The following is a 55,834-nucleotide window of genomic DNA, read 5'->3' as shown; positions in this document are numbered from 1 at the left end:
CAGGCGATGGATCGCACCCGTGCTGATGTCGATGCACAGACTGCAGCACTGGCGACGTTGATCGATACGGCGCAAGCCGGTGTAAGCAGCACCAGTGCTGGCGTCCGCCAGACCCTGATCGAAGAATTGGACCATGCCCACGCCGCATTGCAGGTCCGGCTGGATGCCGCCAAGCAGGCGATGGATCTGACCCGCGCCGATATCGAAGCGCAATCGGTGGCGTTGGTCGCCATGGTCGATTCGGCGCAGGCTGGCGTGGCCAGCACCAGCGATGTCGTCCGCCAGACTTTGGGCGCGGATCTGGACCATGCTCAGGCTGCGTTGCAGGTCAGGCTGGATGCCGCCCGGCAGGCGATGGATCGCACGCGCGCCGACATCGAAGCACAATCGCTGGCGCTGGTCGCCATGGTCGATTCGGCGCAGGCTGGCGCGGCTACCGCCAGTGAAACCGTCCGTCAGACTTTGGGCGCGGATCTGGACCATGCCCAAGCCAATTTGCAGGAGCGGCTGGACGGGCTGCTGGCGAAGGTCGAGACGGCCATGGCGACAGCCGACGAAGGCTTGTCTCGTCGGGCCGACACGCTAAGCGCGCTGGTCACCGCAGCGGAGGCCGGGATTGGCAGCGCCAGCGAAGGCGTGATGGCCGTCCTGACGCGCGACATGGACAAGATCGAACAGGATCTGCGCGAACGGATGGGCGATGCGCTCGATCGGGCGCAGGCCGCCTTGCGCCAGACCGATACCAGCCTATCGAACCAGGCTGCGGCACTGGATGCCCTGATCGCCCGGTCGCGCGAAAGCCTGGATGCGATCGGCAGCGATACGATCATCGGCCTGAGCGACTCGATCGGTGAAGTCGAAGGGCGCCTCCACCAGATCAACGATTTGGTGGAAGGGCAGAAGGCGTTGATGAACAGCCTGCATGACGGGCTGAACGACACTATCGCTGGAACCGAAGGCAAGTTCGCGACGCTGGAAGAAGCGGCGCTGGCGCGCAGCGAACGGATGACCGACGCACTGACTCGTCTGACGGGCGAGACACAGCGGATCGACGGTGCGCTGACGGCCGGTGGCCTGACGGCGGACAAGCTGATCGGTAGCGCCGAAACCTTGCTCGTGGCGCTGGATTCGAGCGTGCGCGAACTGGATGAAACCTATCCGGCGGCGCTGGATCGGTTCGATGCGCGGATGGAACAGAGCCGTGCCCTGCTGGGCAGCGCGACACCCGAACTGGAACGGCTGGAAGCGATTTCGCAGGCGCTGGCCGGCCGAGCCGAAGAGGCCGAGTCGCTGCTGCGCGGACAAGGCAGTCGCCTGACCGAATGGCTGGAAAGCACGCAAAGCGGGCTGGAGGCCAATCGCCAACTGGTCGATCGCCTGCGCGTGGCGCTGGACGGCGCGCATCAGGATGCAACGCGGATCACCGAAGGGGCCGGGCCACTGCTCGTCACCGCCTTGTTGCGGGTCAAGGACACCGCCGATCAGGCCGCCGAGCGCGCGCGGCAGGCATTGTCCCGCGCCATTCCCGACGCCGCCCAGCAATTGGGCGATGCCAGCGAAGCGGCAATGCAGCGGGCGTTGGGCGACAGGGTCGCCGAACAGATCGAACAGGTGGCCAAGGTGGCCGAGGAAGCGATCAAGGCCGCGCATCAGGCATCGGAGCGGCTGACGCGCCAACTGCTGACCATCGCCGACACCAGCGCGACGATAGAGCAGCGCATCGCGCAGGCCGAACAAGCGTCGGAGGATCGCGACCGCGACCATTTCGCACGTCGCTCCGCCGCCTTGATCGAATCGCTCAACAGCACCGCGATCGACGTCGCCAAGATATTGTCCAACGACGTGACCGATACGGCCTGGTCGGCCTATCTAAAGGGCGACCGGGGCGTATTCACGCGCCGCGCGGTCAAGCTGCTGGATGCGGGCGAGTCGCGGGAAATCGCACTCCATTATGACGATGATGCCGAGTTCCGGGATCATGTGAACCGCTACATCCACGATTTCGAATCGATGCTGCGGATCATCCTGTCGGCGCGCGACGGCAATGCGCTGGGCGTTGCGGTGCTGTCGTCCGACATGGGCAAGCTCTATGTCGCGCTGGCGCAGGCGATCGAGCGGCTGCGGCAATAAGGTGGGATGGCGTTCCCCGGTCTGCGCCGGGGAATGGCCTTGGCTCAGCGCGTGCCGCTATATTTGGGCAGCATGTCCGCCGTCACCCAGCCCTGCACATAATTGGCATAATAAAGGCCGAACAGGATCGATGCCAGGATCGTCGCGCGCAGGGCGACGCGGCCGGGGCGGAAGTTGCTGGGGGCGCTGTCCGCCTGCCCCTTCAGCATCACCTCACCCGTTTCGTCGGGCGTGCGGATGCCGAAGGGAAGCATGACGAAGGCGCAGACGACCCACATCAAAAAATAGATGGCGAAGATGGCGTAGAGATTCATGCGCGCCTGATTAGGCGCGAATGAGCAGTACGTCCACTATCGGCTTCTTGCCGGTCCAGCGTGTTGCCGTCCGGCGCACGGCGAGGCGAACCCGCTCGCGCACGGCATCATCCTCCAGCGACCCCTTGGGGATCACCGCCGCCGCATCATTCGATGCTTCGGCAAGGAACGCCGCCTTGTCTTCCTCCACCGGCACGCCCTGCGTGCGCAGCGTCGGCTTGCCGATCATCTTGCCCTTGCGGTCGATCGCCACGGCGACGCTGATCTGGCCATGCAGGCCGAGCTTGCGCCGTTCGTTGATGGTCGCGCCATCGGCCGGCAGGATGACGTCGCCATCCAGCACCAAGCGTCCGGTGTCCTGCTTGCCGATAATCTCCGGCGCGCCGGGGGCGAGGCGCAGCAGGTCGCCATTGGACTGGACCGGCGCGTGGCGGATGCCACTGGCCAGCGCCAACCGGGCCTGCTCCGCCATATGGCGGCGTTCGCCATGGACGGGGAGCAGGATTTCGGGCCGTATCCAGCGATACATGGCTTCGAGTTCCGGGCGACCGGGGTGGCCCGACACATGGACTTCGGCCTGACGATCGGTGACCATCAGCACGCCCGACATGGCGAGCGCATTTTGGATGCGGCCGATGGCGATTTCATTGCCGGGGATCTGCTTGGAAGAGAAGACGACCAGGTCGCCCTCCGCCAGCTTGATCGGATGGCTGTCGAACGCCACGCGGGCGAGCGCAGCGCGGGCTTCGCCCTGCCCGCCCGTCGCGATGATCATCACCTCGTTGCGGGGCAGTGCCATCGCATCGTCCCAATCGACGGTCGGCGGGAAATCCTTGAGATAACCGCTGGCCTTGGCCATGCCGATGATGCGGTCGAGCGAGCGTCCGGCGACGCAGACCTTGCGGCCTGTTGCCGTGGCGACTTCGCCCAACGTCTGCACGCGGGCGGCGTTGGAGGCGAAGGTGGTGACGAGGACGCGGCCCTTCGCTCCAGCGATCGTTTCCATCAACCCTTCGCGCACATCGCCTTCGGAACCGCTGGCCTTGTCATTGAAGACATTGGTGCTGTCGCAGACCATGGCGAGGATGCCCTCGTCACCGATCGCCGTCAGTTCCTTGGGGGTCGCCGGTTCGCCGAGCAACGGCCGCTCATCGAGCTTCCAGTCGCCGGTATGGAAAATCTTGCCGTGCGGCGTGTCGATCAGCAGGGCATTGCCCTCCGGGATCGAGTGGGCGAGCGGCACATAGCGGAAGCCGAATGGCCCCAGATTGAAGCTGCCCTCATTCTGGATAACATGGAGTTTGACCTCCTTGGTGAGCCCTTCTTCCTCCAGCTTCAGCCGGATGAGGCCTGCGGTGAAGGGCGTCGCATAGAGCGGTACGCCAAGGTCGGCGGCGAGATAGGGGATCGCGCCGATATGATCCTCATGCCCGTGCGTCAGCACGATGCCGAGCAGATCCTTGCGTCGTTCCTCGATGAAGGTGAGATCGGGCAGGATCAGTTCGATGCCGGGATAGGTGGGGTCGCCGAAGGTCATGCCGAGGTCGACCATGACCCATTTGCCCTGGCAGCCGTAAAGATTGACGTTCATGCCGATCTCGCCCGACCCACCGAGGGCCAGGAAGAGCAGCTCATCCTTGGGTGTCATTATGCTTGTAAACTCCGTTCGTGCATCAGCGCGAGGCCCTGAATCGTCAGATCCGGCGCGATCGCATCGAAAATATCGCTGTTGTCGTTGAAGATGACCGCGAGGCCCCCCGTCGAAATAACCCTGGTCGGGCGGCCGATTTCGGCCCTCATGCGGGCGACCAGCCCCTCCATCATGGCTACATAGCCCCAAAATACGCCAATATGCATCTGCGCCTCGGTCGTCCGCCCGATCACCGAACGATTTTCCGGTGGGGCGATCGCGATCCTGGGCAGCTTCGCGGCGGCTGCTACTAGCGCATCGAGCGAGAGATTGATACCCGGCGCGATGATGCCGCCCTTATAGGCCCCGCTATAGTCGATCACGTCGAACGTGGTCGCGGTGCCGAAATCGATGACGATCAAGTCGCCGCTATAAAGATGGTGCGCGGCAATGGCGTTTACAACCCGGTCGGCACCCACCGATCCCGGCTCCGCCACATCCAGTTCAATGCCCCAGTCAAGCGGTGCTTGCCCCGCGATCAGTGCGGTCGTGCGGAAATATTTTTCGGCCAGAACCTGCAGGTTATGGAGCGCGCGGGGCACCACGGTCGCGATGATGACGGTGTTGACGTCGGCGATCTTATAGCCTTCGAGCATCAGCAACTGGTTGAGCCACACGGCATATTCGTCCGCCGTGCGGCGCGCGTCGGTCGCGATGCGCCAGCGCGCGCGGATGTCCCGCCCGTCGAGCAGCGCGAAAACCACATTGGTATTGCCCGCGTCGATCGCGAGAAGCATGGCCGATCCTTGGGTCAGATGAGAAAGATGTCACCGGCGTGAATGGCACGGCTCTGCCCGTTCGCCAAGCGCAGGATGAGCATGCCCTGGCGATCGAGCGTATCGAACGCGCCTTCCACCGTGCTGCCGTCGGGTTGTTGCACACGCATCGGCGTACCGGTGGGGTGGGCGTTGAGCAGCCAATGGGTACGCACCGGGTCGAGGCCCTGTGCGCGCCAGATGGCGAGCCAATGGGCGAAAATCTGGGCCAGTCGGTCGAGCAGCGCCCCGGCATCGAAATCGACCGCGCCCTGAGCGCACAGGCTGGTGACGGGACGGTCGAGATTGACCGGATGGTCGGTGACGTTGATGCCGATGCCGACGATAATGGCGTCGCTAGTGCGTTCCAGCAAAATGCCCGCGATCTTCGCGCCGTCGACTAGTATGTCATTGGGCCATTTGATCCGCGCCTGCCCGGCGCATAGCGGTGCGACCAAGGCATGGACGGCGTTCGCTGCGACCAGCGCGAGCGTATGGGGTAGCGGGTCACCTGGCTGCAACCGGACCAGTGTGGAACAATAGAGATTGCCGACCGGGCTGTCCCATGTGCGGCCCATACGCCCCCTGCCCCCGCTCTGGCGGCGGGCACGAAGCCAGCTTCCTTCGTTTAAACCGGTATCGACCAATGCCAGCATGTCGGCATTGGTCGATACGGTATCTTCAACGAGGCGTATATCGGTCAGAACAAGGACGCCGCCGCGGCAGCGCTCGCCTGATCCAGCATGGGGTTGAGCAGATAGCCCAGCACGATGACGGTGGCGCAAGCGGTCAGGATGATATTCTCGACCGCGCCACCCTTTGCCTCATAGGCGGCAGTGGGTTCGTCGAAATAGATCGTCTTGATGATCTTGAGATAATAGAAAGCGCCGATCACCGAAGCCGCGATACCGACGGCAGCCAGCGCCGTCAGGCCCGCCGCGACGGCGGCATCGAACACCAGGAACTTCGCCCAGAAACCGAAGAGCGGCGGAATACCGGCCATCGAGAACATGAATATGGCGAAGGCCGCGGCCAGCCCCTTGCGCGATTGCGACAGGCCCGCGAGGCTGGCGATCGTCTCGACCGGCTTGCCGTCGGCATCGCGCATCTGGAGGATGCAGGCAAAGGCGCCGATCGTCATGATGACGTAGATCGTCATATAGCTCATCGTCGCGGCCACACCGGCGGGCGTGCCGCAAGCCAGGCCGATCAGCGCGAAGCCGACATTGTTGATCGACGAATAGGCCATCAGACGCTTGATATTGCTCTGACCGATGGCGGCGACCGCACCGAAGATGATCGAGGCCAGCGCCACGAAGATCACGATCTGTTGCCAATCCAACCCGGCCGGGCCGAGCGCCTCGATCGCGACGCGCACGGTCAGGGCGATGGCCGCAACCTTGGGCGCGCTGGCGAAGAAGGTCGTGACCGGGGTCGGCGCGCCTTCATAGACGTCGGGCGTCCACATGTGGAACGGCACGGCGCTGATCTTGAAGGCGAGGCCCGCCAGCACGAAGACGAGGCCGAACAACGCCCCCTTGCTCACGCCGCCACCCAGCGCGACAGCGATGCCGTCGAAGGTGGTGCTGCCGGTGAAGCCATAGAGCAGCGAGATGCCATAGAGCAGGATGCCGCTCGCAAGCGAACCCAGCACGAAATATTTGAGGCCCGCTTCGGACGAGCGCCCATCCTGCCGCATGAAGCTGGCAAGGACATAGGAGGCCAGGCTGTTCATTTCGAGGCCGACATAGAGCGTCAACATGTCGCCCGCCGACACCATCATGCCCATGCCGACGGCGGCAAAGACGATCAAGATCGGATATTCGGGACGCAACATGCCATCGGTCGAGAAGAAACGCGCTGCCAGCAGAATAGCGGAGGCGGCCGCGCCATAGATCAACGCCTTGGCGTAAACCGAGAAGGCGTCCGCGCGGTACAATCCGTCAAACGCATCGGGGCCGTGAGCCAGCGAACAAAGCAGCGCAAAACCAGCGCCGATCAGTGTCACCACCGACAGGCTGTTGACCAAGCGCGCAGTGCCGTCTCCGCCGAAAGCGGCGATCATCAACAGGACCAGGCCACCAACGGTCAGCACGAGTTCCGGCATGACCGCCAGGAGGGAAGTGGAGTCAATCATCAGTGCGCCTCCCCCGACGCTGAATGTGAGGGCGCAGAGGCGTCTCCATGATGGGCTTCGCCAGCAGGCTTGGGCGCGCCCAGCTTGATCTGAGCATCGCCTGCCGGTGCGGCGGGCGCGAGGCGGGCTTCGAGCGCAACGATGTCAGGACGCATCGGAGCGAGGAAGCTTTCGGGATAGATGCCCATCCACAAGACGACGGCAGCAATCGGAGCCAGCAGCCACAATTCGCGCGCCGACAGGTCGGGCATGGCGGCCGCGTCGGCATTGACCTGCTCGCCATAGCAGATGCGGCGGTAGAGGTAGAGCATGTAGGCCGCGCCCAGGATGATGCCCGTGGTGCAAACCAGCGCAACCCAGGTCGATGCCTGATAAATACCCATCAGCGCCAGAAATTCGCCGACGAAGTTGGACGTGCCGGGCAGGCCGACCGACGCCATGGTGAAGAAGAGGAACAGCAGCGCATAGCGCGGCATATTGATCGACAGGCCACCATAGCGCGCGATCTCACGGGTATGCAGTCGGTCATAGATGACGCCGACGCACAGGAACAGCGCGCCCGCGACCAGACCATGGCCCAGCATCACCATCATCGCGCCTTCGATGCCCGCCTGGTTGAAGGCGAACAGACCGACGGTCACGATCGCCATATGCGCGACCGACGAATAAGCGATCAGCTTCTTCATGTCCGACTGCACCAGCGCGACGAGGCTGGTGTAGACCACCGCCACCATCGACAGGCCCCAGACCAAAGGCGCGAGCTGCGCCGAAGCTTCGGGGAACATCGGCAGCGAGAAGCGGATGAAGCCATAGCCACCCATCTTGAGCAGCACGCCCGCCAGGATGACGGAGCCTGCCGTCGGTGCCTGAACGTGCGCGTCGGGCAGCCAGGTGTGGACCGGCCACATCGGCATCTTGACCGCGAAGCTGGCGAAGAAGGCCAGGAACAGCAAGGTCTGGACAGCGGGGTCGAAATTATAGGCCATCAGTGCCGGGATTTCGGTCGTCCCTGCTTCATGCACCATCCACATCATCGCGATCAGCATCAGGACCGAGCCGAGCAGCGTGTAGAGGAAGAATTTATAGCTGGCGTAGATGCGATCCGCACCGCCCCAGATGCCGATGATCAGATACATCGGAATGAGGCCGGCTTCGAACATGATATAGAAGAGGTAGAGATCCTGCGCCGCGAAGACGCCGATCATCAGCACCTCCATGAACAGGAAGGCCGCCATATATTCACCGACGCGCTTTTCGATCGCGCGCCAGCTCGCGCCGATGCAGATCGGCATCAGGAATACGGTCAGCGCGATCAGCATCAGGGCGATGCCATCGATGCCGAGCGCCCAGGCGAATTTGCCGAAGATCGGCGCATATTCCTGAAACTGCCACTGCGCGCCGCTGCCCGACTGGTCGAAATTCGCCCACAGGGCCATGCCCAGCACGAAATCAATGAGGGTCGCGATCAGCGCGATCCAGCGCGCGTTGTTCGCGCCCACGAACAGACAGGCGATGGCCCCCGCCATCGGCACTGCCATCATCAGGGAAAGGATGGGGAAGCCGTCCATTATCGTGTCATCGCCCAGGTTGCGGCAGCGGCGAGGCCAATCAGCATCACCAGCGCGTAGGTGTAAAGATAGCCGGACTGGAGCCGACGGGTCACTTTATTGCCCTGCACGACCAAGGCAGCCAGACCGTTTGGTCCGAAGCGGTCGATGAAACCGACGTCACCGAACTTCCAGAAGAAGCGGCCGATGGCGAAGGCAGGCTTCACGAAGAGCAGGTTATACAGCTCGTCGAAATACCATTTGTTGAGCAGGAAGGTGTAGAGGACGCCGAACTGAGCCACGAAGCGCTGCGGCCAGTCGGTGTTCTTGATGTAGGCGAGCCACGCGATGGCAAGGCCGGTCAGCATCACCGTGAACGGCGAGAATTTGACCCAGGTCGGCACTTCATGCGCGGCGTGCATCAGATGGCTGTCGAACGCCAGCGACCCCTGCCAGAAAGCGATGCCGCCTTCCGATCCGATGAACTGGTCGTGGAAGACGAAGCCCGCGAACACCGCGCCGATGCTCAGCACGATCAACGGCACCAGCATGACCCAGGGGCTTTCGTGCGGATGATAGCCGCCAGTCCCGGTTGCGGGCGCATGGTGGTGATCATTATGCGCGTGATCGTCATGATGAGCGTCATGGGCGTGGGAGTCATGCCCGTGCGCGTCATGCAACGCATGCTGGATATGTTCGGATGCGGCCCAGCGCGGCTTGCCGAAGAAGGTCAGGAACACCAGACGCCAGCTATAGAAGCTGGTGAGCAGCGCGGCGAACACGCCGACCAGGAACGCCCCGGTCCCCGCCCCGCCAGCGGCATAGGCCGCTTCGAGGATGCCGTCCTTCGAATAGAAGCCCGCAAAACCGATGCCGACCAGCGGCAGGCCTACGCCGGTGATGGCGAGCGTGCCCAGCGTCATCGTCCAGAAGGTGATGGGGATGCTTTTACGCAGGCCACCATAATAGCGCATATCCTGTTCATGGTGCATCGCGTGGATGACCGAGCCAGCGCCCAGGAACAGCAACGCCTTGAAGAAGGCGTGGGTGAAGAGGTGGAACATCGCCGCGCCATAGGCACCGACACCCGCAGCGAAGAACATATAGCCCAGCTGCGAACAGGTCGAATAGGCGATGACGCGCTTGATGTCGGTCTGCACGGTGCCGACGGTCGCCGCGAACAGGCAGGTCGCCGCGCCGACATAGGTGACGACGGTCAGCGCCGTTTCCGAGGTTTCGAACATCGGCGACAGGCGGCACACCATGAACACGCCTGCGGTCACCATGGTTGCAGCGTGGATCAGCGCCGACACAGGGGTCGGGCCTTCCATCGCGTCCGGCAACCAGGTGTGCAGGCCAAGCTGCGCTGACTTGCCCATCGCGCCGATGAACAGCAGCAGGCACAGCACGGTCATTGTGTCGAAGCGCGCACCAAGGAAGCCGATAGTCGAGCCCGCCATCGACGGGGCCATTTCCAGAATTTCGGGGATCGAGATGGTGTTGAACACCAGATAGGTGCCGAAGATACCCATCATGAAGCCAAGATCGCCAACGCGGTTGACGACGAATGCCTTGATCGCTGCGGCATTGGCGCTGGGCTTGCGGAACCAGAAACCGATGAGGAGATAGGAAGCGAGGCCCACGCCTTCCCAACCGAAGAACATCTGCAGCAGATTGTTCGCGGTCACGAGCATCAGCATCGCGAAGGTGAAGAGCGAGAGATAGGCGAAGAAGCGCGGCTGATCCGGCTCTTCATCCATATAGCCCCAGCTATAGAGGTGGACGAGGCTGGAGACGCTGGTGATGACCACCAGCATGACCGCCGTCATCGTGTCGACCCGCAGCGCCCATTGGGCGTCGAAGCTGCCCGACTGGATCCAGGTGAAGAGCGGAGCGACATAAGCCTGCCCGTCGCCCGCGACGAAGGAAAGGAAAATGGGCCAGCTCAGCGCGCACGAGATGAACAGCGCGCCGGTGGTGATGATCTTGGCCGGCAGCTTGCCGAGCGCCTTGTTGCCAAGACCGGCGATGATGGCTGCGAGCAGCGGAAGAAGGACGATAAGCTGGATCATGTCTGTAAGGCTCAGCCCTTCATCCGGTTGACATCGTCGACGGCGATGGTGCCGCGACCACGGAAGTAAATGACAAGGATGGCAAGGCCGATGGCCGCCTCACCCGCCGCGACGGTCAGCACGAACATGCTGAACACCTGTCCCACCATATCGCCCAGGAAAACGCTGAAGGCGACGAGGTTGATGTTCACGCTCAGCAGGATCAGTTCGATCGCCATCAGGATGATGATGATGTTCTTGCGGTTGATGAAGATGCCCAGCACCCCCATCACGAACAGGATGGCGCTGACCACCAAATAATGTTGAAGGCCGATCACAGCTCCACCCCCTGCCCTGTGGGCTGATTGATATTGCGGACCGCGTCCTGCGGACGGCGGCGGTTCTGCTTGGCGATATTCTGGCCCTTCACGCCGCCACGGGCACGATGGGTCAGAACGATCGCGCCGATCATGGCGACCAGCAGGACGAGGCCCGCCGCTTCGAACAGGAAGATGTAGCGGGTATAGAGCAACGTCCCCACCGCCTTGATGTTCGACATATCAGGGTCGGTCGGCGCCGCGCGCTGCGCCAGCTCAATCGGACCAGCGCTCCACAGGCCGATGCCCAGCACGATCTCCGCCAGCAGCACCAGCGCGATCAGCAGGCCGAACGGCAGATAGCTGACGAACCCGGCGCGCAATTCGGCAAAGTCGATATCGAGCATCATGACCACGAACAGGAACAACACCGCGACCGCGCCGACATAAACGATGACGAGCAGCATCGCGATGAATTCAGCGCCGATCAAGATCATCAGACCCGCCGCGTTGAAAAACGCCAGGATCAGCCACAGCACCGAATGGACCGGATTGCGCGACAGGATGGTGAGCGCGCCGCTGCACACCACCAAAATGGCGAACAGGTAAAAGGCAAGCACGTGAATCACTGGATCAATATCCCCTTAGGCCGCGCGGCTTAACGATAGGGTGCGTCGGCGGCAAGGTTCGCGGCGATCGCCCGTTCCCACTTGTCACCATTTTCAAGAAGCTTGGCCTTATCGTAGATCAGCTCCTCGCGGGTCTCGGTCGCGAATTCAAAATTCGGGCCTTCGACGACCGCGTCCACCGGGCAGGCTTCCTGGCAGAAGCCGCAATAGATGCACTTGGTCATGTCGATGTCGTAGCGCGTGGTGCGGCGGCTGCCATCCTCGCGCGGCTGCGCTTCGATGGTGATCGCCTGCGCCGGGCACACAGCTTCGCACAGCTTGCACGCGATGCACCGCTCTTCCCCATTGGGGTAGCGACGAAGCGCATGCTCGCCCCGGAACCGCGGCGAAATCGGGTTCTTCTCATAGGGGTAGTTGATCGTCGCCTTGGGCTTGAAAAAATATTTCAAGGTCAGGGCGTGCGCCTTCACAAACTCCCAGAGGGTGAAGCTCTTGACGTAATATCCGAGGCTCATTGGGCGCCTCCATAGCGCGTCAGCATGAGGAAGCCCGACACCAGGAAGACGAAGAAGAGCGAGGTAGGCAGGAAGATTTTCCAGCCCAGCCGCATCAGCTGGTCATAACGGTAGCGGGGCACCGTCGCCTTCACCCAGGAGAAGACGAAGAAGAAGAATAGGATCTTGGCGAACAGCCAGATAATGCCGGGCACATAATAAAGCGGCGCCCAGTCGAACGGGGGCAGATAGCCACCCCAGAAGAGAATGGCGTTGAGCGCGCACATCAGGATGACGTTGGCATATTCGCCAAGCCAGTAGAGCGCGAACGACATGGACGAATATTCGGTCTGATAGCCCGCGACTAGCTCGCTTTCCGCTTCGGTCAGATCGAAGGGCGCCCGCGCGGTTTCGGCCAGCGCCGAGATCAGGAACATAACCGCCATCGGGAAGAGCAGCGGGTTGAAGCCGTTGCCGTTGATGAAGCCATAATAGCCCTTCTGGCTCTCGACGATGGCGCTCAAATTGAAGCTGCCCGCCCACAAGACCACGGTGATGATGATGAAGCCGATCGAGACTTCATAGCTGATCATCTGCGCGCTGGCGCGGATCGCGGAATAGAAGGGATATTTGGAGTTGGACGCCCAACCCGCCAGGATGATGCCGTACACGCCGAGCGAACTGATCGCCAAGATGTAGAGCAGGCCGACATTGATGTCCGCCAGCACAACGCCGACATCGAACGGCACCACGGCCCAGGCCATCAGCGCGACGGTGAAGGTGATGATCGGCGCGATCAGGAACAGCGCCTTGTTCGACGCCGACGGGATGATGGTTTCCTGCAGGAAGACCTTGAGGCCATCCGCGAAGGATTGCAGCAGCCCGAAGGGGCCGACGACGTTGGGACCACGGCGCAGCGCCATCGCCGCCCAGATCTTGCGATCGGCATAAATGATCATCGCGACGGCGAGCATCAGCGGCAGGGCGATGACGAGGATGCCGATGATGGTCGACAGCAGCCAGGCACCTTCGAACGGCATGCCCAGATTTTGGAAGAAAGCGGTCATTATTCCTGAACCTCAAAACCGTTCGGGCTGAGCTTGTCGAAGCCCTCGCCTGAACGAAGTGAAGGCACCTCGCTACGCTCGGTGGAGCCCTTCGACAGGCTCAGGGCGAACGGAGTGATGATTTCCAACATCATTCCGCCGCCTCCGCAAATTCGACGCCGTGGACCAGTTCGGCCGAGCATTGCTGCATCGTCGGGCTGGCGCGGCAGATGGCGTTGGTGAGGTAGAAATCCTTGATCGGCGATCCGAATTCGCCGGTCGCGCCGGTCGGCAGCGATGGCATGGACCAACCATAACGGGCGAGACCCTCGACGCCGAGCGCCGGCACGGCCTTGGCCATTTCCGCCCGCAGCGCATCGAAGCTGTCGAACGGCAGCTTGACGCCCATCACGTCGGAAAGGGCGCGCAGGATCGACCAGTCCTCGCGGGCGTCGCCCGGCGCAAACACGGCCTTTTCGCCGCGCTGGACGCGACCTTCCAGATTGACATAGGTGCCTGCCTTTTCGGCATAGCTCGCCCCCGGCAGGATCACGTCGGCGGCATGTGCGCCCTTGTCGCCATGATGGCCGACATAGACTTTGAAGCTATCGGGGAAGGCGGCATAATCGACTTCGTCGGCGCCCAGCGCGAAGAGCAGCTTGGGCTTGGCCGCCGCGATCGCCTTGATCCCGCCCGCGGTTGCGAAGCCGAGCATCAGCCCGCCCATACGCGCCGCCGCGAAATGCAGGACATTATAGCCGTTCCAGCCGTCCTTGATGAGGCCCAGCGTCTCGACCAACGCCAGCGTGTCGCCATGCGCGCCGTCCTTGGCCAGCACGCCACCGCCGACGATCATAGCGGGCCGCGCAGCCTTGCCGAATGCTTCGACCACCGCTTCGGGCAGCTTGCCGAGCAGCGATGCATCATTGCCCAGCCACTGCACCTTATAGGTCAGATCAAATTCAGGACCGACGGCAAAGATCTTCGCACCCTTCTTGATCGCCTTGCGGATACGCGTGTTCACCAGCGGCGCTTCCCAGCGCAAATTGGTGCCGACCAGCAGGATGACGTCCGCATCTTCCAGATCAGCGAGCGGCGTGTTGAACACCACCGACGACAGGCTCGACACGTCATAGGCGAGGCCCGTCTGACGCCCTTCGAGCATCGTGCCGCCGAGCTTTTCGACCAGCGCCTTGCCTGCGAACATGGTTTCGCAATCAAGCAGGTCACCCGCGATCGCCGCTACGCTGCTGCCATGCTGAACCGCAGCGACGGCGGCAAAAGCTTCCGCCCAAGTCGCCGGAACCAGCTTGCCGTCCTTGCGGACATAGGGCTTATCGAGCCGCTTGCGCACCAGACCATCGACATTGTGCCGCGTCTTATCCGACGCCCATTCCTCGTTCACGTCATCATTGATGCGCGGCACCGCACGCAGAACCTGACGGCCCCGGCTGTCAAGGCGGATGTTCGTGCCGACCGCATCCATCACGTCGATGGCGTGGGTCTTCTTCAATTCCCACGGCCGCGCTTCGAACGCATAGGGTTTGCTCGTCAGCGCGCCGACCGGGCAGAGATCGACCACATTGCCGGACAGCTCGCTCTTGGCAGCATGTTCCAGATAGGTGGTGATCTGCATATTTTCGCCGCGATAGATGGCGCCGATTTCCGGCACGCCCGCGACTTCCTCGGCAAAGCGCACGCAACGGGTGCATTGGATGCAGCGGGTCATGACCGTCTTGACGATAGGCCCCATATTCTTCTCGGTCACCGCGCGCTTGTTTTCGTCGTAGCGCGACGCGCCGCGGCCATAAGCGACCGATTGGTCCTGCAGATCACATTCGCCGCCCTGATCGCAGATCGGGCAATCAAGCGGATGGTTGATGAGGAGAAACTCCATCACCCCTTCGCGCGCCTTCTTGACCATTTCGCTGTCGGTGCGAATGTCCTGCCCTTCGGCTGCGGGCAGCGCGCACGACGCCTGCGGCTTGGGCGGTCCCGGCTTCACTTCAACTAGGCACATGCGGCAATTGCCCGCGATGGACAGCCGCTCATGATAGCAGAAACGCGGAATTTCCTTCCCCGCCAACTCGCACGCCTGGAGGACAGTCGCGCCCGCCGGGACTTCCAGTTCTACGCCGTCTACTTTGACTTTAGGCATATCAGTGTTCCGTATCCTGAAGGCCAAGGCGCTTCTCAATCAGATCGACCCGAATTTTCAGATCCGCAATATCGGATTGCATACCGTAAATTGACGTCATGATACCGCGTTGGTGATCCTCCATCGCATGGAGGCGAATGCCCTGCGACGCCTGTTCACGCTTGATCGCGGAAATGTCACCCTGAATGGATTTCAGGATTTCCAGCATCAGGTCTGTGCGGTCATCGCTCACTCCGCCGCCTCCATGATCGGGGCGCTACCCTTATTGTCGTTAATCCGACGCTCGATTTCCGGCCGGAAATGCTTGATCAGGCCCTGGATCGGCCAGGCCGCTGCGTCGCCGAGCGCGCAGATGGTGTGGCCTTCGACCTGCTTGGTGACCTGATGCAGCATGTCGATTTCGGACAGTTCCGCTTCGCCGGTGCGCAGCCGTTCCATCACGCGCCACATCCAACCCGTGCCTTCGCGGCAGGGGGTGCATTGGCCGCAGCTTTCATGCTTGTAGAAATAGGACAGCCGCGAAATGGCGCGAACGATGTCGGTCGACTTGTCCATGACGATGACGGCGGCAGTCCCGAGGCCGGAGCCGAGCGCCTTCAACCCGTCGAAATCCATCGGCGCGTCCATGATCTCGCGCGCGGGGACCAGGGGGACCGAGGAGCCGCCGGGAATGACCGCCAGCAGATTGTCCCACCCGCCCCGGATGCCGCCGCAATGGCGGTCGATCAGTTCGCGGAACGGGATCGACATCGATTCCTCGACCACGCAGGGCTTGTTCACATGGCCGCTGATCTGGAACAGCTTGGTGCCGCGATTGCCCTCGCGCCCGAAGCGGTTGAACCAGGCCGCGCCGCGCCGCAGGATCGTCGGCGTGACCGCGATGCTTTCGACATTGTTGACCGTGGTGGGGCAGCCATACAGACCCGCGCCTGCAGGGAAAGGCGGTTTCAGGCGCGGCTGGCCCTTCTTGCCTTCCAGGCTTTCGATCTGCGCGGTTTCCTCCCCGCAGATATAGGCGCCCGCGCCGCGATGGACGAAGACGTCGAAATCATAGCCGGAACCGCAGGCATTCTTGCCGATGAAGCCCTTGGCATAGGCCTGCTCGACCGCGGCGAACAACACCTTGGCTTCGTAGATGAACTCGCCACGGATATAGATATAGGCGGCGCGTGCGCGCATCGCGAAGCCAGCGATCAACGCGCCTTCGATCAGCTTGTGCGGATCGTGGCGGACGATTTCGCGGTCCTTGCAGCTACCCGGCTCGGATTCGTCGGCGTTGATGACCAGGAAGCTTGGACGACCATCCTTGCTTTCCTTGGGCATGAAGCTCCACTTCATGCCGGTCGGAAAGCCCGCGCCGCCACGGCCGCGCAGGTTCGACGCCTTGATGATGTCGATGATCGCGTCCTGGCCCAGGCTCAGCAGATCCTTGGTATTGTCCCAATCGCCGCGTTTCATCGCCGCATCGATGGCCCAATCCTGAAAACCATGGACGTTGGTGAAGATGCGGTCCCTGTCCTCCAACGGGCCGACGAACGGCGGCGGAGGAGGCGGCGCAGCAATTGCGGTGTCGTCGGCCATCAGCGGCCCTTTCCGATCAGTTTTTCAGCCACGAAATATGCGACAACGGCGAGGCCCAGCCCGATGACGAGCCCCAGCACCGCGCCGATGATCTTGAGCGCGATCACAAAGACGATGAGGCCCAGGATGATGGCGACGAGAGCGCTCATGCGGCGGCCCCCGATACATCACATCCGTTCGTGTCGAGCGAAGTCGAGACACGCCCGCGCAGCGCTAGCCGCTTCTCGACTACGCTCGAAGCGAACGGATATTGGGGGAAAGCCAAACGGATCACGCCCACTCCCCCCGATAATCATGATTTTCGGATACCATGTCCTTGAGCGCCGTCGGGCCACCCTCCGGGCAACTGGTCTGGCGCTCGATCTGCGGTCCAATCTTTGGTTGCCCGCCAGCGGCGAGCGTTTCCAGCACCGCACTCATGCTGTCATAGGTCAGGTCTTCGAAATTATCGTCGTTGATCTGGACCATCGGCGCATTGGCGCAGGCGCCCAGACACTCGACTTCAGTCAGCGTGAACAGGCCGTCGGGCGTGGTCGCGCCCTTGACCAGACCCTTGTTCTTGCACGCCGCGAATACATCGTCGGAGCCACGCAACATGCAGGGCGTCGTACCGCACACCTGCACATGATAGCGGCCGACCGGCGCCAGATTGTACATGGTGTAAAAGGTCGCGACTTCGTAAACGCGCATATAGGGCATATCGAGTTGATCGCCGATAAACTCCATCACCGGCACGGGCAGCCAGCCTTGCGTCTGCGTTTCCGCGCCAACCTGTCGCTGGGCCAAGTCGAGCAGTGGCATCACGGCGGACTGCTGGCGACCGGCGGGATAGCGGGCGATGATGGTCTTCACCTGCTCGGCATTCTCCGCCGTCCACGCGAAATTGCCCCAGCGCGCGCGGGTTTCGGTTTCGTCGGGGATATGGGGTGCGTCAGCCATTACAATTCACCGCGCCAAGTTGCTTTTGCAACGAAGAAAGTTTGGATCACAGCAGCAGATCCGAAGACGCCAAATACGAGCATTGTCAAAGTCTCGTTATCAAAAACTCGACCTGAAAAGATCAAGAAAGCAAACATTACCCATGCAGGCATCCCTACAAACAACGTGTATGCCTGCACCCATTTCGGGAGCACCGCCCACATACGACGATAGCCAAATATATCGGTGTGCTTAGTAGCCGTCACCGGTCACACTCCCCGAACACGATGTCCATCGCGCCCAAGACGGCGGTGGTGTCGGCGAGCATATGGCCCTTCATCATGAAGTCCATCGCCTGCAAATGGCTGAACGCGGTCGGGCGGATCTTGCAGCGATAGGGTTTGTTGCTGCCGTCCGCGACCAGATAGACACCGAATTCGCCCTTGGGGCTTTCGGTCGCGACATAGACTTCGCCCGCCGGAACGTGGAAGCCCTCGGTATAGAGTTTGAAGTGATGGATCAGCGCTTCCATCGACCGCTTCATCTCGCCCCGCTTGGGCGGCGAGACCTTGCGGTCGAAGCTGGCGATCGGGCCTTCGGGCATGTCGTTGAGACACTGTTTCATGATGCGCGCGGACTGACGGACTTCCTCGACGCGGACCATGAACCGGTCATAGCAGTCGAAATTGGTGCCGACGGGCACATCGAAATCCACCCGGTCATAGACGTCATAGGGCTGCGACTTGCGGATATCCCAGGGGATGCCGGAACCGCGGATCATTGGGCCGGAAAAGCCCCATTTCAGCGCGTCTTCCTTGCTGACCACGGCGATGTCGACATTGCGCTGCTTGAAGATGCGGTTGTCGGCGACCAGGCTGATCGCATCCTCGAACAGGCGCGGCAGGCGGGTGTCGAGCCAGTCGGCAATGTCGGTCAGCAGCTTGAGCGGCACATCCTGATGCACGCCGCCGGGCCGGAAATAGGCGCTGTGCATCCGCGCGCCCGATGCGCGTTCGAAGAAGTTGAGGCAATCCTCGCGGATTTCGAACATCCACAGGTTCGGCGTCATCGCGCCGACGTCCATGACATGCGAACCCAGGTTCAGCATATGATTGCAGATGCGGGTCAGTTCCGCGAAGAACACGCGCAGATATTGCGCACGCAGCGGCACTTCCAGGTTCAGCAGCTTCTCGATCGCCAGCACATAACTATGCTCCATGCCGAGCGGCGAGCAATAATCCAGCCGGTCGAAATAGGGCAGAGCCTGCAGATAGGTCTTATATTCGATCAGCTTTTCGGTGCCGCGATGCAGCAGGCCCACATGGGGGTCGCAGCGCTCGACGATCTCGCCTTCCAGCTCCATGACGAGGCGCAACACGCCGTGCGCCGCGGGATGCTGCGGGCCGAAATTGATCGTGTAGTTCTGGATCTCGGTATCGCCGTAGGTCGGGTCCGACGCATCGGTGCGATGCTCCAGTTCGTCGAGATAATCAGCCATTACGCCTTATCCTCCGGCTTGGCGACGCCTTCGCCTTCATCGGTGGCCGAAGCCGCCTTGGTCGGCGCATCGTCCGACTTGACTTGCGAGGCCTTGTTCGCCGCTTCGCCAGCCCCGGTGTCGGCCTTCTTCTCGGTCGTCTTGGGCGTCGATGCCGCGGGATCTCCCTTGGGCGCAGCAGGCGGCGGCGGGGCAGCAGGTGCGGGCGTCGGTGCGCCGGGGGCCTGCGGCGCCTTCTCGTCGCCGGGCAGGATATATTCGGCGCCTTCCCATGGCGACATGAAGTCGAAGCTGCGGAAATCCTGCGCCAGCTTCACCGGCTCATAGACGACGCGCTTGTCTTCTTCGGAATAGCGCAATTCGACATAACCGGTCAGCGGGAAGTCCTTGCGCTGCGGATGCCCCTTGAACCCATAATCGGTCAGGATGCGGCGCAGGTCGGTATTGCCGTCGAACACGACGCCATACATGTCGAACACTTCGCGCTCCAGCCAGCCGGCAACCGGCCAGAGATGCGTGACGGTCGGCACCGGCATATCCTCGTCGGTGGATACCTTCACGCGAACGCGATGGTTCCGGGTTACGGACAGCAGGTGATAGACGACCTCGAACCGTTCGGGACGGTCTGGATAATCGACCCCCGCAATCTCCATCAGCTGCTGATAGTGCGCCTGATCCCGCAATAGCGTCAGCGCCTGCGGCAGCGCGTCGCGCAGCACGGTGAAGGTCAGTTCATCGGCATGATCGACGGTTTCGATCAGCATCGAACCCAACAAGGCCTCGATTTCCTGCGCGATCCCATCGATGGTCGCGATCCGGGGTGCGGAATGGCCCATATTAACGCTCAATCGTCCCGATCCGGCGGATCTTCCGCTGCAACTGCATCACGCCATAGAGCAGCGCTTCGGCAGTCGGCGGGCAACCCGGTACATAGATGTCGACCGGCACGATCCGGTCGCACCCGCGCACTACAGAATAGCTGTAATGATAATAGCCCCCGCCATTGGCACAGCTGCCCATGGAAATGACATATTTCGGTTCAGACATCTGATCGTAAACTTTGCGCAACGCGGGAGCCATCTTGTTGCACAGCGTTCCCGCGACGATCATCACGTCGCTCTGGCGTGGCGACGCGCGCGGGGCCGCACCGAAACGCTCCATGTCATAGCGCGGCATGTTGACGTGGATCATCTCGACCGCGCAGCAGGCAAGGCCGAAGGTCATCCACCACAGCGAACCGGTGCGTGCCCAGGTGAACAGATCCTCCGTCGAGGTCACAAGGAAGCCCTTGTCATTCACTTCGCTGTTGAGCGAGTTGAAGAAATCCTGATCGGGCTGAGTCCCGACGGGCGGCAATGTGCCGGGCGCCGGGTTATAGAGTTCTACTCCCAATCGAGCGCTCCCTTCTTCCACGCATAGACGAGACCGAGCACCAGTTCCGCTATGAAAATCATCATCGTCGCCCAGCCGGCCCAGCCGATCTGGTCGAGGCTCACCGCCCAGGGAAACAGGAATGCCGCTTCAAGATCGAAGATGATGAAGAGGATCGCCACCAGATAGAAGCGCACGTCATATTGGCTGCGCGGCTCTTCGAAAGCGGGAAAGCCGCATTCATATTCGCTGAGCTTGGCCGGGTCCGGCTTATGCGCGCCGGTCAGGCGACCGACCAGCATCGGCAGGAAAACGAACGTGCCGGACAGCAGCAAAGCGATCCCCAAAAAGAGCAGGATCGGCAGATATTGGGCAAGATCGACCAATGGTATCCCCTGGGCGAAAAGGTTGTCGGGGCGCTTTAGGCCTGCTGCATATGCGAAGCAAGGGGCCAAGGCTGTGAGAATGAATCGCAAAAAGGCCAAGTGCTTGAAGCCCTTGGCCTAGCTGCACCTTAGCGCAGGGCGTTTGCCACAAGCTTGTGCAATTTGCTGTGGATGGCGTCATTGCCCGCAATCACTTCGCGGCGCTCGATCATCTGCTCGCCACCGCGAAAATCGCTGACGAAGCCACCCGCTTCGCGCACCAGCAACATGCCGGCAGCCACGTCCCAGGGTTGCAGCCCGCTTTCCCAGAAACCGTCATAGCGGCCCGACGCCACATGCGCGAGATCGAGCGAGGCGGCCCCGAAACGGCGGATTCCCGCGATCGACGGCGCAACCGCGCCAAAGATGCGTACCCACTGCCCCATGTCGCCATGGCCCATGAAGGGGATGCCGGTCGAGATCACGCAATCGGCGAGGTCACGGCGCGCCGAGACGCGGAGCCGCTGGTCATGACGCCACGCGCCGCGATTCTTCTCCGCCCAATAGCTTTCGTCGGTAAAGGGCTGATAGATGAGACCGGTCGTGATCTCGCGCTTGCCGCCATAAAGCGGCTCTTCGACCGCGATCGAGATGGCGAAATGCGGGATGCCGTGCAGGAAATTGGTGGTGCCATCGAGCGGATCGATGATCCAGCGCGGCTTGGTCGGGTCGCCCTCGATCACGCCGCCTTCTTCGAGCAGGAAGCCCCAGTCGGGCCGGGCGCGCTGCAATTCCTCGACCAGCGTCTTTTCCGCCTGCTCGTCGGCCTTCGACACGAAGTCGGCCGGCCCCTTGCGGGACACCTGAAGATGCTCGACCTCACCGAAGTCGCGACGCAGCTTGCCGCCCGCCTTGCGCGCAGCGCGTTCCATGACGGTGAGAAGGCCTGAATGGGATGCCATTTTAATTCTCCCCCCTCCCTGTTCAGGGAGGGGCCGGGGGTGGGTGCGATTGCACGGCAATCGCCTGCAACATCAGGGGTCAGGTCAGACGCTCCCTTCGGTCGCGACCCACCCCAACCCCTCCCTTGAAAGGGAGGGGCGATCTGGTCGGCTTAGTCCGCGCGCTTTACATATTCGCGGGCATACACGTCCACGACGATGCGGGTGCCGCTGACGATATGCGGGGGGACCATGACGCGGACGCCATTGTCGAGGATCGCGGGCTTGTAGCTGGCCGAGGCGGTCTGCCCCTTGACCACAGCATCGGCTTCCACGACCGTTGCTTCGATGGTGTCGGGCAGCTGCACCGAAATCGGCCGCTCCTCATACATTTCCAGCGTCACTTCCATGCCGTCCTGCAGGAAGTCGGCGGCGTCGCCCAACAATTCCTTGGGCAGGTTGATCTGCTCATAGGTCTCATTGTCCATGAAGACGAGCATGTCGCCTTCGGCATAGAGATATTGGAAATCCTTGGTATCGAGCCGGATACGCTCGACGCTTTCGGCGGAGCGGAAGCGGACGTTGTTCTTGCGGCCGTCGATGAGGTTCTTCAACTCCACCTGCATATAGGCGCCGCCCTTGCCGGGCTGGGTGTGTTGAATCTTGACAGCGCGCCACAGGCCGCCCTCATATTCGATATTGTTGCCGGGACGAATGTCCACGCCGCTGATCTTCATGGGAAGAGCCTGCCTATATGTTCAAGAGTGAAAGAGCCGGCCTCGCGGGAGGCTGGGCGGCCGTTTACAGCGGGACGGCGCGAAGGGCAAGAGGGCGATCAGAGCGGATCAGGGCTTGGCCAGCAGCGGATAGGGATTGATGGGGTTGCCGCCGTGCCAAGGCGTGTTCGGGCTGGCACGGTGGATGGCGAAATGGAGGTGTGGCGCAGCGAGGTCGGCATTGCCGGTGCTGCCCACGGTCGCGATCCGCTGGCCGCGCCGTACCATCTGCCCTTCGCGCAGGCCCGGCGCGTAGCGATCCAAATGCGCGTAATAATAGAGTGTGCGGCCATCGGGCGCGCGCTGATAGAGGGTGCGCCCGCCCTCCTCGCTCCAATGGATTTTATCGATCCGGCCATCGGCGACGGCCAGCACCGCCCTTCCCCGCGCCGCCATGATGTCGATGGCGTCATGCGATCTTTCGCCCAAGGCGCGGGCCTGGGTGAAGGTGTCGGTCAGGGCCGGCGCGGGCACGCCTTCGACCGGGATCAGCAGCGCGCCCGATATCGACTGAGCGGCAGGGGCTTTGGCATTCGGGAGCGGTGCATCGGCTGGGACGATCTGCACGCAAAAATGCGCGAAGGCGACGCACAGCGCGACCGCCCCCGCGCCCCATAGCCAGCGACGCCATTTGAAGGTCGTCGGCATGGCCCTAAGCCTGGAACTTCGCCTTCGTCCCCGGCTTGACCATCTGCGCAAGCCGCGCCGCATCCCAGTTGGTCAAACGGACGCAGCCATGGCTTTCGGTCCTGCCGATCGTCTGGGGTTCGGGCGTGCCGTGGATGCCGTAATGATCCTTCGACAGGTCGATCCACACCACACCGACCGGGCCGTTGGGGCCTGGCTTCAACACCGCCTTCTCGTCCGTCGCCCCGGCATCCCAGAAGAGTGCGGGATTGTAATGATAGTCGGGATTGCGGGCGACGCCCTTGATCGTCCATTCGCCCAGCGGCAGCGGATCATGCTCTGACCCCATGGTGGCCCGAAACTGCGCGATCAGGCGATTGTCGGCGGCATAGACTTTGAGCAGCCCTTCGGACTTGTCGACGACCAGATGATCGGCCTGCGGCTGGTCCTTCGCGACGCCAAGGCTGGCGAGCGTCGCGCCCCAGCCGCGCTCATCACCCTCGATCTGCGCAACCGGCTGATTCTCGATCGCGGGCACGCGGATGGTGGTCCCCGCCCCGACCTTCGTGCCCGGCGCATTGATCGACACGAGAAATTCCGGCGTAGTGTGGAAACGCTCGGCGAGCTTTTCGAGCAAATTGCGATAGGTCAGCGCCGGAAGCCCTGCTTTTTCGTTCATCCCCTTGGGCATGTCGAAAAAGGGACCGCGCGCGAAGTCGGCCGGGATGCGCACCAGCCAGGTGGTCGGCCGCGCTTCGCCTTCCAGCAGGGCGATCGCAGTCTTCTGGTCATAGTCGCCCGTCACGGGCAGTTTGTTGGCTTCCTGGAAGCCGCGAAGGGCGGCCTTGAACGACATGCCATCCTTGCCATCCATGACGCCGGGCGAAAAGCCGAGGCGATCAAGCTGAACCTGCGCCTGAAAAATGCGGTTGGCCTGCCAGGCATTCTGTTCCGGCACGACCTGGAAATCATAGGCTTCGTTTGCAGCAGCCGGTGCAGCGACGGTGCCGTTGACAGGCGCGGCGGCGTTGGCCGCTGGCGCGCTGTCATTGGCGTCGGTGACGGACACATTGCACGCGCTGCACAACAGCGCAGAGAGCAAAAGCATATGGCGAGGCAACAGGCGGTGGTGGTTCAAGGCAATTCTCTCCCGGACTAAGGGCGAGAAACGCATGATGACGCGGAAGGGTGCGTGACCGGGCGCAATCTGCCCGGTAGGGCGCAGCGGCCGAAACCCACCGCCTGAATTGCGTCGGGCACCACAGCACTTGCAATAAACTCACGCACCCGCGATCTTGACCAGCGTTGTCATGAAGCCCATCTGCCGCGCTTCCGCTATTTTGCATTGCAGCATGGAGCTAAGCCATGGGCACTCGCCCCCACCAGGCGCAACCCGCGCTCGTCCTTTTCGCGCTCGCCGTCGGCGCTTTCGCGATCGGGACCACCGAATTTGCGGCGATGAGCCTGCTGCCCTTCTTCGCCCGTGATCTGGGCATCGACGTGCCGACCGCTGGCCATGCGATCAGCGCCTATGCTTTGGGCGTGGTGGCAGGCGCACCGGTGATCGCCGCCTTTGGCGCGCGCCTGCCGCGCCGTCATTTGTTGATCGGCCTGATGGCCTTGTTCGCCATCGGCAATGGCTTGTCGGCGTTGTCGCCCAGCTATGGCTGGATGCTTGTCTTCCGCTTCCTGAGCGGTGTGCCGCATGGGGCCTATTTCGGCGTCGCCGCGCTGGTGGCCGCCAAGCTAGTGCCGATCGAAAAGCGGGCACAGGCGATTGCGCGGGTCATGTCGGGCCTGACCATCGCCACGGTGCTGGGTGTGCCCGTCGCCAACTGGATGGGGCAGGCGCTGGGCTGGCGGTCGGGCTTTTTCGTGGTAACGGCCCTCGCCATCGCGACGATGACGCTGGTGGCGCTCTACGCCCCGCGCGACGCGGGCGACCCCAAGGCGAGCGCCGCGCGCGAACTGACCGCGCTGGCCAAGCCGCAGGTCTGGCTGACGCTGCTGACCGGCGCGATCGGCTTTGGCGGGCTGTTCGCGGTCTATACCTATGTCGCGTCCACCATGATCGAAGTGACCGGCGTATCCGAAGTCTGGGTGCCGGTAATCCTGATGATCTTCGGCGTCGGCATGACGATCGGCAACCTCGTCGCCGCCTGGATGGCCGACCGGGCGCTCAACCGCACCGTCATCCTCGTGCTATTGTGGAGCGCGGGCGCGCTGGCGCTATTCCCGCTGATGGCGGGCAATATCTGGACGCTGAGCCTGATCATCTTCCTGATCGGTGCGGGCGGCGGGCTTGGCACGCCGTTGCAGGCGCGGTTGATGGACGTGTCGGGCGATGCGCAGACGCTCGCGGCGGCGCTGCACCATAGCGCCTTCAACGTCGCCAATGCGCTTGGCCCCTGGCTTGGCGGCATGGCGATCGCGGCGGGCTATGGCCTGACCTCGACCGGCTGGATCGGTGCCGCGCTGGCGCTGGGTGGCCTCGCTGTCTTCCTGCTGTCGATCGCGCTGCAACAGCGGACCACGCGGATGATCGCCGTTCCGGCCGAATAAGCCGCTTTGCCGCAGCGCTTGTCCCAGATCAGGCTCCCCGATAAGGCAGGGGCATGAGCGATCAGGCAAGAGAAGAGGCGCTGGCCCAGGCCGCATTGGTGGCGCTGCGCGGCGGCGATGCGGCCAAGGCACGCGCGACGCTGGCGCAGATGGCCGCGCCGCCGCCGATGCTGCTGGCGCAGGTCTGCAACCGGCTGGGCGATCGGGATGGCGAGGCGGAGGCGCTGCGCGCGATCCTAGCGGGCGATCCCCGCAACCTCCCCGCCCTGCTCGCCATGGGCCATAATGCGCAGGCGCGCGGCGACGATCGTGGCGCGATCAGTTGGCGGCGTACCGCGCTGGCGCAGGCGGCGGCCCATGGCGCGCCGCCGCAACTGCAACCGTTGCTGCAACAGGCGCAAGACGCCATCGCGCAATCGAGCCAGCAGTTCGAGGATCATCTGACCGCGGCGATCCGCGATTTGCCACCGCTGCCCCGCATCGCGCTCGCCACCGACCTGCTGCTCGGCAAGCGCGAGATATATCTGCAGCAGCCCAGCATGTTCTATTTCCCCGGCCTGCCCCAGCGCGCCTTTTACGAGCGCAGCGATTTCGACTGGGTCGCGCCGATGGAGGCGATGACCGACGCGATCGTCGCCGAACTGGCGGCGGTGCGCGCGGACGCGCCGGACTTCGCGCCCTATGTCCAGACGCCGAAGGAGCGTCCCGCGCCCAACAACAAGTTGCGCGACGATCCCAGCTGGGGCGCCTATTATTTCTGGCAGAGCGGCGCGCCGGTGGCCGACCATGCCGCGCGTTGCCCGGCGGTGATGGCCGCACTCGACCATGCGCCGATGCCCGTGATCGATGGGCGATCGCCGATGGCGCTCTGGTCGCTGCTCAAGCCCGGCACCCATATCGCACCCCATCATGGCCTGCTCAACACGCGGCTCATCTGCCACCTGCCGCTGCTGACGCCCCCTGATTGCGCGCTGCGCGTCGGCGCGGAAATGCGGGCGTGGCACCGGGGCGAGATGCTCATCTTCGACGACAGTATCGAACATGAGGCGTGGAACCGCAGCACCGACACCCGCGTCATCCTGCTGTTCGAAGTGTGGCGGCCGGAGATCGACGCGGAGGAACGCGCCGCGCTGACCCTGTTGTTCCAGGCGATCGACCAATATGGCCCGGCGCAGATCGACACCGGCGGATAAGCGCAGCCTCTTGCAGTGGCGCGCGTCCGCTGTATGAGCAGCGGCAGGGCAAGAGGATGACCGGGGCGTAACGCTTGACGGACACGCCATGACTCCCACGCACGCCTTCCCCGCACCCCGCCCGCATAATCTGGCCGAAGATGGCTATGCCATTGCGCTTGGCTGTGCCTTCATCGCCATGGGGCTGATGCTGCTGAAACAGGCCAATCTGGTGACGGGCGGCATGGCGGGCATCGCGCTGCTGCTGTCCTATCTGATCCACTGGTCGCCAGCGACGCTGTTCCTGCTGATCAACATCCCCTTCTTCCTGTTCGCCGGGCGGGCGATGGGCGCGGCGTTCGGGCTCAAAACGCTGTTCGCCAATATCGCGATCATGGGGCTGGGCACGATGATGCCGCTGGCGCTGGAACTGGCGCGGGTCAGCCCGCTCTTCGCCGCCCTGTTCGGCGGGTCGATCATCGGCTTTGGCATCCTCGCCATCGCGCGCCATGGGGCGGGAGTCGGCGGGCTGGGCGTGATGGCGCTGACTTGGCAGAAGACGCGGGGATGGAATGCGGGCCGCACCCAGATGATCGGCGACGCCATCATCCTGGCAGCATCGCTACCGCTGCTGAGCGCCGATCGCTTCGCGCTGTCGGTCCTGTCGGCAGCGGCGATCAATGCCGTGCTGATCGTCAACCACCGGCCGGGCCGCTATATCGGCCATTGATCCAACGCGTTCAGCTCTTGCAGAGCGGGTCGCCACCTGTCCCCTGCGCACGCAAAGCCGTGCCTGCATCACCTGCGATCCGGGGGAAACTGACCCCCTCCAGCGTGGCGCGCCCATCGCATAGCCGCGCACAGGCGAGATCCACGACACCCGGCAGCGCAACCTGATCGCCATCATATTGAGCGACGATGATGCAGCGATCGCCGCCAGCAAAGCGCAGGATCAGCTTGTCGCCCGCACGCCGCGCGGTTCCCTGCCCCCGGCAGGCGAGTTGCTCGCCGAAATTGGCTTCCAGGCCGAAGCGCAGCGTCCCCTTGGCCCCTGGCACCACGCACAACGCATCGCGCCCCGCTTCATGGCGGCGCTGAAATAGCCCGACCGGCGAAATCTTGGCCGCATCGGTGATGACGCCACTTTCGATCGCGGCGCGCTCCAGCCCGGACGCAGGCACGTCGCTGCCCGTCTCGGCCGCCATGTCGTTGGAAACGGCGGCAGGCTGGCACGCCGCCAGCATCAGGCAGGATAGGGCAAGACCGGATCGCCGCATCGACGCCCTAATCGACTGCGCTCAGGCCATCGGGGCCGACCCGGCGGAAGAAGCAGGAGCGCGCACCGGTGTGGCAGGTCGGCCCGGCGGGCACCGCCTTCACCCAAATAGCGTCCTGATCGCAATCGATGCGGATATCGCGCACCGCCAACATATTGCCCGACGTTTCGCCCTTCTTCCACAACGCCTGCCGGCTGCGCGACCAGAAATGGGCTAGGCCCGTCTCGACCGTCAACGCCAGCGCCTGCGCATTCATATGCGCGACCATCAGCACGTCGCCGCTGTCCACATCGGTCACCACCGCCGTGATCAGGCCATGATCGTCATATTTGGGATTGAGGGTCAGCCCCTTGTCGCGCGCATCGGTCATGCCGGGGGCTATAGGGCGCAATCTCGATGCTGCGAAGCCCCTTCCCGCCTGACCGGCAAATATGCGCGGGATCAGGGCGGAAGGGAGAAAATGGGGCGATCGAGGGGTCTTGAACCCCCGACCTCCGGTACCACAAACCGGCGCTCTAACCAACTGAGCTACGATCGCCATGGGGCCATAAGGCCCGCGAGATGTGGGCACATATGCGGCTCATCCCGCCCCGTCAAGCAGGCAAATGCCGCGATCAGCGCTTTCCGCCGCTTACAGCCCCGCGGCGCGCAACTGCGCGCGCAAATTGCGCAGGGTGGCTTCGGGCACGGTGGGGCGCGCCGGTGCCGCCTTGCCCTTGCGCAGCCGGGCGCGATCCTTTTCGGGCGGATCGACCAGCCGTACCCGCACCGGCACATGCCCCTGCGCCCGCACGCCCAATTGCTCGGCCGCGCCGCGCGACAGGTCGATCACCCGCCCGCGCCCGGAAAAAGGCCCGCGATCATTGACCCGCACGACGATGGTGCGTCCGGTGTCCAGCGCCGTCACCTCGACATAGCTGGGCAGCGGCAGGCTGGTATGCGCCGCCGTCACCCAGCCGGGACGGAATCGTTCGCCATTGGCGGTGCGATTGCCTGATTCCGATCCATACCAGCTGGCATAGCCCAGCATGTCATAGCCCGGATCAGCCGCGGGTGTATAGGTAACGCCACGCACGCTATAGGGCGGGCCGATCTTGACCGGCACGTCGCGCACCGGCCGATATTGACCGCCACCACAGGCCGACAACAACAGCGCCACCGCGCCCGCACCGCACAGTGCGGCAAATCGTCTCATCCTCATGCCGCCTCCCTAACCCGGCTGGCCGGGCAGGTCGAGCTTCGGAGAAGGATCAGGCGGTCAGCATCTCCGCCGTCACCGGCAGGCTGCGTATCCGCTTCCCCGTCGCCGCATGGATCGCGTTGACCAGCGCAGGGATGACCGGCGGCAAAGCCGGTTCGCCAAGGCCTGTCGGCGGATAGTCGGTCTTCACGAATTCCACGATGATGGTGGGCGTGTCGGGGATGCGTTGGAGCGGGTGGGTGTCGAAATTCGCCTGCTCGACCGCGCCTGCAACCTGGGTGATCGCCTGCCCGGCGAGCGCCTGCCCCAACCCCTCGATCACCGATCCCTGCACCTGATGCAGCGCATTGATCGGGTTGATGATCTGGCTGCCGACATCGCCCGCGACCCAGACGGTCTTCACCTTGGGCACGCCATCGGCGACCTCCACGTCCAGCACCTCGGCGAAATAGCCCATATGGCTGTAATAGAAGGCAAAGCCCAGGCCCCGCCCCTTGGGCAGCGCCTTGCGCCCGGACCAGTTTGCCATCGCCACCACCTTCTCGATCACGCCCTTGGCGCGCGCGGTGACGAAGGGCGGCTGGTTGGTGCCGCGTGATAGTTCCTTGGGGTCGGCGAGCAATTCGAGCATCAGGCCGGGCAAGTCCTTGCCCGCCGCAACCGCAACCTCGTCCATGAAAGCCTGTGTCACGAAACCCAGCGCATTGGAGCCGGGCGCGCGCAGCCAGCCGGTCGGCATGTTAGTCGGCAGGAAACTCTGTTCCAGCAGCACATGCTCGATCAACCCGACAGGAAGTTCATGCGCGGGCAGATCGCCACCGCGCACCGCCCTGCCATCCTTGCCGAAGGTCACGAAATGATCGTGAAATGCGGTGAGTTTGCCCCCCTTGTCCAGCGCCGCGCGGAACCCGTGCCAGCCCGCCGGACGATAGAAATCGCGGCGCATATCGTCTTCCCGGCTGTAGAGCAGCTTGACCGGCACGCCCGGCAGTTGCGCGGCGATCTTCGCCACCTGCACCATATAATCGTTCATCAACCGCCGTCCGAAACCGCCGCCGATGCGCGAGAAATTGATGCGGATCTTCTCCGGCGACAGGTTCAGCGCCTTGGCCACCAGCCCGCGCCCATTTTCCGGGTTCTGCGTCGGCGCCCAGATTTCGATCGCCCCATCCTTGAACAGGGCTGTGCAATTTTGCGGCTCCAGCGTCGCATGGGCGAGGAAGGGGTAGCTATAGTCTGCGCTGACGACTTTCGCCGCCGACGCAAAAGCCGCGTCCACGTCACCCGTCCGCGTGATGTCGGTATCGGCCTTCGCCTTCCCCCGCGCCACAGCCTGCGTGGCATAGCTTTCGGTCGAGAAGCCAGCGACAGCGCTGGTGTCCCATTCGACCTTCAACGTCTCGCGCGCCTTGTTCGCGCTCCACCAGCTGGTCGAGAGGATCGCCACGCCATCATAGCCCGATTCCGCCGTGCCATCGCCCTTGATCGGCAGCACATGGGCGATGCCCGGCAGCGCCTTGACCGCGTCCAGATCGGCCGACTTGAACGTGCCGCCAAAGGCCGGGCAGGTTTCCAGCACCGCGTACAACATGCCGGGCAGCTTGAAATCGATCCCGAACAGGGGCTTGCCAGCGACGATGGCCGGGGTATCGACCCCGACAACCGACTGGCCGATGATGCGGAAGTTGGCGGGGTCTTTCAGCGTGAGCGTCGCCGGATCAGGCGCAGGCAGCTTCGCCGCCGCGGCCGCCAGCGCCGCATAGGCCACCGACTTGCCCGATTTGGGATCGGTCACCTTGCCGCTGCCGGTTGTCAGCGTCGCCGCGCCAACACCCCATTGCGCCGCGGCCGCTGCGACCAGCATCGCCCGCGCCGCTGCACCCGCCTGGCGCGTAGGAATCCATTCGCGCGGCGTCGTGCGACTGCCGCCTGCGCTCTGGCCACCGAAGATCGCGGCGTCGGCATGGGTCTGTTCGACCGTGACCTGCGCCCAATCGACGTCCAGTTCCTCGGCGATCATCATCGGCAGCATCGTCTTGGCACCCTGGCCGATCTCGGCATTTTTCGCGCCGATGATGACGCGATTGTCGGGCAGGATGCGGATGAAGGCGGTGAGGATGACCGGCGTGCCGTCCGCCGCCTGCGCCATCGGCACAGCCAAGTCGAACATCAAGCCGCCACCTGCCAGCAGCGAAGCGGAGATGAAACCCCGGCGGGAAAGGATCGCGGCGCTCATGCCGCCGCTGCCTTGATCGCGGCGCGGATGCGGACATAGGTGGAGCAGCGGCACAGATTGCCCATCATCGCCGCGTCAATCTCCTCGTCGCTCGGCTTTGGCGTCTGGCTGAGCAGTGCGGTCGCGCTCATGATCTGCCCGGCCTGGCAATAGCCGCATTGCGGCACATCCTGCGCGATCCAGCTGTCGGCGATACGCTGGCCCACCGCACTTTTCGCCACGCCTTCAATCGTAGTGATCTTCGCCCCCTGCACATCGCCCAGCGGCGTCTGGCATGATCGCACGGCATTGCCATCGACATGGACGGTGCAGGCACCGCAAAGCCCTGCGCCGCACCCGAACTTGGTCCCCACCATGTCCAGATCCTCGCGCAGCACCCATAGCAGCGGCTTGGCGGGGTCGCCCGCCACCTGCCGCGCCACGCCATTCACCGTCAGACTGATCGCCATGCCGTCATTCCCTCTCATGCCCCGCCCAAGATGCCTGATCGCCGCGCCCTGTCCAGCGCGATCATGACGCCAGCGCCACAATTTTTGTATCCGTATCCTGCCCAGCAGCCGCGTCAGCCTGCCCATGCGCCAACAAGGCTTCGAGTTGCGCGCGCCCGTCAATCGCCCCACGCGCCAGCAGCCTCCCGCCCGCATCGATCAACGCGGCGCTGGGCCGGGTGCCGATACGGAAATCCGCGCCGACCTGCGCATTGAGGATGATGTCGGTGTCGCGGATGCGATGCTGGCGCAGCATGTCGGCATAGTCCTCCGCCCGCCCTTCGCCCAGGAACAGCAGCCGCAACTGCGTGCGGTTCGTCAGCGCCAGCGCGTCGCGCACGGCGGAACGGCTGGCGACGCAGCCGGGCGCGATGAACAACAGCAATTGCGCGCGGCCATCCGCGCTAGGCCCACCGATGGTCAGCATGTCACCCGCCAGCGTCGGCGCGCTCACCACCGGGGCAGCGCGGCCAGGCACGGCCACCACGGCGCGGGGCGCAACCGCCCCGGCCCCCTCCTGCATCGCGCGCACTTGCCGCGACAGGGCGACGACCGCCACCACCAGCAGGATGACGACCATCCACAACAGGAACAGCGACGCGATCAACATAGAGGCGGCGCTACCGGAACCACCAAAGCGCCTCGATAGGGCGTTTGACGTAGGGCCGCGCGTCAGCCCGCTGCTATCGTCCTGGCCGGGATTGCTCGCAGGAGTCCCGACCACGTAGGCAGACGATAATCGCCGCTCCCATGGCCGCTGCCAAGACCCGGACCTTGCACGCATGGTCCGGGTCTTTTACCCAGCCGCTACGTCAATCACCCCATTTGCCAGACGCGCACCCCTGCCCTAGCCTGCCGGGCAGAATGGACCAGGGTTCGGGGGAATATTATGACGATGAAACGCATGGCGCTGGGCGCATTGCTGATGGCGACGGTAATTTCGTCGGCGGCGGTGATCGCCCAGTCCGACAAGCCCGCCATTCCCCCCGCACTGGAAGCCAAGATCAAGGATTTGCCCAAGGCCAAGCGCGAGTTTCTGACATCCGACCCGGCCGAAATGTTCGCCGGTTCCTACGACAAATTGTTCGAGCGGCTGGCGACCAAAAGCCCGCAGGAAATCGACGCCTATATCGAGGCGATGATGGACGCGGTCGAGGCCTCGAAATTCAATGCCAAGACGGACATGGCGGCGATCCCGCTCGATACGGACAATGAGGATTTCAACGGCTGGAAACTGCGTCGCCCATCCGGCCTTGATCCCAAGCGCGAAGCCGGGCCGTTTGAACTGAGCTACTACGCCAATGGGCGCGGCGGCGGCGTCTATGGCGGCGGCATCGCCACTTTCGCCGGCGCACCCGTCGCGATCTTCCCCGAAGATCTGGTCGCGGGCAAAGTGGACGTCGCCATCGTCGGCGCGCCGCTCGACATGGGATCGGGCTATCGCGGGGCCAAGGGCGGCCCGTCGGCCATGCGGACCCAATATGGCGCGGGCGGCATCGACATGTACACGATGGTCGATCCGTCCAAGGAATTGAAGATCGTCGATTATGGCGACATCGCCATCGACAATATGTCGACCGAACGTACCGTCGCCCATGTCCGCGAGCGCGTCGCCGAAATCGCCCGCACCGGCGCGCTGCCCTTCATCGTCGGCGGCGACCATAGCCTCGAATATAGCGATGTCGCTGGCCTTGCCGATGTCCATGGCAAGGGCAGCTTCGGCGTCGTCCATTTCGATTCGCATTATGATGCGGGCAAGGGCGGGGTTCATTTCATCACCCATGGCGCCCCCGTCTATCGCGCGGTCAAGGAAGGCCATGTTCTGGGCAAAAATTACATCCAGGTCGGCCTACGCGGTCCCTGGCCCGAAAAGGAAGGTTTCGAATGGATGCGCGACAATGGCGTGCGCTACCATGCGATGCCGGAGATCGAGAAAAATGGCTGGGCCGCGACGATGGAGCGCGCGCTCAAGGAAGCGCGTGAGAGCGGCAAGAAGATCTTCATCTCGTTCGACGTGGATGTGCTGGACCCGGCCTTCATCCCCGGCACCGGCACGCCCGTCCCCGGCGGCCTGACGATGCGCGAAGCGATCCCGATCGTGCGGCGGCTGTGCGCCGAAAATGAACTGGTCGGTTTCGAAATCGTCGAACTCGCCCCCGTGCTCGACCCCACCTATCGTAGCGCGCTCAACGCCAATTTCATCATGCACGCCTGCCTGACCGGCGTGGCAATGCGCAAGAAGGGCATCCGGCAGCCGGGCTTCCTGTCCGACCTGACGACTGAGCATGGCCAGCCCTTCTACGGCGAAAAGGCCGCCAAGGACGGCAAGACCGAAAAGGTCGATCCCACCTACGGCCGCGGCGGCGCGCGGCGTCCGACCACCTGATCACGCACCACCCAAACACGCAATCCCGTTCCCCGGCGAAAGCCGGGGCCCAGGGCCAGATGACACAGCGCTTGGGACTCTGGACCCCGGCTTCCGCCGGGGAACAGTATCGCCGCTATCCCCCACCCCATACGTCATATACCCCATGTCCCGACCACCCGCGCCTGATCAGATGGTGTCCATGACCGTGCAACGCGCCATTACCGTGCCCCCCAAATCCCGGCACCAGCGCGTCGATGGCCGCGCCATGGTGGCGTTCGGGCCGCGTGGCATCCGTGACATGATGCAGGTCGCGCCCGCTCGGCTGCTCTTTCCCGAAGGCCGCGATGGCGACTTTCCGCTTGCTGTCACCGTCACCACCTGCGGCGGGCTGACCGGCGGGGACCGGCTGGCGCTCGACATCATCGTCGATCCGGGCGTCTGCGCGACCATCGTGCCGCAGGCCGCCGAAAAGCTCTACCGCGCGCTGGACGAGGATGAACCCACCCGCATCGACACCAGCATCACCATCGGCGCGGGCGCGACCTGCGAATGGCTGGCACAGGAAGCGATCTTGTTCGACCGCAGCCGCATGCGCCGCACGCTGAGCGCCGACATGGCCCCCGACGCGCGGATGCTGGCGATGGAAATGCTGGTGCTGGGGCGCGGCGCGATGGGGGAAACCTATCAAAGCGGCCTGATCCACGATAGCTGGCGCATCCGGCGCGGCGGGCGGCTGGTCTGGGCCGACGCGCTCCATATCGAGGGCGACTTCGCCACCGCCGGCCGGGCGCCCTTCGGCTTTGGCGATGCCAGCGCGGTCGCCACGCTCATTTATGCGGGGCCGGACGCCGCCGACTATCTCGACCTCGCCCGCACGCTGGTCGAAGCGCCCACCGGCGGCGCGACCAGCTTCGATGATTTGCTGATCCTGCGCCTCACCCGCAACGATCCCCACGCGCTGCGCAAGGATGTGATGCGCGCGGCGGGCGTGTTGCGCGCCGCGATATTCGGCCTATCGCCCTCCATGCCCACCATCTGCTATTGCTGACGCCATGAACCTGACAGGACGCGAAAAAGACAAGCTGCTGGTCGCAATGGCCGCCATGGTTGCGCGCAATCGACTGGCGCGCGGGGTCAAGCTCAACCATCCCGAAGCGATCGCGCTGATCACCGACCATGTGGTCGAAGGCGCCCGCGACGGCCAGTCGGTAGCAGCGCTGATGGCCAGCGGCGGCCACGTCCTGACCCGCGATCAGGTGATGGAGGGGATAGCCGAAATGATCCACGATATTCAGGTGGAGGCGACATTCCCCGACGGCACCAAGCTGGTGACTGTCCACAGGCCGATCCGATGAACGGCCTGACGCCCCTCCCCGCCCCGTTCGCCCTGAGCTTGTCGAAGGGCTTTTCTTCCTTGCAGATAAGGGCAAGGCTTCGACAGGCTCAGCCCGAACGGTCGTGGGGGAAGACCCCATGATCCCCGGCGAAATCCTCCCCATCCCCGGCGACATCGTCCTGAATGAAGGACGCACTCCCATCACCCTCACCATCGCCAATAGCGGCGACCGGCCGATCCAGATCGGCAGCCACTATCATTTCGCCGAAACCAACCCGGCCCTGCTGTTCGACCGCGACACCGCGCGCGGCCATCGCCTCGACATCCCATCAGGCACCGCCGTCCGCTTCGAACCCGGCCAAAGCCGCGACGTGCAGCTCATCCCCTATGCAGGCAACCGCATCGTCATCGGTTTCCGTGGCGATGTTATGGGGGAATTGTGATGAATGGCATCACATCAGCCGTTCGTTTCGAACGGAAGGCCGCCCCATGCCCATAACCATGTCCCGCCGCGCCTATGCCGGCATGTTCGGCCCCACCACCGGCGACCGCGTGCGGCTGGGCGACTCCTCCCTCCTCATCCGCGTCGAGGAGGACCGCACCGTCTATGGCGAGGAAGTGAAGTTCGGCGGCGGCAAGGTGATCCGCGACGGCATGGGCCAAGGCCAGATGTCCCGCGCGGACGGCGCGCCCGATACCGTCATCACCAACGCGTTGATCCTCGACCATTGGGGGATCATCAAGGCGGACGTGTCGATCCGCGATGGCCGCATCGCCGCCATCGGCAAGGCGGGCAACCCCGACGTCCAGCCTGGCGTCAACATTCCCATCGGCCCCGGCACCGAAATCATCGCGGGCGAAGGGCGCATCCTGACCGCAGGCGGCATAGACGCGCATATCCATTTCATCTGCCCGCAACAGGTGGACGAAGCGCTCAACGCAGGCATCACCACCATGCTGGGCGGCGGCACCGGCCCGGCGCATGGCACGCTGGCGACCACCTGCACGCCGGGCAGTTGGCATATCGGCCGAATGCTCCAAGCGCTTGAAACCATGCCGATGAATTTCGGCCTGATGGGCAAGGGCAATGCCAGCCAGCCCGCCGCCCTGGTCGAAATGGTCCGCGCGGGCGCCTGCGGCCTCAAACTGCACGAAGATTGGGGCACCACCCCCGCCGCCATCGACTGCTGCCTGTCGGTCGCGGATGACTATGACATTCAGGTCGCGATCCACACCGACACGCTGAACGAAGCAGGCTTCGTCGAAAGCACGATAGGCGCGTTTGCGGGCCGCACCATCCACGCCTTCCATACCGAGGGTGCGGGCGGCGGCCATGCGCCCGACATCATCAAGCTGGCGGGCCTGCCCAACGTCCTGCCCTCCTCCACCAACCCGACCCGGCCCTACACCATCAACACGATCGAGGAACATCTCGACATGCTGATGGTCTGCCACCATCTCGACACGCGCATCGCCGAAGACGTCGCCTTCGCCGACAGCCGCATCCGCAAGGAAACCATCGCGGCGGAGGATATCCTCCACGACCTTGGTGCCTTCTCGATGATGTCGTCGGACAGTCAGGCGATGGGCCGGGTGGGCGAAACCATCATCCGCTGCTGGCAGACCGCCGACAAGATGAAGCAGCAACGTGGGAGCCTTGGCACCGACGATGCCGACAGCGATAATTTCCGCGCCAAACGCTATATCGCCAAATATACGATCAACCCCGCCATCGCCCATGGCATCAGCCATATCGTCGGGTCGATCGCGGTCGGCAAGCTCGCCGACCTCGTCCTGTGGTCCCCCGCCTTCTTCGCGGTCAAGCCCGACATGGTGATCAAGGGCGGCAGCATCGCCGTCGCGCCGATGGGCGATCCCAATGCCAGCATCCCCACGCCCCAGCCGGTCCATTACCGCCCGATGTTCGGCGCGATGGGCCGCGCGGGTGCGCTATCGGCGGTGCATTTCGTGTCGGCGGCCGGGATCGCAGATGGCATCGCCGAACACCTCCACCTCGCCCGCCCGCTCGAAGCCGTCCACAACACGCGCGGCGGCATCGGCAAGGCGTCTATGATCCTCAACGACGCCATGCCGCATATCGAGGTCGATCCCGAAACCTACGAAGTGAGGGCGGATGGCGAACTGCTCACCTGCGAACCGGCGAGCGTGCTACCGTTCGCGCAACGATATTTCCTGTTTTGATGAGCGCGACGCTACCCAATTCCTCCCCGGCACGGGGAGGGGGACCGCCGCGAAGCGGTGGTGGAGGGGGCGCGCACTACGGCGCGTCCCTGCCAAATTTGCCCGCAACCGCCCGCCCCCTCCACCAGCCTGCGGCTGGTCCCCCTCCCCGTACCGGGGAGGAACGAGAAAGCCTTTACCCATGCTGACCGCCCGCGAAGTCCTGCCCCACGGCCACTGGTCCGGCCCCGCCGCCGACCATATCACGCTCGACCATGACGCGCGCCATCGCCGTCGCTGGGTCTATACCGCCGACCATGGCACGCTGTTCCTGCTCGACCTCGCCCGTGCGACGGTGCTGAACCATGGCGATGCGCTGCAACTGTCGGACGGGCGCCTGGTCGAAGTCCTCGCTGCGCCGGAAGCACTGGTCGAAGTCACCGCTACAGACCCGTCCGCAATGATCCGCCTCGCCTGGCATATCGGCAACCGGCATCTGCCCGCCGAATTGCACCCCCACGCCATCCGCCTGCGCGACGATCATGTCATCAACGCCATGCTGGAAGGGCTGGGCGCGACCGTGACCAAGATCAGCGCCCCCTTCACCCCCGAAGGCGGTGCTTATTCGGGCGGCGGCCATCACCATCACGGCCATGATCACGATCACGATCACGATCACCACAGCCACGACCATGCTGGCTGACGCCGCGCTCCACCGCCTGCTCGCCTGGACCTCGCCTTCCTATCCGGTGGGCAGCTTCACCTACAGCCACGGCCTGGAAACAGCGGTCGAGGATGGCCGCATCACCACCGCCGCCCATGTCACGGCCTATGTCGAGGCGGTGCTGGCGCGCGGCGGCGGCTGGATCGATGCGGTGCTGTTCGTCCACGCCTACCGCGCAGCGCCAGACGACGACGCCTTCGACGCCCTCTCCGAACTCGCCGCCGCCTTTCGCGGCAGCAGCGAAACCGCGCTCGAAAGCCGCCAGCAGGGCGGCTCCTTCCTCTCGGTCACGCGCAAGGCCTGGCCTCACCCCGCGCTCGACGCCTTCGCCGCGCGTAACGGCGATCACCCGATCGCGCATGCCACCGTCATGGCGCTCGCCTGTGCGGCCCATGAAATCCCGCTCGAACCCGCGCTGCACGGCTGGCTCCACGCCACCGCCGCCAATCTCGTGTCCGCTGGCGTCCGCCTCGTGCCGCTCGGCCAGACCGATGGCCAGCTGGCGCTCGCCGCGCTATCCCACGCCATTCCCGCCATTGCAGACAAGGCGCTCATCACCCCGCTCGAAGATCTCGGCACCGCCGCGCCCGACCTCGAACTCGCCTCCCTCTCCCATGAAACCCTCTACACAAGGTTGTTCCGCTCATGACTCCGGTTTCTCTTGGTCACAACGGTCCCCTGCGCGTCGGCATTGGCGGCCCGGTCGGCTCCGGCAAGACCGCGCTGACCGACCGGCTGTGCAAGGCGATGCGCGACCATTACAACATCGCCGCCATCACCAACGACATCTACACCCGCGAGGATGCGGAGTTTCTGACCCGCTCCGGCGCGCTGGTGCCTGAACGCATCATGGGCGTGGAAACCGGCGGCTGCCCGCACACCGCCATTCGCGAGGATGCCAGCATCAATCTCGCCGCCGTCGATACGATGCACCGCAAATTCCCCGGCCTCGAACTCATCTTCATCGAAAGCGGCGGCGACAATCTGGCCGCCACCTTCTCGCCGGAACTCGCCGACATCACCATCTATGTCATCGACGTGTCGGCGGGCGACAAGATCCCGCGCAAGGGCGGCCCCGGCATCACCCGTTCCGACCTGCTGCTCATCAACAAGATCGACCTCGCCCCGCTGGTCGGCGCGGACCTGGGCGTCATGGACCGGGACGCGAAGAAAATGCGCGGGCAGCGCCCCTTCCTCTTCACCAACCTCAAGGACAATATCGGGCTGCCCGCCGTCATCGACTTCATCGTCGCCACCGGCGGCCTGCGCCCTTATTCCGCAGACACCGCCGCCCTCTGATGGACCGCGCCGCCTATGTCCTGCGCGAAAAGCGGCTCTACAATAAGTGGGTCGCCAGCCAGACATTGGAGGATTATGCCCTGCGCTACACCGCCGACAGCGCCCGGCGCTGGTCGGCGGGGCAGGTCGCCAATACCGCCATCGGCGCGACCGCCTTCCTCGCCTGCGAAGCGATCGGCGCGTCCATCACCCTGACCTACGGCTTCGCCAACAGCGTCGCCGCCATCGCCGCCGCCGTCGCGCTGATGTTCGTCATCGGCCTGCCGATCGCCTATCACGCCGCCAAGCACGGCCTCGACATCGACCTGCTCACCCGTGGCGCAGGGTTCGGCTATCTCGGCTCGACCCTCACCTCGCTCATCTACGCCAGCTTCACCTTCCTGCTCTTCTCGGTCGAAGCGACGATCATGGCGGTCGCGCTCACCGCCATGACCGGCATGCCGATGAGCGTCGCCTATCTGGTCAGCGCCCTCGTCGTCATCCCGATCGCGCTCTACGGCATGAGCGCCATCACCCGGTTCCAGATCGCGACCCAGGGCATCTGGATCGTGCTGCAAGTCGCGCCGATCGCCTATATCCTCTGGTCCGGCCCTTCCGCGCTGGCGGAATGGTCGCGCTTCACGGGTCAGCTTGGCGCGCCCGATGGCAGCGTCAGCCTGCTCTATTTCGGCTTCGCCCTCTCCACGCTCCTCTCGCTCCTGCCCCAGATCGGCGAACAGGCGGATTATCTCCGCTTCCTTCCCAGCGCGAAAAAAATCGGCAAAGGCAAATGGTGGGCGGCGATGCTCGCGGGCGGCCCCGGCTGGACGCTGATTGGCGGCATGAAACTGCTGCTCGGTTCCTGGCTGGCCCATTATCTGATCGGCGGCGCAGCCTCGGCCAGCGACGCCGCCAATCCAACGGCGATGTTCCAGGCGATCTTCACCGCCATGTCGGGCCATGCCGGGCTGTCGCTGCTACTGACCGGCCTGTTCGTCATCATCTGCCAGCTCAAGATCAACGTCACCAACGCCTATGCCGGCTCCATCGCCTGGTCCAATTTCTTCGCCCGCCTGACCCACAGCCATCCCGGCCGTGTCGTCTGGCTGCTCTTCAACGTCCTGCTCGCGCTGCTGCTGATGGAAGTCGGCATCTTCGACGCGATCGAGGCGATCCTGATCCTCTACGCCACCGTCGCTGCGGGCTGGATCGGCGCGCTGGCCGCCGACCTCATGATCTCCAAACCGCTCGGTCTGTCCCCTGCAGGCATCGAATTCAAGCGCGCCCATCTCTATGACATCAACCCCGTCGGCATCGGCGCGATGCTGCTGTCCATCCTGGTGTCGGGCAGCGCGCATCTGGGGCTGCTGGGGCAATTGGCGCAGGCGTTCGCGCCGGTCATCGGCATGGCCGTCGCCTTCACCGCCGCGCCGGTGATCGCGCTCCTCACCCATGGTCGCTACTATATCGCGCGCCGCTCGCACTGGGCCGAGGGCGCGGAAACCAAGAGCTGCATCATCTGCGAAAATGCCTTTCAGCCGGTCGATATGGCGCATTGCCCCATGTATGCCGCGCCCATCTGCTCGCTCTGCTGCACGCTGGAGGCGCGCTGCCATGATCGCTGCAAATCCGACAGCCGCGCCACACAGCAGGCCGCGCGCTGGCTCGAACGGCTGCTGCCCCAACGCATCGCCCGCTATGTCCATACGCCGGTCGGCCATTTCATCGCCGTCATGGCCGCCATCACCATCGCCAATGCTGCCTTGCTGGGCGGCATCAACTGGCAGATCGGCCGCCGGATGCCGGACATTGCGGCGGAGATGTCCAGCTTGATGCTCGGCCTCTTCCTCCTCTTCTCGCTCATCGGCGGGGTCATCGCCTGGATGATCGTCCTCGCCCATCAAAGCCGCCGCACCGCGATGCAGGAAAGCGAGCATCATGTGCAAAAGCTGATGGAAGAGGTGATCGCCCATGACGTCACTGGCGCGGAGCTGCAAAAGGCGAAGGAAGCCGCCGAATCCGCCAATGCCGCCAAGAGCCGCTATCTCGTCAGCGTCAGCCACGAAATCCGCTCGCCGCTCAACAGCATCTACGGCTATGCGCAATTGATGGAGCGCGGCCACGACATCGCGCCCGTCGAAGCCGCCAAGATCATCCGCCGCAGCGCCGAACATCTGACCAATCTGGTCGAAGGGCTGCTCGACATCAGCCAGGTCGAAAGCGGCGTCCTGCGAATCAGCAGCGAAACCGTCCGCCTTGCCCCCTTCGTCGATCAGATCGCCAACATGTTCCGCCCGCAGGCCCAGTCCAAGGGGATCGAATTTCTGTTCGAGCGGCCCGAAAAACTGCCCGATTTCGTCCGCACCGACCAGAAGCGCCTGCGCCAGATCCTCATCAACCTGCTCTCCAACGCGATCAAGTTCACCCGCACCGGCTCGGTCACCTTCCGCGTCGCCTATCGCAGCCAGATGGCGACCTTCGACATCATCGACACCGGCCTTGGCATCGCGCCCGACGACTTGAAGCGCGTGTTCGACCCCTTCGAACGCGGCAGCAACCCCGACGCACAACGGCAAAAGGGCATCGGCCTTGGCCTCTCCATCACCCAGGCATTGGTCCAGATATTGGGCGGCGACCTCTCGGTCGTCAGCGAAACGGGCAAAGGCACCCAATTTACCGTCCGCCTGATGCTCGGCCATGTCGCCAACCCGATCGAAGACGCGCCCCCAGTGGACCGGATCTCAGGTTATGTCGGCGACCGGCGCAAAGTGCTGTTGATCGATGATGATCCGTCGCAGGTCGCGGTGTTGCGCGGCCTGCTCGAACCGCTTGATTTCACCGTGATGGAAGCGCTCAGCGGTCGCGCTGGCTTGGAGATCGCCAAAAACAACGCGCCCGACATCGTGCTGCTCGACATCTCCATGCCCGGAGAATCCGGCTGGGACATCAGCCGCGCGCTGCGCGAAACGCTTGGCGGCAAGGTGCGGATCATCATGGTGTCGGCCAATGCCCATGAATATCATCGCGGCGGCGACGGCCGGGCGGCGCACGACATGTTCCTCATGAAGCCCGTCGATCTCGACGCGCTGCTAGACGCGATCGCCGATCAGTTGCATATTCGCTGGACCGGCGACGCGCCGCCACCCGAAACCCCCGCGCCCGACGACCTCCTCCTGCCCGATCTGCCGGAGGATGCGCTGCCGATCCTGGCCGATATCGAACAGAAGGCGATCATCGGCCATGTGCGCGGCATCGAATCGAGCATCCGCGCGCTGGAGCAAGCCGTGCCCCAGGCCCAGCCGCTCGCCGCCCGGATGCTCGCCCATCTCGACCGTTTCGACCTCAAGGGGCTGATAAAAATCATAAGGGCCGTAAAATGACCACCCCGACGCCGCGCTCCGATACCGTCCTCGTCGTGGACGACACGCCCGAATCCCTGCGTTTCCTCACCGACACGCTGGAGGCCGCGAACATCTCGGTCCTCATCGCCACCAGCGGCGAAGCGGCGCTCGAACTGCTCGACCATGTCGTCCCCGACCTCATCCTGATGGACGCGGTGATGCCCGGCCTCGACGGGTTCGAAACCACCCGCGCGATCAAGCAATTGCCCCAGGGCGCGCCGGTGCCGATCATCTTCATGACCGGCCTTACCGAAAGCGAGCATGTCGTCCATGCGCTCGAAGCGGGCGGCGTCGATTATGTCCGCAAGCCCATCGTGGTCGAAGAACTGCTCGCCCGCGTCCGCGTCCATATGGCCAACGCCCGCCAGACCCAGGGCGGCCATTATGCGCTCGACGCCACCGGCCGCAATCTCATCGCCGTCGGCGCGGATGGCGCGCTCTCCTGGCGCACGCCGGGGGCCGACAAGCTCATGGAAGCGCTCGAACCCGCTTGGTCGCGCACCGACACCGCGCTTCCCGCCATGCTCCGCGCGCCCGTCGCCCGCCTGCTGCCCGATGATCTGCCATCGGGCACCACGGTCAAGACCGAAAGCCCTGGTGGCGATACCGTCGAACTCATCATCGTCGGCCGCCCCCGCCGCGACGAAGTGCTGATCCGCCTCAACCATCTCGACCCGCTGGCCGACATCGCCCGCCTGCAAAGCCATTTCGGCCTCACCCAGCGCGAAGCCGAAGTGCTGCTCTGGATCAGCTATGGCAAACCCAACCGCGTCATCAGCGAGATATTGGTCATCAGCCCGCGCACCGTGAACAAGCATCTGGAACAGATTTTCGAAAAACTCGGCGTCGAAACCCGCGCCGCCGCCGCCGCCTTCGCCGTCCGCGTCATCGCGCACTGACGCGACCGCTCGCACCTAGAGCGTGATGACTTTACTCAGAACCGTTCGTCCTGAGTAGCCATTGAGCGAAGTCGAAATGGCGTATCGAAGGATATAGAGCGCAGTCGGCCCTTCCCTTCGATACGGGTCTTCGACAAGCTCAGCCCCTACTCAGGGCGAACGGAGTGATCCTACTTAAAGTCATCATGCTCTAGCCCCGTTCGTTTCGAGCGAAGTCGAGAAACGCGCGCGCCTCAATCCGTCCCAGTCAATATCGCCGCATAATCCACCGGATCGACATTGCTCCCCGACAGCACAACCACGCTGACCCCGTCGGTCGGCGGTGCCAGCCCGTTCATCATCGCCGCCAGCGCCACCGCCCCGCCCGGCTCGACCACCAGCTTGAGCGTGGAAAAGGCAAAGCGCATCGCGTCCCGCACCTGCCGATCAGTCACCACCAGCCCGCCCGTAACCAGCGCCTTGTTGATCGGGAACGTCATCGCGCCCGGCATCGGGGCCTGCAACGCATCGCAGATCGACCGCGCATCCGCCGCCACCGCCTCGCGCACGCCACTGCGTAGCGACCGGGCGGTATCGTCAAACCCCGCCGGTTCGACCGTATAGATCGCCACTTCCGGCACCTGCGCCTTCACCGCCGTTGCGACCCCGGCCGTCAGCCCGCCGCCACCGCAACAGACCAGCACCTGCCCCAGCGTCGCGCCAGCATCCTTGACCTGCTCGACAATCTCCAGCCCGACCGTCCCCTGCCCGGCGATGATGAACGGATCGTCGAACGAGGGCACCAGCGTCGCGCCCCGTTGCTCCGCCAGCGCGGTCGCGATCGCCTCGCGGCTCTCGCGCAGCCGGTCATAGGTCACGACCTCCGCCCCCAGCGCGCGCGTATTGGCCAGCTTGATCGCGGGCGCATCGGCAGGCATTACGATGGTCGCCGCGATGCCGAGCAACTGCGCGGCGTCAGCGACACCCTGCGCATGATTGCCCGAAGACCAGGCGACCACGCCCGCCGCGCGCTCTTCCGCATTCAGCCGCGCCAGCCGGCTATAGGCCCCGCGGAATTTGAACGATCCGGTCCGCTGCGCGCCCTCGAACTTGAGCAATACCCGCCCACCGCATAGCGCGTTGAGCCTGTCATTCTCGATCAGCGGGGTGCGGACGGCCGCCGCCGCGATGATCCAGGCGGCGTCGGAAATGTCGGCGGGGGTGATGGCAAGCGGTTCTGTCATGCCGCATCCTAGCGCCATGATCGACCCGCACGCAATCAGTGCATCGCGCTCCAGCGATCGGCCATCAGGCGAATGTCGATCGCCAGCGACAGCGGATTGAACGGCTTGCTCAACACCCCGGCGGGGTCGAGCGCGCGCATCTCCTCCTCCGCCTCATGGCCCGAACTGTCGGTCAGGAAAATGACCGGCATGTCCGCAAAGGCGGGATCGCGGCGCAACCGCCGCAATAATTCCGGCCCGCTCATATCCGGCAATCGATAATCCAGCATGAGAATGTCCGGTCGCGCATGCTGCGCCAGGCACAGGTCGATCGCCGCCGCGCCGCTCGGCACGCTGCGGATGGTCATGCCGGTATCCAGCAGCGTCGCCATCTCGACCACCAGCCGCATGTCGCTGTCATTATCGACATGCAAAATTCGATAGCTTTGGCTCATCGCCACGGACTTTCCAGATAGGGGATGCAGCCGCGTCATGCCGCGATCATCCTGCCGCGCCGCCGCCGGAACCGGCGGTCGAGGACGATCCCGCGCACCATGAACAGCTGCATCGGTATCGCCCATAAATTATGCAGCCCTTGATAGACTTTGGGCGTCAGTTCGGGCTGCACCAATGTCGTCACATGGATCGCCACCGCCAGAAACTGGCAGGCGGTCGACCAGAGCGGCCAATGGTAGTCGCTGCGCAAACTCAGCCATAGAAAGGCGAACAGACACGCCGCATCCACCTGCAACAGCGAATAGGCGGTGACTTGCCAATTGGGCTGAATAACGGTGACGAGTACGCCCGCTACCGTCTTGAACAAGATGATGGCGGCACCCAAGCGCCCGGTCATGCCGCCCTTTGCCGCTGCATAGAGGCAGCAGCAAAGGGTCATGATCCAATAGGTCAGAAGCAGCATGGCCGTGGGGTCACTTCATGGTCACAGGCACCGCATCATTGCGGATCGGGTTAGGCGACCTCACGCAGCTGCGCTTCCTCGACGAAAGGCAACGGACAGATCGGCCCGACCGTGCAGCCAATCTCCACTTTGCGCAGATTGGATTCCATCTTCATCTCGATCAGCTTCTGATGCGCGCTGACGAAGGCGCCGCGGCCCGCCACGATGGTCGAAAAGCCATTGGCGATATCTTCCAGCACCGGCTGCGTCATCGCGTCGTTCAACTGCGCGTCGCTGAACGCTTCCAACACGTCGGTCGTCAGCATCGACAGCTTCTTGAGCGCCCCGTCGATCGCATTATGCGTGCGGCCGATATCGGTCACGACACGGCGGGCGAGCATCGGATTATAATCAGGCATGGCATATCCCCTCGCGGAACCGCATGGCTCCACGTTGCTAGATTGAAAAGATGGAAAGGTCGGGCGGCGGCGTCAGGACAGGACGACGAACGCACCCTTGCTGATGATGATGATCGCCGTCGCGGTGATCATCAGGAAAAAGGCAATCCGGGCTATCGCATATAGCCTCTGCTGAACGGTCAGGTCATTCGTCTTGCCTCCGATGGGCGGCAGGCCGATCCGTTCGACTAACGTCACTGGCTCGGCAGCCGGTAGGTCCACAATGGAGGAATCCTGCGGGTCATCAAGGCGGGACGGCTTTAATTCAAATTGTTTGAACGGCTGCGCGCTCTCCGCATCCATCAGGATACGGGCCGCATCGCGCCGATTTTCCGCGCCCAGCGTGACGCGGGCGCGGTGGATATATTGATCGACGGTCTGGTGCGACAGGCCGACTTCAGGCGCGATTTCCTTAGAGCTGCGCCCGCTCGCGGCGAGGCGCAGGCATTGTTTCTGCACGTCGGACAGCTTGGCGATCCGATCTTCCAACATGCGTCTCCCCTGCATCTGCTGCGACGGTACGGGCCGGGCCTGGATCATAAAGGAATACCATGAAGCATGAGCAATATCGCGACTTATTAACGCCTGACCCCTTTCCTATCTCTGAATCTTGCCGGGAAAAATCGGAAAATTCGGACATGTTTCGCATAACCCGTGCCCCGACTGGGCATCGTTGCGAAATGCGGATCGCATACGAGTCATCGTCATTCCCGCGAAGGCGGGAACCCATCTCCCAACCTTCGGTCTTTCGATAGGGCCTGAGATGGATCCCCGCCTTCGCGGGGATGACGAAAAACCTATAGATCCTGAACGGCGCAACGATCCCCCGACTGGTTCCGCCGCCGCTCTTGCCGCATAGTCGTCGCCGCCCATCAGGAGTCGATCCCATGACCAGCCTCACTTTCTACACCAACCCCATGTCGCGCGGGCAGATCGCCCGCTGGATGCTGGAGGAAACCGGCGTCGCTTATGACACGGTCATTCTAGACTATGGCAAGACCATGAAGGCTCCCGACTATCTCGCCATCAACCCGATGGGCAAGGTGCCTGCGATTCGTCATGGCGACACCATCGTCACCGAATGCGCCGCCATCTGCGCCTATCTCGCCGACGCCTTCCCGGCCGCCAATCTTGCCCCACCCACCGATGCGCGCGGCACTTACTATCGCTGGCTCTTCTTCGCCGCCGGGCCGCTCGAAGCTGCCATCACCAACAAGGCGATGGGCTTCGTCCTGCCCGAAGGCCGCGAACAGTCGGTCGGCTATGGTACGCTCGATGATGTGCTCCAGGCTTTGGAACAGGCGGTTGCCGTGCCCCAATGGATCTGCGGCGACCAATTCACCGCCGCCGACGTCTATGTCGGCTCTCAGGTCGATTGGGGCCTCGCCTTCGGCACCATGCCCGCAACACCCGCGCTGACCGCCTATGCCGACCGCCTGCGCACCCGCCCCGCCTATCAACGGCAAAAGGCGATCGACAACGCCCTCATCGCCGAAATGCAGAAGCCAGCCTGATCGATCCCGTTCGTGTCGAACGAAGTCGAGACACGCTGCCACGCGCAGGCCCAAAACGAAAAGGCCCAGCGGATCGCTCCGCCGGGCCTTTTCCTATTCTCTTACCGCAAGCGATCAGTCGCGGCTGCCGCCCATGAAGCGCAGCAGGAACAGGAACATGTTGATGAAGTCGAGATAGAGGTTCAGCGCCCCCATGATGACCGTCTTGCCCATCATGTCCGTGCCCTGGACATAGGCATACATGCTCTTGATCTTCTGCGTGTCATAGGCCGTCAGACCCGCGAACAGCAGCACGCCGACGCCGCTGATGACCAAATCCATCACGCTCGACTGGAGGAACAGGTTGATCAGCATCGCGACGAACAGCCCGACCACACCCATGATCAGGAAAGTGCCGAATGCCGACAGATCCTTCTTGGTGGTGTAGCCGAACAGGCTCAGGCCCGCGAACGCAGCGGCGGTCGCAAAGAAGGTCTGCGCGATCGACGTGCCGGTATAGACCAGGAAGATCGACGAGAGCGACAGGCCCATCACCGCGGCATAGGCCCAGAAAAGCCCCTGCGCAGCCGCCGTCGACAGCTTGTTGATGCCAAAGCTCAGCACCATCACGAAAACCAACGGCGCGAACATGATGACATATTTCAGGATGCCGGGACCGCCCAGCACCTGCGCGGCCATGCCGCTCGACGCAAACAGCATCGCGACGACGCCGGTCAGCAAGACGCCGCTCGCCATATAATTATACACCGACAGCATATAGCTGCGCAGTCCGGCGTCGAACGCCGCGCTACGGTCAGCGGTCGCGCCGCCAAAGCCCGCCATATTCGAACGGGTGTCGGAACGGGGGTCGGACCAGTTGGCCATGAAATTCGTCTCCTTTGTCGGTCATCCAATGCCGACGCCTCTATTATCGCCCTTTTACCCGGCATATTCAAGTGCGGGGTGCGGCAGCATTCTTACGTTACAATTGGCGCGGTGCCCGTAAATGACTATCACCGCCTTATGCATCGCCTGTTCGTCGCCGTCCGCCCTCCTGCCAGCCATCGCGCTGCGCTGCTCGCCATCATGGCGGACGTAGCCGGTGCCCGGTGGCAAAGCGATGCCCAACTCCATCTCACCCTGCGCTTCGTCGGCGAAGTGGATCGCCATCGCGCCAATGATCTGGTCGATACGCTCCGCCTGATCCGCTTTACCCCCTTCGACGTCGCGGTCGCGGGGGTCGGCATCTTCGATCGCAAGGGTGTGGTCGATAGCCTCTGGGCCGGGGTCGAACCGCGTGATCCCCTCGCCAGCCTGCACCGCAAGATCGATCGCGCCTGCGTCGCCGTCGGCTTGCCGCCCGAAGGCCGCGCCTATCGACCGCATATCACGTTGGCGCGCTTTGGCCGGGGCGGCGGTCTGCTCGACCCGTTCCTCGCCCGCCACGCTGCCCTGACCAGCCCGCCCTTTGCGGTCGACAGCTTTGCCCTGTTCGAAAGCCATCTGGGTCATGACGGGGCGAGCTATCACGCGATCGCCCGTTTCGGCGCCCATGTCGGCGAAGGCGATTTCCAAGATTGAAGCGCGGCAGGCCAGGCCCGCCGCGCCACAGCATCATTTCGCTGCGATAACCCCGCAGGCGATGCGCCCGCCCGCATTACCGGCCGGATCGCTCTTATTATCGTCCGCCTGCGCATGGATCACGACCGCCGCGCCATCGGCATCCATCAACGGCATCGACCCGCCGCTGATCATCCCGCCCGCGACATGATATTCGATCTCGCCCGTGCCGTCCGGCCCGGCCAGCATATTGGGCATGTCGCCCATATGCATGCCCGCAGGATTATCCTTGCCATGCTGGCGATTGGTCGGGTTCCAATGACCGCCCGCGCTGGTAAAGTCGGGCCCGGTGCAAGTGCCCGTGGTGTGGATATGAACGGCATGCGTGCCGGGCGTCAGGCCCATCGCCTTGACGACGACATGCAGCCCATCGGCCGCCTGCGTGATCATCGCCTCGCCCCGCGCGGCGCCGTCGCCCGCCATCAGCTTGGCCCCCGCCATCGGCGCGGCGCTCGATGTGCTGTCCGACATGGTGGCACAACCCGTCGCGGCCATGGCAAGGGGAAGGGCGAAAAGCAGGGGCTTGAAATACATAATATACTCCCGGTGAGACGATACTGACTGGGCGAACGCTACAACAGGTCATTTTGTTGCAAATCATCGCCCCTTGTCGTGACGCACACGGAATAAAGATAGCAGACGCAGACTGCCAGCGCGATTTACTGTCGGCACGACCAGATACCCATCCGCCATCTAAGCCCGCGCTTCCCGGTCCAGGGTTGGCAACCCCATGGGAGCTAGCCACCCCGCTCCCGGCTTATCCGTCGACCCCGATCGTAACTGATAGATCCCGTTCCCCGGCGAATGCCGGGGTCCAGTCTGGAGCGTGGAACCGGCTTCGGCCGGAGAACAACGCCCATGGTCTCCTCACCGCGCTCAGCCATCAGACAAGGCGATCTTGCCTATACCGCGCCCGAACCACTCGGCACCCACAACTTTAAACGCAAAGAAAAAGGGGCTGGTCTTGCGACCAGCCCCTCATCCGTTCTCCATCCCGAAGGACGGAAAATCTTACATGCCCGAACCGGGACCGTAGGTGATTTCCACGCGACGGTTCTGCAGTTCGCGAACGCCGTCGGCGGTTTCGACGCGGGGGTTCGTTTCACCGAACGCCTGGGTCGTCATCACGCCGTCAGGGATACCCTTCGACGCCATATAGGCCTTAACGGCGTCAGCGCGACGCTGCGACAGACCGACGTTGTACGAAGCCGAACCCGACTTGTCCGCATAACCTGCCAGCATGACCTGGGCGCTGCCGCAGTTGCTGTAGGCCGAAACCGCGTTGTCCAGAATGGTGGCGGCGTCAGGCGTGACGTCCGACTTGTCCCATTCAAAGAAGACGATGTACGGTCCGGGGCTGCAATCCGCGACCGGAGGCGGCGGCGGAGGAGGCGGCGGGGGCGGCGGGGGCGGCGGCGGGGGCGGCGGAGGAGCCGCTTCGACCGGTGCGCCGAAGTTGTAGGTCAGGCCGAGCAGCAGGCTGTGCGTGCGCAGCTTGGTGCTTGCGGTCGAACCGGCCTGGCCATAAACGCTCTGATATGCCGGGATCAGCTCGATATCGTCCTGGTTGAAGAAACGATACTTCAGCGAAACGTCGACATTGTTGGTGACGGGGTAACGCACGCCGGCCAGAGCCTGCCATGCAAAACCGGTGTCGCTGTCGTTGACGATGTCCGAAGCAACCTTGGCGCGCGAAACGCCAACACCGCCGCCGACGAAGCCCTGCAGGCCGTCGTCAGGACCGAAGTCCAGCAAGCCGTTCAGCATGAACGACAGAGCCGAAGTGGCACCGCCGAAACGCTGACCAACCGGACCCATGGCATCGAGATCGATCTTGGCGCGCTTGTAGGCCGCTTCGGCTTCCAGGCGGAAACCACCAAAGTCGTAACCGATGTTGGCGTCGACGTCATAACCCTTGTGGTAGTCGATCGAGGGACCGGCGCGGCCACCAGGAGGGACTGCCGAGAAGGTCATGTTCTGGTCTTCGACCAGGAGCACACCGGCGTCTACGCCAATGTACCAGCTGTCGTCACGTGCCATAGCCGGGGTGGCCAAGGCAGTGGTAGCAAGAGCAGCCGCGAGGGCAAGCTTCCGCATCTGAATTCCCCTTTCAAAAGTGTCACGAAGGACTGCTGAAACCCTGTATCGGGAAGAAGGTTTCATGGCAAGTCCACAAATAGAGAAACCGTTGCAAAAATAGCGCAGTAGCACGCTGTTCGTGGACGGTTCAGGCTATTTAACATCCCCCTAATGCTAAAAGGTAAACATCCCAACAAAAAAATGGGATTGTTACAGAATTACGAATGAATGAGGCCATGTGCCCGCAAAGCAGTCAGCATCAAGGCGATGCTATTACGCGCCTGCGCGTCGATCGTTTCGCCCCCGGTCGGGGCTGCGATTCCCGGTTGCCGCGTCCCGACGACTTTCAGCTCGTCTATATACAGCCCGTCGCCCCGCTCGGCAGCACCGCGCCACGCACTGCCATCATGTTGCAGTGCATGATCGCGATCCACCACCAACAGCCGCAATCCCGCCTGCGCGGCGATAAATCGCCATCCGCCGTCGGTCCATAACGCCACCGCACCGTCATTCCCGTCCCACGCCCCCGTCGCCCCCTCAGCGACGATCCAGCATTGGCCAATCTCCGGCGCAACCGGCGGGCTGGCCAGGTCCGCGCTCTGCGCGACCCCGTGAACCAGCGCGTCGATCCGCACCAGCGCCTCATTGTGGAACATTTCCTTTTGCGCCTGCCCGGCGAACAAAAAGGGCAAGGCCCATCGCGGCGTTCCGTCCATATCCCGTCTCCCGATAAAGTCCCGCCAATGTCAGACGGTAAAATCGATCCGCGCCGCCCGCCCGGTCGCCCGCGTGCCCACCTGCCGCACGTCCAACACCAGCGCGCGCCCGGCCACGCCGTCCGCCGCGATCATCGCCGCATCATATTGCCATTGCGGCACCGTGCTTTCCGCAGCCCGCACCACCGCCCCGCCGTCCAGCACCGTCACCGCATAGCGCTCGCTCTCCTCGCCCAACGGCACGTCGCCCCCGCTCGCCCAGCGCCATCCGTTGCGGCTGCGCCGTGTCCAGCCGAACGCCCAGCCGTCCGCCGTCGGCTGCGCGGTCAGATGCACCGGCGCAGGCGGCATCACGGCGTCACCGCCGATCGTCAGCATCGCCGCCACCGGCACCGCATCGCCGCGCCCCACCGCCCGCACCTCGACCATCGCGCCGATCTCGCCCTGCCCGCCCAGCGCCGTCAGCGGCTCGACCAGCCGATCCTCCTCGATCAGCAGGAAAGCCTCGCCCGGCTCATGCCCCGCCATCGCCCATTCACTCCCGCGCAGCCCCCGCCGCAACCCGCGCAACATGAACCGCCCGGCCCCCAGCGCCTCGACGCCTGCAAACTGCATCAACTCGCGCCCGACCAGGCACAGATTCCGCCCCTGCGCCAACCCCGCCTCATCGGCCGGAAACACATCCATATCGTCGGCCAGCAACGCCACCGTCAGCGCATGACGCGCATCCACCAACGTCGCGCTCCCGACCGGCAAGGCCGTCTCCGCCACGCCGACCACCGCGCGCGGCGCGCTCGGCCCGATCGGCACCGCCTCGCCCGTCCCGCTCATCACGAACAGCGCCGCGCTGCGCCACCCCGCACCCCCGCTCGCCGCCGCCACGATCAGAGGCCCATCGGCCAACCCCTCGCGCACCGGCGGCAATTCGGCGAGCGCCAAATGCGTCGCCCCATGCGGCGCATCCACCTGCCGCACGATCGCGCCGGACGACGCCGCACCCGGCATCGCTGGCCCGGCCCCCGGCACCCGGCGCAGCGCCAACCGCACCGCCATGCCCTCCCATTCCCGCTCCTCGATCCGCCACAGCCCCGGCGCATCGTCCACGCTAACCACCGCGCCCACCGCCAGCGCCAGCGCCGACCAGTCGCACCGCAGCGTCATCGTCGCCCGCCCGGCCCATCCCGCCTGCAACCGCGCACCCGCCAAGGCCCGCGCCGCGCCAGCCTCCAGCACAGCCGGCAGTTCGACGCCGCGCTCGACCCGCCCCGGCCTCGGTCGCATCACCCGCTGCACCCCCGCCTGATAATCGCGCGCACCATCATAATGGCGCAGCGACAGCGCCACCGGCACCGTCTCAGCCGCCGCCGCCGACCGCTCGACCGCATCCATCGCCCGCCCATTGACCCGCCGCACCAGCATCGCGCCATCGACATGCGCGGCTGCCACGCTGCCCGCCACTGCCAGCCGCAATCCGCCCGCATCCCCCTGCAACGCCAGCCCATGCACCTCGCTCAGCGCCGCAATCGCCTCACGCACATCCCCGCCGCTCGCCGCAAAGCCCGCCACCTCCGGCAGCCCCTCACCCCCAAGCGCCCCGTCGCTCAGATCGGCCGCAATCGCCCCCACCGACACCGGCCTCGCATCCGCCACCACCTCGAACGTCAGCGACGGAATGCGATTGCCATAATCGGCCAGCGCCAGATCCTCGAACAGCACATAGGCCATCCCCCGATGCGCAGGCGTCATCGCCACCCCTTGCGCCGACGCGATCAGCGGATCGACCGGCTGGTCCACGCCGCCCAAATGCACGCGAAAGGCCGACAGCTCGGTCTTGAAATCCCCCGCCGCCCCGCGCAGCAAATTGCCATCGGCCCAGATCCGCCCGATCGACCCGATCGCCCGCGCCGACAATGCCACCGCAAAACTCGCGCTATAGCTGTAGCTGGCCACACTCGACTGCCCCTTGCCGCCACCGCTCTTGCTCCGCACTTCCTGCAGGTCCGTCGCCCAGATCACCGTGCCCGCCACCCGCATCGTCCCGAACAGGCGCGGAATCTGCGCGCCATAGGTCGATGTCTGGATCTGCAAATCGGACAGGCGCGGCCCCTCGCGCCCCTTGGGCTTGAACAGGATTTCCCGGTCGATCACATTGCCCAGCACCGCGCCGATCGCCGCCCCGATCGGGCCACCCAACGCTGTCCCCACCGCCGTCAGCACCACCGTCGCCATGACCGCTTCCTTTACATTTCAGTAAAACCGTTCGTCCTGAGTAGCTATTGAGCTTGTCGAAATAGCGTATCGAAGGATCGGGGCGACGCCCACATCACCATCCCCATTCCGCCCGCCACCAGCCCATCACTGGCCAGGGCGAAGCGCCCGGCATCTCCACCACCCGCCGCAACCCCGCATGAGCATGGACAAAACCACCCGGCACCAAAATCATCAGATGCAGTTGCAACGGCCCCGGCCGCACCAGCGCCAGGTCGCCCGACGCGCCCTGATCCACCCGGACCAGCCCCGCCGCGCCCAGCCAGCGCTCGGCCAGCCCGACCTCCCCGCTCCGCAACCCATAAGCGACCGGTGCCATCCCACTCTGTCCCGCCCGCCCCAGCGCCAACACCGCCAGCCCGACACAATCCACCCCGGCCTCGCTCCGCCCATGCAGCCGAAACGGCACGCCCAGCATCGCCCGCGCCGCCGCGACGATCCGTGTCGCCCCGCTCATGCGCCGGGATAGCGCGTCAACAGGTCCATCCCCGGCAAATAAGGCTCGCCACGAAAATTGACCGCATTGCCAAAGCGCCCGGCACAGGTCGCCAATTGCCGATCACACCCCTGCGTCAGCAGCGCCAGCGTCCCCGGCGCCACCGCAAAGGCAGGCGGATCGGTCAGCGTCACAC

Annotated in this window: 60 protein-coding genes and 1 tRNA gene (2 of these 61 only partly in view); 16 read left to right on the top strand and 45 right to left on the bottom strand. The window is 64.0% G+C overall.

Annotated elements, in window-relative coordinates; genetic code table 11:
- Positions 1-2,130: the 3' portion of a hypothetical protein gene (locus SxD43FB_RS06710; RefSeq protein WP_255245615.1), read on the top strand. The gene continues 1,059 nt to the left of window position 1, outside the view; only the last 2,130 of its 3,189 coding nucleotides appear in the window; its start codon lies off the left edge, out of view; the stop codon is at positions 2,128-2,130.
- Positions 2,131-2,174: 44 nt separating this feature from the next.
- Here the strand turns inward: SxD43FB_RS06710 and SxD43FB_RS06705 are convergent, their stop codons facing one another.
- The 26 genes from SxD43FB_RS06705 to SxD43FB_RS06585 all read right to left on the bottom strand — a co-directional run bounded on the left by SxD43FB_RS06705 (position 2,175) and on the right by SxD43FB_RS06585 (position 24,453).
- On the bottom strand, positions 2,175-2,444 hold the full coding sequence (locus tag SxD43FB_RS06705; protein WP_037474004.1) for a DUF1467 family protein: 270 nt from the start codon (positions 2,442-2,444) through the stop codon (positions 2,175-2,177).
- 10 nt (positions 2,445-2,454) lie between these two features.
- Positions 2,455-4,092: a ribonuclease J gene (locus SxD43FB_RS06700; RefSeq protein ID WP_037474001.1), complete on the bottom strand. Its 1,638-nt coding sequence runs from the start codon at positions 4,090-4,092 to the stop codon at positions 2,455-2,457.
- A complete protein-coding gene (locus tag SxD43FB_RS06695; RefSeq protein ID WP_096061509.1) occupies positions 4,092-4,871 on the bottom strand; it encodes a type III pantothenate kinase in 780 nt (259 codons plus the stop codon). The genes SxD43FB_RS06700 and SxD43FB_RS06695 overlap by 1 nt, the downstream gene beginning before the upstream one ends.
- A 14-nt stretch (positions 4,872-4,885) precedes the next feature.
- Positions 4,886-5,584, bottom strand: coding sequence for a biotin--[acetyl-CoA-carboxylase] ligase (locus SxD43FB_RS06690; RefSeq protein WP_255245619.1), 699 nt, complete (start codon positions 5,582-5,584; stop codon positions 4,886-4,888).
- 5 nt (positions 5,585-5,589) lie between these two features.
- A complete protein-coding gene (gene nuoN, locus SxD43FB_RS06685; RefSeq protein ID WP_096061507.1) occupies positions 5,590-7,026 on the bottom strand; it encodes an NADH-quinone oxidoreductase subunit NuoN in 1,437 nt (478 codons plus the stop codon).
- Positions 7,026-8,594 carry an NADH-quinone oxidoreductase subunit M gene (locus tag SxD43FB_RS06680; RefSeq protein ID WP_096061506.1) on the bottom strand — a complete coding sequence of 523 codons (1,569 nt, stop codon included), beginning with the start codon at positions 8,592-8,594 and terminating at the stop codon, positions 7,026-7,028. Before SxD43FB_RS06680 ends, nuoN begins: the two co-directional genes overlap by 1 nt.
- A complete protein-coding gene (gene nuoL / locus SxD43FB_RS06675) occupies positions 8,594-10,645 on the bottom strand; it encodes an NADH-quinone oxidoreductase subunit L (RefSeq protein ID WP_096061505.1) in 2,052 nt (683 codons plus the stop codon). Before nuoL ends, SxD43FB_RS06680 begins: the two co-directional genes overlap by 1 nt.
- 11 nt (positions 10,646-10,656) lie before the next feature.
- Positions 10,657-10,962 carry an NADH-quinone oxidoreductase subunit NuoK gene (gene nuoK, locus SxD43FB_RS06670; protein WP_037473979.1) on the bottom strand — a complete coding sequence of 102 codons (306 nt, stop codon included), beginning with the start codon at positions 10,960-10,962 and terminating at the stop codon, positions 10,657-10,659.
- Positions 10,959-11,570 carry an NADH-quinone oxidoreductase subunit J gene (locus SxD43FB_RS06665; protein WP_037473975.1) on the bottom strand — a complete coding sequence of 204 codons (612 nt, stop codon included), beginning with the start codon at positions 11,568-11,570 and terminating at the stop codon, positions 10,959-10,961. Before SxD43FB_RS06665 ends, nuoK begins: the two co-directional genes overlap by 4 nt.
- Positions 11,571-11,599: 29 nt before the next feature.
- Positions 11,600-12,085, bottom strand: coding sequence for an NADH-quinone oxidoreductase subunit NuoI (gene nuoI, locus SxD43FB_RS06660; protein WP_037473973.1), 486 nt, complete (start codon positions 12,083-12,085; stop codon positions 11,600-11,602).
- Positions 12,082-13,131, bottom strand: a complete 1,050-nt coding sequence (gene nuoH, locus SxD43FB_RS06655; protein ID WP_069064731.1) for an NADH-quinone oxidoreductase subunit NuoH — start codon at positions 13,129-13,131, stop codon at positions 12,082-12,084. The genes nuoI and nuoH overlap by 4 nt, the downstream gene beginning before the upstream one ends.
- The gene (locus SxD43FB_RS25825; RefSeq protein WP_255245614.1) at positions 13,131-13,265 is read right to left on the bottom strand and encodes a hypothetical protein; all 135 of its coding nucleotides are present in this window, start codon (positions 13,263-13,265) and stop codon (positions 13,131-13,133) included. Before SxD43FB_RS25825 ends, nuoH begins: the two co-directional genes overlap by 1 nt.
- Complete coding sequence (nuoG, locus tag SxD43FB_RS06645; RefSeq protein WP_096061503.1) at positions 13,262-15,268, bottom strand: NADH-quinone oxidoreductase subunit NuoG; 2,007 nt, start codon at positions 15,266-15,268, stop codon at positions 13,262-13,264. Before nuoG ends, SxD43FB_RS25825 begins: the two co-directional genes overlap by 4 nt.
- A 1-nt stretch (position 15,269) precedes the next feature.
- Positions 15,270-15,500 (bottom strand): hypothetical protein, encoded by a 231-nt coding sequence (locus SxD43FB_RS06640; protein ID WP_037473960.1) that lies wholly within the window; start codon positions 15,498-15,500, stop codon positions 15,270-15,272.
- A complete protein-coding gene (nuoF, locus tag SxD43FB_RS06635) occupies positions 15,497-16,849 on the bottom strand; it encodes an NADH-quinone oxidoreductase subunit NuoF (protein ID WP_096061502.1) in 1,353 nt (450 codons plus the stop codon). The genes SxD43FB_RS06640 and nuoF overlap by 4 nt, the downstream gene beginning before the upstream one ends.
- The gene (locus SxD43FB_RS25145; protein ID WP_171899191.1) at positions 16,849-16,998 is read right to left on the bottom strand and encodes a hypothetical protein; all 150 of its coding nucleotides are present in this window, start codon (positions 16,996-16,998) and stop codon (positions 16,849-16,851) included. Before SxD43FB_RS25145 ends, nuoF begins: the two co-directional genes overlap by 1 nt.
- A gap of 121 nt (positions 16,999-17,119) precedes the next feature.
- Complete coding sequence (locus SxD43FB_RS06630; protein WP_096061501.1) at positions 17,120-17,788, bottom strand: NAD(P)H-dependent oxidoreductase subunit E; 669 nt, start codon at positions 17,786-17,788, stop codon at positions 17,120-17,122.
- The gene (locus SxD43FB_RS06625) at positions 17,788-18,033 is read right to left on the bottom strand and encodes a hypothetical protein (protein ID WP_141249468.1); all 246 of its coding nucleotides are present in this window, start codon (positions 18,031-18,033) and stop codon (positions 17,788-17,790) included. The genes SxD43FB_RS06630 and SxD43FB_RS06625 overlap by 1 nt, the downstream gene beginning before the upstream one ends.
- On the bottom strand, positions 18,030-19,265 hold the full coding sequence (locus SxD43FB_RS06620; protein ID WP_037473953.1) for an NADH-quinone oxidoreductase subunit D: 1,236 nt from the start codon (positions 19,263-19,265) through the stop codon (positions 18,030-18,032). The genes SxD43FB_RS06625 and SxD43FB_RS06620 overlap by 4 nt, the downstream gene beginning before the upstream one ends.
- Positions 19,265-20,101, bottom strand: a complete 837-nt coding sequence (locus SxD43FB_RS06615) for an NADH-quinone oxidoreductase subunit C (RefSeq protein WP_096061499.1) — start codon at positions 20,099-20,101, stop codon at positions 19,265-19,267. The genes SxD43FB_RS06620 and SxD43FB_RS06615 overlap by 1 nt, the downstream gene beginning before the upstream one ends.
- Before the next feature lies 1 nt (position 20,102).
- Positions 20,103-20,657, bottom strand: a complete 555-nt coding sequence (locus SxD43FB_RS06610) for an NADH-quinone oxidoreductase subunit B (RefSeq protein ID WP_037473949.1) — start codon at positions 20,655-20,657, stop codon at positions 20,103-20,105.
- Positions 20,648-21,022, bottom strand: a complete 375-nt coding sequence (gene ndhC / locus SxD43FB_RS06605) for an NADH-quinone oxidoreductase subunit A (RefSeq protein WP_037473947.1) — start codon at positions 21,020-21,022, stop codon at positions 20,648-20,650. Before ndhC ends, SxD43FB_RS06610 begins: the two co-directional genes overlap by 10 nt.
- A 128-nt stretch (positions 21,023-21,150) precedes the next feature.
- Positions 21,151-21,963 carry an inositol monophosphatase family protein gene (locus SxD43FB_RS06600; protein WP_069064737.1) on the bottom strand — a complete coding sequence of 271 codons (813 nt, stop codon included), beginning with the start codon at positions 21,961-21,963 and terminating at the stop codon, positions 21,151-21,153.
- Positions 21,964-22,115: 152 nt separating this feature from the next.
- Positions 22,116-22,679, bottom strand: coding sequence for an elongation factor P (gene efp / locus SxD43FB_RS06595; RefSeq protein WP_037473941.1), 564 nt, complete (start codon positions 22,677-22,679; stop codon positions 22,116-22,118).
- Between the two features lie 108 nt (positions 22,680-22,787).
- Positions 22,788-23,366 carry a M23 family metallopeptidase gene (locus tag SxD43FB_RS06590; protein WP_096061498.1) on the bottom strand — a complete coding sequence of 193 codons (579 nt, stop codon included), beginning with the start codon at positions 23,364-23,366 and terminating at the stop codon, positions 22,788-22,790.
- 4 nt (positions 23,367-23,370) lie between these two features.
- The gene (locus tag SxD43FB_RS06585; RefSeq protein WP_096061497.1) at positions 23,371-24,453 is read right to left on the bottom strand and encodes a L,D-transpeptidase family protein; all 1,083 of its coding nucleotides are present in this window, start codon (positions 24,451-24,453) and stop codon (positions 23,371-23,373) included.
- Between the two features lie 257 nt (positions 24,454-24,710).
- Between SxD43FB_RS06585 and SxD43FB_RS06580 the strand changes: the two genes are divergently transcribed.
- The 3 genes from SxD43FB_RS06580 (at position 24,711) to SxD43FB_RS06570 (ending at position 27,809) form a co-directional block, all read left to right on the top strand.
- On the top strand, positions 24,711-25,907 hold the full coding sequence (locus tag SxD43FB_RS06580; RefSeq protein ID WP_096061496.1) for an MFS transporter: 1,197 nt from the start codon (positions 24,711-24,713) through the stop codon (positions 25,905-25,907).
- A gap of 53 nt (positions 25,908-25,960) precedes the next feature.
- Positions 25,961-27,100, top strand: coding sequence for an aspartyl/asparaginyl beta-hydroxylase domain-containing protein (locus tag SxD43FB_RS06575; protein ID WP_096061495.1), 1,140 nt, complete (start codon positions 25,961-25,963; stop codon positions 27,098-27,100).
- A gap of 88 nt (positions 27,101-27,188) precedes the next feature.
- Complete coding sequence (locus tag SxD43FB_RS06570; protein ID WP_096061494.1) at positions 27,189-27,809, top strand: YitT family protein; 621 nt, start codon at positions 27,189-27,191, stop codon at positions 27,807-27,809.
- A gap of 10 nt (positions 27,810-27,819) precedes the next feature.
- Here SxD43FB_RS06570 and SxD43FB_RS06565 read toward each other — a convergent pair whose 3' ends face one another.
- The 7 genes from SxD43FB_RS06565 to SxD43FB_RS06535 form a co-directional block, all read right to left on the bottom strand.
- Positions 27,820-28,356: a hypothetical protein gene (locus SxD43FB_RS06565; protein WP_096061493.1), complete on the bottom strand. Its 537-nt coding sequence runs from the start codon at positions 28,354-28,356 to the stop codon at positions 27,820-27,822.
- Between the two features lie 7 nt (positions 28,357-28,363).
- Positions 28,364-28,726: a phosphoribosyl-AMP cyclohydrolase gene (gene hisI / locus SxD43FB_RS06560; protein WP_096061492.1), complete on the bottom strand. Its 363-nt coding sequence runs from the start codon at positions 28,724-28,726 to the stop codon at positions 28,364-28,366.
- A 91-nt stretch (positions 28,727-28,817) separates the two neighbouring features.
- Positions 28,818-28,894, bottom strand: a tRNA-His gene (locus SxD43FB_RS06555).
- A gap of 93 nt (positions 28,895-28,987) precedes the next feature.
- The gene (locus SxD43FB_RS06550) at positions 28,988-29,557 is read right to left on the bottom strand and encodes a septal ring lytic transglycosylase RlpA family protein (RefSeq protein ID WP_096061491.1); all 570 of its coding nucleotides are present in this window, start codon (positions 29,555-29,557) and stop codon (positions 28,988-28,990) included.
- Positions 29,558-29,606: 49 nt separating this feature from the next.
- Positions 29,607-31,793 carry a molybdopterin cofactor-binding domain-containing protein gene (locus SxD43FB_RS06545; protein ID WP_096061490.1) on the bottom strand — a complete coding sequence of 729 codons (2,187 nt, stop codon included), beginning with the start codon at positions 31,791-31,793 and terminating at the stop codon, positions 29,607-29,609.
- Positions 31,790-32,242: a (2Fe-2S)-binding protein gene (locus SxD43FB_RS06540; protein WP_096061489.1), complete on the bottom strand. Its 453-nt coding sequence runs from the start codon at positions 32,240-32,242 to the stop codon at positions 31,790-31,792. Before SxD43FB_RS06540 ends, SxD43FB_RS06545 begins: the two co-directional genes overlap by 4 nt.
- A gap of 61 nt (positions 32,243-32,303) precedes the next feature.
- The gene (locus SxD43FB_RS06535) at positions 32,304-32,891 is read right to left on the bottom strand and encodes a methylamine utilization protein MauD (protein WP_096061488.1); all 588 of its coding nucleotides are present in this window, start codon (positions 32,889-32,891) and stop codon (positions 32,304-32,306) included.
- A gap of 279 nt (positions 32,892-33,170) precedes the next feature.
- Here SxD43FB_RS06535 and SxD43FB_RS06530 point away from each other — a divergent pair, with 279 nt between their 5' ends.
- From SxD43FB_RS06530 to SxD43FB_RS06485, 10 genes are all read left to right on the top strand, one after another.
- Positions 33,171-34,667, top strand: coding sequence for an agmatinase family protein (locus SxD43FB_RS06530; RefSeq protein ID WP_255245613.1), 1,497 nt, complete (start codon positions 33,171-33,173; stop codon positions 34,665-34,667).
- Positions 34,668-34,848: 181 nt separating this feature from the next.
- Positions 34,849-35,697 (top strand): urease accessory protein UreD, encoded by an 849-nt coding sequence (locus SxD43FB_RS06525; protein WP_255245612.1) that lies wholly within the window; start codon positions 34,849-34,851, stop codon positions 35,695-35,697.
- 4 nt (positions 35,698-35,701) lie between these two features.
- Positions 35,702-36,004 (top strand): urease subunit gamma, encoded by a 303-nt coding sequence (locus tag SxD43FB_RS06520; RefSeq protein ID WP_043154324.1) that lies wholly within the window; start codon positions 35,702-35,704, stop codon positions 36,002-36,004.
- Positions 36,005-36,122: 118 nt separating this feature from the next.
- A complete protein-coding gene (locus SxD43FB_RS06515; RefSeq protein ID WP_096061545.1) occupies positions 36,123-36,428 on the top strand; it encodes an urease subunit beta in 306 nt (101 codons plus the stop codon).
- A gap of 46 nt (positions 36,429-36,474) precedes the next feature.
- Complete coding sequence (ureC, locus tag SxD43FB_RS06510; protein WP_096061485.1) at positions 36,475-38,187, top strand: urease subunit alpha; 1,713 nt, start codon at positions 36,475-36,477, stop codon at positions 38,185-38,187.
- Positions 38,188-38,368: 181 nt separating this feature from the next.
- Positions 38,369-38,869 carry an urease accessory protein UreE gene (ureE, locus tag SxD43FB_RS06505; protein WP_096061484.1) on the top strand — a complete coding sequence of 167 codons (501 nt, stop codon included), beginning with the start codon at positions 38,369-38,371 and terminating at the stop codon, positions 38,867-38,869.
- Positions 38,820-39,539 carry an urease accessory protein UreF gene (locus tag SxD43FB_RS06500; RefSeq protein WP_255245611.1) on the top strand — a complete coding sequence of 240 codons (720 nt, stop codon included), beginning with the start codon at positions 38,820-38,822 and terminating at the stop codon, positions 39,537-39,539. Before ureE ends, SxD43FB_RS06500 begins: the two co-directional genes overlap by 50 nt.
- The gene (ureG, locus tag SxD43FB_RS06495) at positions 39,536-40,189 is read left to right on the top strand and encodes an urease accessory protein UreG (protein ID WP_096061483.1); all 654 of its coding nucleotides are present in this window, start codon (positions 39,536-39,538) and stop codon (positions 40,187-40,189) included. Before SxD43FB_RS06500 ends, ureG begins: the two co-directional genes overlap by 4 nt.
- Positions 40,189-43,548, top strand: coding sequence for an ATP-binding protein (locus tag SxD43FB_RS06490; protein ID WP_096061482.1), 3,360 nt, complete (start codon positions 40,189-40,191; stop codon positions 43,546-43,548). Before ureG ends, SxD43FB_RS06490 begins: the two co-directional genes overlap by 1 nt.
- Positions 43,545-44,468 carry a DNA-binding response regulator gene (locus SxD43FB_RS06485; RefSeq protein WP_069064956.1) on the top strand — a complete coding sequence of 308 codons (924 nt, stop codon included), beginning with the start codon at positions 43,545-43,547 and terminating at the stop codon, positions 44,466-44,468. Before SxD43FB_RS06490 ends, SxD43FB_RS06485 begins: the two co-directional genes overlap by 4 nt.
- 233 nt (positions 44,469-44,701) lie before the next feature.
- Here the strand turns inward: SxD43FB_RS06485 and SxD43FB_RS06480 are convergent, their stop codons facing one another.
- From SxD43FB_RS06480 to SxD43FB_RS06460, 5 genes are all read right to left on the bottom strand, one after another.
- Positions 44,702-45,691 carry a threonine/serine dehydratase gene (locus SxD43FB_RS06480; RefSeq protein ID WP_096061481.1) on the bottom strand — a complete coding sequence of 330 codons (990 nt, stop codon included), beginning with the start codon at positions 45,689-45,691 and terminating at the stop codon, positions 44,702-44,704.
- 35 nt (positions 45,692-45,726) lie between these two features.
- Positions 45,727-46,164, bottom strand: a complete 438-nt coding sequence (locus SxD43FB_RS06475; RefSeq protein ID WP_083217070.1) for a response regulator — start codon at positions 46,162-46,164, stop codon at positions 45,727-45,729.
- Complete coding sequence (locus SxD43FB_RS06470) at positions 46,161-46,589, bottom strand: hypothetical protein (RefSeq protein ID WP_096061479.1); 429 nt, start codon at positions 46,587-46,589, stop codon at positions 46,161-46,163. Before SxD43FB_RS06470 ends, SxD43FB_RS06475 begins: the two co-directional genes overlap by 4 nt.
- A 50-nt stretch (positions 46,590-46,639) precedes the next feature.
- A complete protein-coding gene (locus tag SxD43FB_RS06465) occupies positions 46,640-46,987 on the bottom strand; it encodes a hypothetical protein (protein WP_096061478.1) in 348 nt (115 codons plus the stop codon).
- A 72-nt stretch (positions 46,988-47,059) separates the two neighbouring features.
- Positions 47,060-47,518 (bottom strand): helix-turn-helix transcriptional regulator, encoded by a 459-nt coding sequence (locus SxD43FB_RS06460; protein WP_069064959.1) that lies wholly within the window; start codon positions 47,516-47,518, stop codon positions 47,060-47,062.
- 395 nt (positions 47,519-47,913) lie between these two features.
- Here SxD43FB_RS06460 and SxD43FB_RS06455 point away from each other — a divergent pair, with 395 nt between their 5' ends.
- Positions 47,914-48,540, top strand: coding sequence for a glutathione S-transferase family protein (locus SxD43FB_RS06455; RefSeq protein ID WP_096061477.1), 627 nt, complete (start codon positions 47,914-47,916; stop codon positions 48,538-48,540).
- Positions 48,541-48,654: 114 nt separating this feature from the next.
- Here the strand turns inward: SxD43FB_RS06455 and SxD43FB_RS06450 are convergent, their stop codons facing one another.
- Positions 48,655-49,404: a Bax inhibitor-1/YccA family protein gene (locus SxD43FB_RS06450; protein WP_037474800.1), complete on the bottom strand. Its 750-nt coding sequence runs from the start codon at positions 49,402-49,404 to the stop codon at positions 48,655-48,657.
- 138 nt (positions 49,405-49,542) lie between these two features.
- Here SxD43FB_RS06450 and thpR point away from each other — a divergent pair, with 138 nt between their 5' ends.
- Positions 49,543-50,100 (top strand): RNA 2',3'-cyclic phosphodiesterase, encoded by a 558-nt coding sequence (thpR, locus tag SxD43FB_RS06445; protein ID WP_096061476.1) that lies wholly within the window; start codon positions 49,543-49,545, stop codon positions 50,098-50,100.
- A gap of 33 nt (positions 50,101-50,133) precedes the next feature.
- Here the strand turns inward: thpR and SxD43FB_RS06440 are convergent, their stop codons facing one another.
- The 6 genes from SxD43FB_RS06440 to SxD43FB_RS06415 all read right to left on the bottom strand — a co-directional run.
- Positions 50,134-50,673, bottom strand: coding sequence for a superoxide dismutase family protein (locus SxD43FB_RS06440; RefSeq protein ID WP_096061475.1), 540 nt, complete (start codon positions 50,671-50,673; stop codon positions 50,134-50,136).
- A 477-nt stretch (positions 50,674-51,150) separates the two neighbouring features.
- On the bottom strand, positions 51,151-52,236 hold the full coding sequence (locus SxD43FB_RS06435) for an OmpA family protein (protein WP_096061474.1): 1,086 nt from the start codon (positions 52,234-52,236) through the stop codon (positions 51,151-51,153).
- 200 nt (positions 52,237-52,436) lie between these two features.
- Positions 52,437-52,934 carry a DUF2793 domain-containing protein gene (locus SxD43FB_RS06430; protein WP_096061473.1) on the bottom strand — a complete coding sequence of 166 codons (498 nt, stop codon included), beginning with the start codon at positions 52,932-52,934 and terminating at the stop codon, positions 52,437-52,439.
- A 30-nt stretch (positions 52,935-52,964) separates the two neighbouring features.
- Complete coding sequence (locus SxD43FB_RS06425; protein WP_096061472.1) at positions 52,965-55,163, bottom strand: phage tail protein; 2,199 nt, start codon at positions 55,161-55,163, stop codon at positions 52,965-52,967.
- Between the two features lie 94 nt (positions 55,164-55,257).
- Positions 55,258-55,659 (bottom strand): hypothetical protein, encoded by a 402-nt coding sequence (locus tag SxD43FB_RS06420; protein ID WP_096061471.1) that lies wholly within the window; start codon positions 55,657-55,659, stop codon positions 55,258-55,260.
- Positions 55,656-55,834, bottom strand: partial view of a DUF2163 domain-containing protein gene (locus tag SxD43FB_RS06415; protein ID WP_096061470.1) — the final stretch only. The gene runs 637 nt beyond the window's last position; the window shows 179 of its 816 coding nt (coding positions 638-816); its start codon lies off the right edge, out of view; its stop codon occupies positions 55,656-55,658. The genes SxD43FB_RS06420 and SxD43FB_RS06415 overlap by 4 nt, the downstream gene beginning before the upstream one ends.

It is taken from the genome of Sphingobium sp. D43FB (assembly GCF_002312805.1).
Taxonomy (GTDB): domain Bacteria; phylum Pseudomonadota; class Alphaproteobacteria; order Sphingomonadales; family Sphingomonadaceae; genus Sphingobium.
Note: the sequence above shows the minus strand (reverse complement) of the source record. Positions and strands in the feature narration are given on the sequence as shown.

Coding starts and splice junctions, on each gene's coding strand:
- nuoG (WP_096061503.1), bottom strand. CDS start 15,268: ATGCCTAAAGTCAAAGTAGACGGCGTAGAACTGGAAGTCCCGGCGGGC.
- ureG (WP_096061483.1), top strand. CDS start 39,536: ATGACTCCGGTTTCTCTTGGTCACAACGGTCCCCTGCGCGTCGGCATT.
- SxD43FB_RS06450 (WP_037474800.1), bottom strand. CDS start 49,404: ATGGCCAACTGGTCCGACCCCCGTTCCGACACCCGTTCGAATATGGCG.
- SxD43FB_RS06705 (WP_037474004.1), bottom strand. CDS start 2,444: ATGAATCTCTACGCCATCTTCGCCATCTATTTTTTGATGTGGGTCGTC.
- nuoI (WP_037473973.1), bottom strand. CDS start 12,085: ATGAGCCTCGGATATTACGTCAAGAGCTTCACCCTCTGGGAGTTTGTG.
- SxD43FB_RS06485 (WP_069064956.1), top strand. CDS start 43,545: ATGACCACCCCGACGCCGCGCTCCGATACCGTCCTCGTCGTGGACGAC.
- SxD43FB_RS06515 (WP_096061545.1), top strand. CDS start 36,123: ATGATCCCCGGCGAAATCCTCCCCATCCCCGGCGACATCGTCCTGAAT.
- SxD43FB_RS06565 (WP_096061493.1), bottom strand. CDS start 28,356: ATGCGGCGATCCGGTCTTGCCCTATCCTGCCTGATGCTGGCGGCGTGC.
- SxD43FB_RS06615 (WP_096061499.1), bottom strand. CDS start 20,101: ATGGGCCATTCCGCACCCCGGATCGCGACCATCGATGGGATCGCGCAG.
- SxD43FB_RS25145 (WP_171899191.1), bottom strand. CDS start 16,998: ATGAGCGCTCTCGTCGCCATCATCCTGGGCCTCATCGTCTTTGTGATC.
- SxD43FB_RS06700 (WP_037474001.1), bottom strand. CDS start 4,092: ATGACACCCAAGGATGAGCTGCTCTTCCTGGCCCTCGGTGGGTCGGGC.
- SxD43FB_RS06550 (WP_096061491.1), bottom strand. CDS start 29,557: ATGAGGATGAGACGATTTGCCGCACTGTGCGGTGCGGGCGCGGTGGCG.
- SxD43FB_RS06680 (WP_096061506.1), bottom strand. CDS start 8,594: ATGGACGGCTTCCCCATCCTTTCCCTGATGATGGCAGTGCCGATGGCG.
- SxD43FB_RS06585 (WP_096061497.1), bottom strand. CDS start 24,453: ATGCTTTTGCTCTCTGCGCTGTTGTGCAGCGCGTGCAATGTGTCCGTC.
- nuoF (WP_096061502.1), bottom strand. CDS start 16,849: ATGGCCGACGACACCGCAATTGCTGCGCCGCCTCCTCCGCCGCCGTTC.
- SxD43FB_RS06570 (WP_096061494.1), top strand. CDS start 27,189: ATGACTCCCACGCACGCCTTCCCCGCACCCCGCCCGCATAATCTGGCC.
- SxD43FB_RS06430 (WP_096061473.1), bottom strand. CDS start 52,934: ATGGACGGAACGCCGCGATGGGCCTTGCCCTTTTTGTTCGCCGGGCAG.
- SxD43FB_RS06580 (WP_096061496.1), top strand. CDS start 24,711: ATGGGCACTCGCCCCCACCAGGCGCAACCCGCGCTCGTCCTTTTCGCG.
- SxD43FB_RS06525 (WP_255245612.1), top strand. CDS start 34,849: ATGACCGTGCAACGCGCCATTACCGTGCCCCCCAAATCCCGGCACCAG.
- efp (WP_037473941.1), bottom strand. CDS start 22,679: ATGAAGATCAGCGGCGTGGACATTCGTCCCGGCAACAATATCGAATAT.
- SxD43FB_RS06520 (WP_043154324.1), top strand. CDS start 35,702: ATGAACCTGACAGGACGCGAAAAAGACAAGCTGCTGGTCGCAATGGCC.
- SxD43FB_RS06490 (WP_096061482.1), top strand. CDS start 40,189: ATGGACCGCGCCGCCTATGTCCTGCGCGAAAAGCGGCTCTACAATAAG.
- SxD43FB_RS06540 (WP_096061489.1), bottom strand. CDS start 32,242: ATGGCGATCAGTCTGACGGTGAATGGCGTGGCGCGGCAGGTGGCGGGC.
- SxD43FB_RS06530 (WP_255245613.1), top strand. CDS start 33,171: ATGACGATGAAACGCATGGCGCTGGGCGCATTGCTGATGGCGACGGTA.
- SxD43FB_RS25825 (WP_255245614.1), bottom strand. CDS start 13,265: ATGATGTTGGAAATCATCACTCCGTTCGCCCTGAGCCTGTCGAAGGGC.
- SxD43FB_RS06630 (WP_096061501.1), bottom strand. CDS start 17,788: ATGGCTGACGCACCCCATATCCCCGACGAAACCGAAACCCGCGCGCGC.
- SxD43FB_RS06455 (WP_096061477.1), top strand. CDS start 47,914: ATGACCAGCCTCACTTTCTACACCAACCCCATGTCGCGCGGGCAGATC.
- ureC (WP_096061485.1), top strand. CDS start 36,475: ATGCCCATAACCATGTCCCGCCGCGCCTATGCCGGCATGTTCGGCCCC.
- SxD43FB_RS06620 (WP_037473953.1), bottom strand. CDS start 19,265: ATGGCTGATTATCTCGACGAACTGGAGCATCGCACCGATGCGTCGGAC.
- SxD43FB_RS06475 (WP_083217070.1), bottom strand. CDS start 46,164: ATGACGCGGCTGCATCCCCTATCTGGAAAGTCCGTGGCGATGAGCCAA.
- nuoL (WP_096061505.1), bottom strand. CDS start 10,645: ATGATCCAGCTTATCGTCCTTCTTCCGCTGCTCGCAGCCATCATCGCC.
- SxD43FB_RS06545 (WP_096061490.1), bottom strand. CDS start 31,793: ATGAGCGCCGCGATCCTTTCCCGCCGGGGTTTCATCTCCGCTTCGCTG.
- nuoH (WP_069064731.1), bottom strand. CDS start 13,131: ATGACCGCTTTCTTCCAAAATCTGGGCATGCCGTTCGAAGGTGCCTGG.
- hisI (WP_096061492.1), bottom strand. CDS start 28,726: ATGACCGATGCGCGCGACAAGGGGCTGACCCTCAATCCCAAATATGAC.
- SxD43FB_RS06590 (WP_096061498.1), bottom strand. CDS start 23,366: ATGCCGACGACCTTCAAATGGCGTCGCTGGCTATGGGGCGCGGGGGCG.
- SxD43FB_RS06480 (WP_096061481.1), bottom strand. CDS start 45,691: ATGACAGAACCGCTTGCCATCACCCCCGCCGACATTTCCGACGCCGCC.
- SxD43FB_RS06695 (WP_096061509.1), bottom strand. CDS start 4,871: ATGCTTCTCGCGATCGACGCGGGCAATACCAATGTGGTTTTCGCGCTG.
- SxD43FB_RS06420 (WP_096061471.1), bottom strand. CDS start 55,659: ATGAGCGGGGCGACACGGATCGTCGCGGCGGCGCGGGCGATGCTGGGC.
- nuoN (WP_096061507.1), bottom strand. CDS start 7,026: ATGATTGACTCCACTTCCCTCCTGGCGGTCATGCCGGAACTCGTGCTG.
- SxD43FB_RS06470 (WP_096061479.1), bottom strand. CDS start 46,589: ATGCTGCTTCTGACCTATTGGATCATGACCCTTTGCTGCTGCCTCTAT.
- SxD43FB_RS06600 (WP_069064737.1), bottom strand. CDS start 21,963: ATGGCATCCCATTCAGGCCTTCTCACCGTCATGGAACGCGCTGCGCGC.
- SxD43FB_RS06425 (WP_096061472.1), bottom strand. CDS start 55,163: ATGGCGACGGTGGTGCTGACGGCGGTGGGGACAGCGTTGGGTGGCCCG.
- SxD43FB_RS06575 (WP_096061495.1), top strand. CDS start 25,961: ATGAGCGATCAGGCAAGAGAAGAGGCGCTGGCCCAGGCCGCATTGGTG.
- SxD43FB_RS06465 (WP_096061478.1), bottom strand. CDS start 46,987: ATGCCTGATTATAATCCGATGCTCGCCCGCCGTGTCGTGACCGATATC.
- SxD43FB_RS06435 (WP_096061474.1), bottom strand. CDS start 52,236: ATGCGGAAGCTTGCCCTCGCGGCTGCTCTTGCTACCACTGCCTTGGCC.
- SxD43FB_RS06440 (WP_096061475.1), bottom strand. CDS start 50,673: ATGTATTTCAAGCCCCTGCTTTTCGCCCTTCCCCTTGCCATGGCCGCG.
- SxD43FB_RS06460 (WP_069064959.1), bottom strand. CDS start 47,518: ATGTTGGAAGATCGGATCGCCAAGCTGTCCGACGTGCAGAAACAATGC.
- SxD43FB_RS06535 (WP_096061488.1), bottom strand. CDS start 32,891: ATGTTGATCGCGTCGCTGTTCCTGTTGTGGATGGTCGTCATCCTGCTG.
- thpR (WP_096061476.1), top strand. CDS start 49,543: ATGCATCGCCTGTTCGTCGCCGTCCGCCCTCCTGCCAGCCATCGCGCT.
- SxD43FB_RS06500 (WP_255245611.1), top strand. CDS start 38,820: ATGATCACGATCACGATCACGATCACCACAGCCACGACCATGCTGGCT.
- ureE (WP_096061484.1), top strand. CDS start 38,369: ATGCTGACCGCCCGCGAAGTCCTGCCCCACGGCCACTGGTCCGGCCCC.